Consider the following 57,671-nt stretch of genomic DNA (forward strand, 5'->3'; position numbering starts at 1 on the left):
AGGGATTTATTTCGGTTTGACGACAATGCGCGCGCCTTCGACATGAATCACGGTCACGGCGGTATCCGTCGGCACGAACTCCCCTTCCGTCACCACGTCCACCCGTTCGCCGTCGATCAGGACCGTTCCCGCCGGACGCAGCGGCGTGACGCTGACGCCTTCCTTGCCGACCAGAAACTCCCGGGCTTCCGTAGGCACGTATCCCTGCTCTTTGGTCAGGGATTCTTTCAGGATAAAGCGGTTCCAGATGCCACGCTCTTTGAAGATGAACGCTACGATCACCACGACGATCAAGGCCGCAATGAACGCGATCCCGAGCGATACCATGGCGTGGCTCGTGTCGTAGGCGGCCCGGACCACGCCGGCGACCAGGCTGATGGCGCCCAGCACGCCCAAAATGCCGAAGCTTGGTACGAACATTTCCAAGATCATCAAGATCAGGCCCACGATAAAGAGCAGCCACGTTTCATTGCCGGCGAAACCCGCGACGTAATTCCCGAAGAAATACAACACGAAAGCCGCGACTCCGATGATGCCCGGGACGCCGAATCCCGGAACGATCAGTTCGATCACGATGCCGGCGATGCCGAGGAACAGCAAAATCGTCATCACGACGGGATGGGTCAAAAACGCCGCGATTTTTTCGGCGCCCGTACGCTCTACCTGGATCAGGTCATCGTTCGCGTAACCCATCCATGAGACGACTTCCTCCGGCGATGAAGCAATTTTGTCGGCGTATCCGACCTTTAGCGCCTGCTCGCTGGATAATGCGATAATCTCGCCTTTTTCTTTCGTTTCCCCGATCTCCGGCATGTCGACCACCATGTTGATGTCCGCCATGCCTGCCGCGATTTTGGCGTTTCTGCCGCTTGATTCGGCGGCTGCCGCCATTTCCGATTTCCAGGCGGCCACCAGTTTCGGGTCCTCCACCCGTTTGCCCGTGCCGTCCACCATCGCGGCGGCGCCGATCATGCTTCCCGGGGACATCGCGATTTTGTCGGCGTTCAAGGCGATGTAACTTCCTGCGGAAGCTGCATTTCCGCGTATGTATGCAACCGTTTCGATTTTGCTTTCGCGGATCATTTTTCCGATGTTTTGCGCTGTCGTAACCAGCCCGCCGGGCGTATTGATATCGAGCACGATCAGCCCCGCGTTCATTTTTTCGGCTTCCTTAAATCCGCGTTTCATGAATTTTTCTAGCCCAGTTTCGATTTTTTGATCCACCGGAATCACGTAAACGGGCGCGACCTTCGCCGTTTCGGCCCCCGCCTGGTTCGGAAACGATGCAGCCATTCCCAAAACCAGCATGATTAAAAGAACCAGCCATCTGTGAAACCTGTTCCCGCATTCGGATCGTTCCAACCAATTCCCCCCCTTTCACCATAATTATAATATACTGTCCAGCATATGGTACTTATTACGCAGCAGAAGGCTTAACGTTTCAGTTTATGAACAAAAATGCCCGCCGAACCATAGATTCATAAAGGCTGTTCGCGGATCCGCGGCGCTTTTTCGACCATCGAACGGTCCATTGCCTCCAAACATGAAAAAACACCCCTTAAAAAAGGGGTGCTTTGCGTTATGTTTTATTGCAGAAATTGCTGAACCACTTGGTTCACAACTTTTCCGTCGGAGCGGCCTTTGACTTTCGGCATTAGCGCGCTCATCACTTTACCCATGTCGGCTTTCGAAGAAGCACCGGTTTCCTGGATGGTCTGCTGTACAATAACTTTTATTTCTTCTTCGGAAAGCTGTGCGGGAAGATACTGACCGATAATCTCAATTTCTGCTTCGACATTTGCTGCAAGATCGTCTCGATCCGCTTTTTTAAATTCTTGGAGGGCATCTTTGCGCTGTTTAATTTCACGACTGAGGATATCAAGCACTTCGTTGTCATCCAAAGTTCTTTTCAAATCTATTTCAAGATTCTTGATCGTTGAACGAACCATTCGAATAGTGGAGAGCTTGAACTTGTCTTTGCTCTTCATCGCTTGTATCATATCTTCGTTCAATCGTTCGCTAAGACTCATGATAGTTCAGTTCCTCCTAAAACTTTCTCTTACGAGCAGCCTCGGACTTTTTCTTGCGCTTTACGCTTGGCTTCTCATAATGCTTGCGTTTCTTCACCTCAGCCAATACACCATCCTTAGCGATGGAACGCTTAAAGCGGCGAAGTGCAGCATCAATAGACTCGTTTTTGCGAACTTTAGTTTCAGACACCAGTTTTCCCTCCCTCCGACCAGACCGTCCAAGAGCAATAACACGGTTCATCAAATTTAATTATAGGTGAAATAGAAATAGGGTGTCAACCTTGACGCCCATTTTTTCAGAAAAACCCTTTCACGCCGCTTTCATCCATCCGCAACCGCAGGCAGCCGGGCATTTCCCCCGCAACAAAAAAACGGCCCGGTCCGGCCGAAGCCGAACCTCCATTTGGGGTCAGCCTGCCGGACGGTTCAAGAAACATTCCGTTTAGGCGTGCGAGTCCGAAATCCCTGTCAAAGCGCCCAATTTGGCCCCTCCGAGCAGATGGTAATGGATGTGGTACACCGCTTGTCCGCTGTCCGGCCCGCAGTTGTTGATGAGACGGTAGCCGGTGTCCGCCACGCCGAGCTCCTTGGCGATCTGCTGCGCCGCCTTGTGCATTTCGGCGACCAGCGGAAGGTCTTCCTCCGCCACGTCGTTCATCGTCGCGATATGTTTTTTCGGAATGATGAGCACATGCACGGGCGCCGCGGGTTGAATGTCCTTGAACGCCAAAATTTTTTCGTTTTCAAAAACCTTTTGGGAAGGAATGCTGCCTTCGACGATTTTGCAAAAGAGACAGTCCATCGTTTTTCGCCTCCGATATGTATTGTTTGATTTACTCCTATCATACCGGATTTTGGGGGAACCCGTCCATCGCAGGCAAAAAATGCCGCCTTCGGCCCGGCAGGTTCCGCGCGATTCCCTGCTGCCGATGCCTGCCAAAAAAGCCCTCCATGATGGAGGGCTTTCCGCGTTCCTTTTGACTGCAGCATTTCGGATCGTCGTCCGACATGAAGCATCCGTCCAAGCACCTGCTTTAAAACCCGGCCCCTTGAAGCAAGGCATTTTGACTTGAGCTATCCGGATGTATTCTTGGGGCTTAGCCCCCCTGTCTATTCTCAAAAAAACGGCAGCAGGGAAAGCGCGGTCAGGCCGAATAGCGGCAATGCCAGGCGCCGAAAACGGCGTCCGAACGGATAACCATAGAAAGGATATCCGAAGCCATAGCCATAGGGAAAATACGGGAAGAACGCCCGGGCTTCCTGTTCGGGAACACGGTAACAGGGATCCCAGCAGTCCGCGTAAGGACTCGCATATCCATGATGGTAAGGCATGTTTTCATGGCCGATCGGAACCGCAAGGTACACCTTTTCTTCGTCCACATGCTCGATAAAACCGTCGTGGACGCTTCCGTCCGACATCGTGGCTCTGACATACCGGTACATATGTTTTTTGCATACTTCTTTGGCCTCAAGTTTCTCCACTTTCATGATCCTCCCCAGTCAGCGATTTACAGGATCATCATATTCACGACTGGGCGAACGGCTACTGCCTATGAATAGCGGACAACCAAAAAAATAAAAAAAAGAAACCCCGCACCGAAAACATGCGGAATCTCGTCCGTGTGCCGGAGCAAACGATTCGCGCGAATCCGGAAAGGGGCTTCCAGGAAAAAGAGAAGGTCGGCTTGTCCATAACCGATATTAGCAGCCATTCGCAGGAGCCGCTGTGAAATGGATCACTACAGCTGCTCCAGGGCAATTCTGGAGCCTCCGCCGGCCTGGTCGGCCGGGATGACCACAAGCTTGCGCGGAAGGCGGGCCCGCAGCTCCGGAACGTGGCTGATGACGCCCACGGAAAGATGGTCGTTATGCAGCCGCTCCAGCGACGTAATGACCGTCTCGAGCAGATCCGGGTCCAACGTGCCGAAACCTTCGTCCAGGAAAAAGAATTGAAGCGGATATTGGCCGCGAAGCTGGATTTGGGCCGACAAGGCCAGAGCCAGCGACAACGACGTCAGGAAGGTCTCGCCTCCCGATAACGTGGATACCGGCCTGCGGACGCCTCCGTTCGCGTCGTCCCGGATCAGGAAACCTCCGCCGGAATCGACTTCAAGCGCGTACCGCTGCTTGGTCAAAAACGCCAAGCGCTGGGATGCGGACTGGCTGACCTGCATCAGCTGCTCCTCGGCGATATATTCGACAAAAGCGTTGCCGCGCAGGCAGGATTGCAGTTTGCCAAGCTTTTCGGCCTCATGTTGGCGCTGCATGCGCAGCTTTTCGAGCTCCGTCCAACGGAGGTGACGCTTTTTGACGTCCTCCAGATCGCGCTCGGCCCGCGCCTTCATCCGAAGGGCCTCTTCGTCGGCCTCCCGGGCTGCCGCGAGCTCGCCGCTCACCTGCAGCCACTCTTCTTCCGTCAAGGAGCTGCCCGCCAGCTGCTCTTCGATATGGCGGATCGCCGCCAGCAAATCGCGTTCTCCGTCCCGATGCTGCTTTACCTTCGCGGCAAGCTCATCGGCCTCCGAAGGAGAGAGGTAAGACTCTTCCACTTCGGCCGCCGTGGCGAACGGGGAATCCTGCAGCAGCGCTTCCCAGCGCCGCCCGGCAGCTTCATGATGCGCCGCGGCCGATTCCGCGGCCTGCTTCGCCATGGCAAAAGCCTTTGCGCTTTCGTGTTTCGCCTGCTCTGCCGATTGTCTCAGCCGCTTTGCCTCGGCAGCCGTTTCCCGCAAAGCTTTCAGTTCGCCCAGGCAGGCCTCCAAAAGGGCTTCGGCCCGGCGGTCTCCGATCCAGGCTTGAAGGCGCTCCTCTTTTTCCGCGAGCAGCTCCTCCTTGCCCCGGAGCTCGGCATCGAGCTGAATATGCCGCTTCTCGGCCTCAAGCAAATTCCGTTCGAGCGACTGGACCGCCTGCTTTTTCTCGTCGAGGAACGGCACGCTGCGGCGCAGGCGCTCTTTCACGTCCTCCGCCTCGCGGTCTTTCTGCTGCAGAAGCGACCAACGGCTTTCGACCTCGCCGATCGGCAGCTCCGGCAGCTCCTCCGACCATCTTGCGTTCAGCTCGCCGATCTCGTCCGACAGCTGGTTCACGTTGTCTTCCAGCCGCTTCAGCAAGGCGGCGTCCGCTTCGGCCGCGGCTTCTTGCTTCAGCGTTTGCTGGCGCAGCGTTTCGCGTTTTTCGCTAAGCTCGGACGTCTCTTGTTTTACGCGGAGCAGCGCCGCGGCAAGCGATTCCCGCGCACGTTCCAGTTCGTCTGCGCGCTCGGGCCAAGCGGTAACGGCGGCGAAATCATCTCCGGCTTGAGCCGTCTCCTCTTCCTTGGCAGCCGCGGCCTGAGCCGTAACGGAGCCCTCAAGAGTATTGGCGGAAGCGCCCGGAAGGCCTGAAACTTCGTGGATCAGCTGCCGCAGGGCATACCTTACCTCCTGCAGCCGGCTTTTTGCTTCTTGAAGCAGCCGGAGCGAATGCTCTTCTTGTGCAGCATCGGCGTCCTCCGCCAAAACGGGCGCCGGATGCTCCAAGGAACCGCATACCGGGCAGGGCCGTCCATCATGCAATTCCGCCGCGAGCGCGGCCGACAGGCTTCGGAGCTGGCGATGCTTCAGCTCCTCCCGGAGCCGAAGCTCGGCATGTTCCGCATCGCGCAGCGATTGCTCCGTCTGCCGGCTCGCTTGCTCCGCCTGCGACAGCAGCGAGGACATGCCGGCAGACAACTGCCGTTCGCGCTCCTGCAGCATAACGAGCTCGCGTTCCGCCTGACGCCGCTGCTCGTTTGCCGATGCCGCCTTAGTTTGCTGATCCCCGCATTCACGGCGGGCTTTCATCAACCGGTCTTCGGCGGAACGGAGCAATTGCCGGAGCTCCAGCGCCTTATGCAGCAAGGAGCGTTCTTGGGCGGTCACTTCCAATTCGACCAGCTTTTCCTGGAGATCCGCCTGCTTCTGTTCGCCCCGTTTGAGCAGCTCCTGCTCCTTGGCTAGCAGCTGGCGGAGCTCCAGCATTCCGTCCTGCGCTTCCTTCCGCTGGCGATGGAGCCGCTCGTACAGCGACTTGATTTCGTCCCTTTCCTTCTGAAGCAGAACCGCCTGCTCCAGTTGTTCCTTCCGCTGCAGCAGCTTCGGTTCCCCGGCTGCCAGCGCTTGCTGGGCCGCATCGTCGGATGCGCCGGCCTGTTCCGCTTCCCGCTGCGCTTCGGCGGCCGCCCTTTCCAGCTCCGCCGCAAGCGCCTCTTTTTGCTTCCAATCCTGCAGGCTTTCCCTCCATAAAGCAAGCGACGGCATCATGGACGTCGACGCGGCCGATTTCGCCAGCTTTTGTTCGAGCCGCTGCATTTCCGGTTCCAGAGCCTGCAATTGCTCCAACTTGGCCTGCTTCCGTTCTTTTTCGAGCTGACGCTCGCGGATTTTCCCTTTTTTTTCGGCTTCCGCGTTCAGCTCCTGAAGTTTATTCCGGGTCGCTCCCGCATGCCTTACGGCCTCGCCCAAACGGTCTTCCGCCGCTTGAAGGGCTTCTTCCCCCGCTTCGCCAAGCCCCTGCTGCTCCGCTTCCACGGCTTTCAGCGCGCCGTCGTTTTCCTTGATCCGGCGGCTCAGCTTCATGCCCAGCTGGTCTCCGTACTGCTCCAGATGAAAAAGCCGCTGCAGCATTTGCCGGCGTTCGCTGCCTTTCAAGGAAAGAAACTCCGCGAATTTGCCCTGCGGCAGCACGACGGCCCGCGTGAAATCGTCCATTTTCAGTCCGATTCTCTCTTCCACGCAGCGCGTGACTTCGGCTAATTTGTCGGCAATGACATGCTCGCCTTCCTCCGTGACCTCGATAAACCTGCTGAGCGTGTTGCTGACGGAAAGGTCGCCCGTCCTTTTGAACCTGCGTTCGACCCGGAAGCGCCGCTTGCCTTCGGCGGAAGCAAGTTCGAAACAAAAGGAGACGAACAGGGAATCCTCCGAATGGTTCATGATCCCCTGCGTCCCGTTCGCCGCCCGTTCGACTTTGCCGTACAGGGCTAGGGTCATCGCGTCAAGCAGCGTGGATTTGCCGCTTCCCGTCGGCCCGAAGATGCCGAACAGCCCCATGTCGCATAAATCCTCGAAATCGATCTGCTGCATCTCCCTGTAACTCTGCAGCCCGGACAGCTTCAATTGAATCGGCTTCATTCGGCCTCACCTTCCTTCGCGTTCCCGTCCTCTGCCACGAGCTCGAGAAACAGCTGCACCAATTCGTCCTCCGGCTCGGCCCCGCCGGTCTGCCGCTGGTAAAACCTGCGGAACAGCTCGGACACCGGGAGCCCGGAACGTTCCTGCCGAAGCTCTTCCCGCTCCATTTCCGGATAAATCGGACGGATATGTACGAAGCCGTCCCGGCTTCGGCGCAGGCGCTGGATCTCTCCAAGCGACAACGACTCGTTAAGGGATATTTCAAGATCGATAAAAGCGTCGGCATCCCTGCCTTCATCCAGCCACCGGTGCACTTCTTCGAGCCCACCCTTGGCTTTCCAGCGCACAAGCGGGCGGCCGCAGGACAAATGCACCTCCTCCAGCGCAGGCGCGCCTCCGGGCGCAACATCGATCATCATGACCGACTTGGCCTGGCCCGCTTCCGAAAAGCTGTAAGCAAGCGGAGAACCGCTGTACCGGATGATGCCCTCCCCTTTCACCGCCTGCGGGCGGTGAAGATGCCCGAGCGCCGTGTACTGGGCCCCGATCGACAAAGCCGACGGGTCGACCGTATACGCGCCGCCTACCTGGATCGGGCGTTCGGAATCGCATTCCAAGCCGCCCAGCACGTAGATGTGGCTCATGGCCAGATTGACGGTTTCGGGCGTAAACTGCCCGGCAAGCTTCTTCATGAGCGTGCCTACGCGGGCGCTGTACGCCTTGCGCAGCTCTTCTTCCCCGCCTTCCGCCGAAAGCAGTTCGTTCAGCCTGGCTTCGGAAGGATAAGGCAGCGCGGCGATTTTGGCGAGTTCCCCCGTCCGGGAAACGCCCACCGTCACCGCCTCGGCCACGGGCAGCCCGATCAGCGTAATCCCCTGGCGCGCCACCAAAGGCGAAACCGAAGAAACGCGTTCAGGCTGGTCGTGATTCCCGGAGATGACGACCAAAGGCCGCCCGTTTGCCGTCAGCTTCGCGCAAGCCTCGTAAAAAAGCTGCTCCGCGGCCGCGGGCGGATTGACGGAATCGTAGACGTCTCCCGCCATCAAGATCAAATCCGCCTGCTGCCAATCGGCGATGCGGACAAGCTCGTCCACGAAATTCTCCTGCTCCTTCAGCCTGCTGCGGCCTTCGAGCGTTTTTCCGAAATGCCAGTCCCCGGTATGCAGTATCCGCATGCGGCGTTCTCCCCTTTCCCATGTGCAAAACTTGATATCTATCAAATTGGGCATGCGCAAACTTGATCCTACAAGCGGACGGCATGTCCGCCGTCAAAAAAGTACAGCCATTTCTCGGCGATTTCCTCGTGCAAAATGTCTTCCAGCGCCCTGGCGTACAGGTTCAGCTGGAATCGATACCGTTCGGTGAGCCCGTCGATTCCCCCGCGATGCTCGAGCACCCTGTCCGTTTTATAATCGACCAGCACCAGCTTGCCGTCATGGCGGAACAGGCAATCGACCACGCCTTGGATCAGCACCATTTCTCCGTTTAAAGCGGAGGCCTCGAACAAGTCGGGCTCATCCGGGTGCAGGCCCGCCTGCTGCGAGAACAGTCCTTGATGGGCTTCCTCCGCGGGCATGCCGTAGCTGAACGGCATTTCCCGGGCCGTCCATTCGGCGGCCAGCAGCCGCTTTCCGACCTCCGTGGCAAAAAACATGCCCGCTTCTTCCGGCCGGATAACCTCCGCCTGCTCGCGCGTCAGCAGCTCGCGTTCGACCAGACGGCTCACGGTTTCCCGGACGGCCTCGGCGTCGACATGGCCCCGGTCCAGCGGTATATGCTGCATCAGCGTATGGTACACCGTGCCGCGCTCGGCCGGCGTCAGCGCCGTTTGTTCCATGAATTTCGGCCGCCTGAGCGGAAGCGTGGCTGCCGCAGTAAGTTCCGGACCGGCCGAGATTTCCCGGCGAAGCATCTCGTCCTCCATCCAATTTTCGGACGGCTGGTCCTGCAGCGTCAGCAGCTTCTTCATTTCGGACACCGAGGTTTTGGCGGACAGCCGGGTCACGGTTTCATAAGGATACCGCCAGGTCAAACGTTCCGATACCCAGGACTCGCCGCGGGCCTCCCCGCTCTCCGCGGCTTCCACCGGCCGGCGTTCCATCATGGCTTGCAGCCGCAGTTTCCTTTCGGGAGAGGACGCCTCCTCCTCTTCCCAGCCGCCGAGCGACGCCAGCGAAAGCTCGTCCGCAGAAAGCACCGATACGCTCCACCTGGAGGGATCGGAAGCGAGGACCGGCGGGGGAGCGGCGTCCGTTTCCGCCAGCTCCCGAAGCTTGCCGGCTCCCGGATGCCTGATGAGCGCCGGACCCACCCAGTCGATGTAGCTTCGCCCTCTGGCGAGCAAATAATCCGGAAGCGTATATTCGGGCTGCTCAAGCACCTGGGCCCAGGATGACGCCTTTTTGCCGACGTCCTTGATCGTCCCGATCAGGTACAGCTTCTCCTTCGGGCGCGTCAGCCCGACATACAGCACGCGCATTTCCTCCGCCAGCAGCTCCAGTTGGGAGCGGCGGCGGATCGCGAGGTTCGGGAGCGTCGGGAAGCTGACCCGCTTCTCCTCGTCCACGAATTTGGGACCGAAACCCAGTTCCTTATGCATCAGGAACGGAGCGTTCAAATCCTGTTGGTTGAAGGTTTTGGACATGCCGGCCAGAAACACGACGGGAAACTCGAGCCCTTTGCTTTTGTGGATCGTCATGATCCGTACGGCGTTGTCCCGCTGCTCGGTGCCGCTGCCGCCGCCGAGGTCGCCTCCCCGGTCGCGCAGCCGGGACACGAAGGTCAGGAACCGGAACAATCCCCGGGATGCCGTCGTCTGTTCGAATTGGACGGCCCGGTCGTGCAATGCTTTCAGGTTGTTCTGGCGCTCGGCGCCTCCCGGGAGTCCCCCGACCCAATCGAGATATCCGGTCTCCCGGTATACCTGCCAGATCAAATCCCCGAGGCTGATTCTGCGCGCGGCGTCGCGCCAGTTTTGCAGCTGCTCCGCGAACCCTTGGATTTTTTGCCGCAAAGCATCCGGGATGCCGTCATCGGCTTCGGCCCCGATCGCCCCGGCGTCCCCCTTGGCCGCCGCACGGTCCGCAGGGAAAGGCACGGCTTCCGAGGATGCCGCGGCCTCCGCTTCCGCAAGCAGGAGCTCCCGACGGGCCTCGTCTCCCGCGGACGCCGTACCGGGCCAAGCGGCCGCCATCAGCGCATCGTAGAACGATCCGCCTCGAACCAGCCGGATCTGCGCAAGTTCTTCCTCCGTCAAGCCGACGATCGGGGAACGGAGTACGCCGGCGAGCGGAATATCCTGCATGGGATTGTCGATGACCTGCAGAAGGGACAACATCACTTCCACTTCCGTCGCCTGAAAATAACCGCGGGCCTGCTCGCCGTCGGCGGGAATCCCGAGCTGCTTCAGCTCCTCCATCATCAGCGGCCCCCAAATATAGGCGGAACGCAAAAGGATGACCATATCGCCGTAACGTACCGGCCGCATTTCTTTAAGGCATTTGTCGTAAACGAGCAGCGGCTTGGCGGACGTGTCCCCCATCAGCTGCCTGATCTTTTTGGCGATGGCCCTTGCTTCAAGCTGAGCCGTCTCCATTTCCAGCACTTCGCTTTCCTGCATCACCCCGTCCTGCTCGCCGGCCTGCGCCTCTTCCGGCTCGGACGGCCCGCTGCCGGCACGGTCGATCAGCAGAAGCTCGGGCGCATACGGATCCGCCGCTGTTTCCTCCGGCTCGGGAAACGAAGCCCCGTACACAAGCTCGGCCCGCTCGTCGTAGCCGATCTCGGCCACGGTTTCGTTCATGATTTGGCGGAAGATGACGTTGACCGCGTCAACCACTTCCATCCGGCTGCGGAAGTTCCGCGCCAGGTCGATGCGGATTCCGCTTCCGCCCTCGCTGCCGTAGCTTCGGTATTTGTCCAGGAACAGCCCCGGCTCGGCCAACCGGAACCGGTAGATGCTCTGCTTCACGTCGCCGACCATAAATCGGTTTCCCGGCCGTTCCCTTGAAATCAGCCCGACGATCGTCTCCTGCACGCTGTTGGTATCCTGATATTCGTCAAGCAGCACTTCGTCAAACTGCTCGCGGTATTCAACGGCCGCATCGGAAGGCATCGGACGCTCCGGCGTCGAATCCGGATGCAGCAAAATCCGCAGGCAATAGTGCTCCAGATCGCTGAAATCCACGGCCCCCCGCTTCCGTTTTTCCGCTTCGAACCGGTTGCCGAACTGAATCACAAGCTCCGCGAGCTCCCGCATCAGCGGGGCCGCTTCGTTCATTTCCGCCAAAAAGGATTCGGCCGGGCGGCCAAACAACGCGCCCCGCAGATCGGTCAGCGTTTTTTTGACGGTATCCCGCAGTTCCTTCACGCGCTCCTGCAGCCGGGGATCGGTATCGTCCTTGCGCACACTTTTCAGCTTGCCGAAGGAAATGCCCTGAAATACCCCGTACAGTTCTTCCCAAGGACGATGATCCAACGCTTCTTGCAGGCCGCGGACCATGTCCAGATCGGCGTCCAGGTTATCCGCGTACGGGGCCGGTCCTCCGGGAGCCAACGCCAGTCCGCGCGCTTGCCGCAGGAGGCCTTCCGCCCCGGCCAGCGCCAGGCGGGCATCCTGCAAAATGCTGCGCACCCAGGCGGTTTCTCCGAGGCTGGCGGCATCCCGAACCGCAAAGGCTTCGGCCATGCTTCGCAGCCACTGATCCGGCCAGGCATGGCTGCGGGAAAAGTCGTAGAGCTTTTGCACCAGCAGATGCATCGCGTCGTCGCTGCGCTCCCCGCTGAACCAATCCACCAGACGGATAAAATCGCTGCCGTCCGCTTCCTCGCCGTATTTTTCCTCGAAAAGCTCCTCGAGCAGCTCCTGGCGCATCAGCTCCGCTTCGTTTTCGTTGATGATCCGGAAATTCGGGTCCAAGGGAATCATCTGGTAGTAACGCCGGATGACCTCGAGGCAAAAGGAGTGGAGCGTCGTGATCGACGCCCGGCCCAGAAGGGAAAGCTGACGGCGCAAATGCACGTTGTCCGGCTCCTTCTCCAGCTCCTTGTCCAGCGCTTCGCGAATCCGATCCCGCATCTCCGCGGCCGCCGCCTTCGTGAAGGTTGCCACGAGCAGGCGGTCCACGCTGAATCCCTGCTCCTCGTCCGTTATTTTACGGATGATCCGTTCCACAAGCACGGCGGTTTTGCCGGAACCGGCCGCAGCGGCCACAAGGATGTCGTCGCCCGTTTCGGCGATCGCCTTCCATTGGTCGTCGCTCCATATGCTGCCTTCGGGTTTCGGTTTTAAGCTCAAGACGTTTCTCCTCCTTTATGCTCGGACAACAGTTCCCATACCTGCGTTTTATCCGGTTTGCCCAGCAGATGGTAGTGGTTGCCTTCGATGGTCTCGTCAAATTGGCATACCGGCTTGAACGGGCAAAACGTGCAGGCGGTTTCCTGCTGGATGCGGTACGGTTCGATCTTCACGTCGCCCTCCGTAATCCTCGTTCCGATGCTTTCGATGCTGCGGCGGACCGAAGCCAGCAAGTCGTCCCACTGCTCCGGCGTTGCCACGGAAGCGCTGCTGTAGAAGCTGCCGTCCGCTTTGACGGCCACCGGCAGAATGGACGAATGCCCCTTGTCCAAGGAAGCGTCCATCAAGGATACCGTCTCCCTGTCGGCAAGCAGCAGCCCTTTCATTTTGAACCGTTTCAGGAGCTCTTCCGCCGCCTGTTCCATCGTCATGCCGTTGGCCGACTGCAGGATCGGGTCATGCACGTGAAAATACAGCGTCCCTGCCGGCAGCGCCTTGCTCCCGAGCCACTGCTCCGCATAGGTCAGCAGCACGTCCAAATACGTCAGCATTTGCAGCGCAAGTCCGTAGTACACTTCATGCAGCTTCAGGTCCTTATGCCCGGATTTGTAGTCGATGACCCGCAGCAAAAGCCCGTTTTCCCCATGGGCCAGGTCCACGCGGTCGATTCGGCCGACGACTTCCATCACGGAACCGTTCTCCAGCTTGAAGGTCAGCGGCGGCAGCGGTTTCCCCGGCCCGAAATCAAGCTCCAGCCCCACGGGCTCGAAGCTGCCGCGGCGGGCATGCTCGCCCAAAATGACCGAAGCTCTGCCGACGATGTTTTTCAGCTTTCTTGAAATGTAGCCGTAGCGCTTTGAGCTGAGCAAAATTTCGCCCTGAAGCATCGGAGCGAGCCGTTCCACCGTCAGTTCCGCTTCCCTTCGGCATTCCTCCGCCGTCAGGCTTCCCCAGCTGCGGTTCTGCTCCTTCAGCCGAACGGCCATTTCGCTTAGCGCGGCATGAAAAAGCTGACCGATGTCCGGCGCCTTCAGCCGGTACAGCTGGCGCTCCCTCAGCTTTAGACCATGGGAGGCAAAATGCGAAAACGGGCACGCCACGAACCTCTCCATCCGCGACACGCTCGTGCGGACCTTTCTGCCGTACAGCCGGCGGCTGGTGCCGGCCGAAAGCGGCTTCGCGCCGTTGCGGTAAAACAGCGAACGGAGCAGCATGTCGAGCGGTCCGCGCCATTGCGGATCGGTTAAATACCAGTTGTAGGCGTTCCACCATATCTCCGGGATGTTCATGCCCTGTTTCCACCGCCGCAGCTGCACGATCAGATGCTTCAGCGTCTGACGGGGATGTTCGATGAAGGCTTCGTGCTCCGAAGCGGGCTGTTCCGCTCCCGGCTGGGCCAAAAGCGGCCGTGCCTGAAGCCCCGGAAACATTTTCGCCAAATGGCGGACGACTTCCGAAGGAAGCAGCTCCTTCCCTTCGTCGTCCGCCGCCGGATAACTGATCCAGACATGCCGGCTGGCGGAAGTCAAAGCGTTATAGATCAGGAAGCGTTCATCCAGCAGCCGGCGCGAAATGCCGGGGGCCAGTTCCATGCCCGCATCCGCAAGCACGGACCGTTCCTGTTCGGTAAGGACGCCGTCCTCCTGGAACACCGCCGGAATGACCCCGTCGTTCACCCCGAGCAAAAAAGCGTATTTGACGCCGCTCGTGCGGGTCCGGTCCATCGTTCCCACGAGCACCTGATCAAGCGAAGGGGGCACGAGTCCAAGCTTCAGCTCGCTGAGCCCGGTCTCCAGCATGCCCGCGAACAGGTCGAACGCCATTTTTTCCGGCCCCATCATCTCGACGATCTGATCCAGCAAATCCAGCACCTCGCCCCAAAGCTGCCGATGCTCCCTGGCCGCTTCCGGACGGCCGCCGAGCAGCGCTTCGCGGTTCCACGCGTCCAATTTCTGGGGAACGCCCGCGTCTTCAAGCAGCCCGTAAACGGCCGTGCACATCTCCCGTGCCGTTTTGGCGCGTTTCATCCGTTTCTCGAAAGCAGCCAGCGGCCCGGTTACCGCCGCCCGGCAGCGTTCCATCAGCTCAAGCGTCTCTTCGGCCGTCTTCTGCCCCGCAGATCCCCCTTCCTCCAGCGACAGGCTCGGGACCGCCTTGAGCGGCCGTCCGTCCGTCCAGCGGTAGCCCTGAAACCCGCAAGCGAGCGCATAGTTTTCGAAGCGGTCCATGTCTTCGCGCGTCAGCGACCCGTCAAGCGGGAGAAGCAGGTCGCTTTTGACGCAGCGGAATACGTCCTCATGCCTCCAGAACCGCCGGACCACATCCAGCGCGGCGCGAATGAACTCGGCAAGGGGATGGTGAAGCTCGCTCCTTTTCTGGTCAAGGAAAACCGGAACGCCGTAATCGTGGAAAAGCGGCATGACGAGATGCTCGTAATCCGCGAGATTGCGCACGAACACGGCCATTTCGCGGAAGCGTACGCCTTCCTCGCGCGACAGCCGAAGCATCTCCCGCAGCGCTCCTTCGACCTCCGCCCGCCGGCTGGTGGCGGGATGGATCGAAATCGCTTCGCAGCGAAGGCCGGCGTTCGCCTCGTAGCGAAGGCGTCGATCGTACCCCCGCTCCAAATGGGCAAGCATCGGACTTTCCGCGAAACGCGGCGGCACGGGCGGAGCCAGCACCGTATCGTAGATGTCCAGGCCCAATTCTTCCGCCATGCCCCTCAGCTTGACATAGGTCGTGGCGGTCGGATGGAACAAATCGAGCTCATGCGGCATCCGCGCGCCGTCGTAAGGTTTGTCCAGCGTCAAGGAAACGGTGACGGACCGGGCATGAAGCATCAACTGGCCGACCGCCAAAAGCTCCTGCGGAGTAAAGCCGTGGAACCCGTCGATCCATATTTCCGCTCCGCGCAAATAGGCGGAGTCCTTCACCGCTTCGGTCAAACGGATCAAATTGTCTTCCTCGTCGATATACAGCGGTGACATTTCCTGCTCGAAATCTTTGTATACCGTCCACAAATCTTCAAGCTTGCTGCGAAGGATCGGCGTGACGCCTTGCGGCGGCAGTTGCTCCAGCAGCTGCCCGACGGCGGACGCATCGACGCAATACCGCTTCATCTCGGTATACACGTCGCCGAGCTTGCCGACGAACCCGAGCTGCTCGCCTGAGGCCCCAAACAGTTTCAGCTCGTCCTTGCGGCGCTGTATGATTTTGTACAGCAGCATTTTTTTGCCTTCGTCGCTGATGCCGACGCGCGCCGTTCCCCCGGTCTCCTGCATGACGCGGTACGCGAGGCGGCGGAAGCTGAGCACTTGGGCCCTGACGCTCCCCTTGATCCGCCCCGACGTAACCAGCCCGTGTTCGGCCTGGAACGAACCCTGCTCCGGAACGAGCAAAATGATCGCATCCCCTTGCGGCTCGGCCTCCAGTTTGGCGGAAATTTGATCCAATATGGCCGTCGTTTTGCCGCTGCCCGATCGTCCGATCAGAAAATGAACCGGCATGTTCCTCCCCCTTCATCTATGTAAAATAAAAAACTATGGATTTTGCTCCAAATCTACCTTCCAGTATATCATACACAGCACAAAATAGAACGTATGTTTGCAATAATCACATCTACGTCGGGTAGCCCTGCAGCCGTTAGCTCTGCCGTCCAGAGCGCTTCTCCTATTTTACCACTAAATTTCCGCCAGGGTTGAACGTCCAGTATTTGCAAAAAGGCGCTGCAAGCCGCATTTTTTCGAATCTCCTATTTTCTTGCAAAAAAAGAAAGAACCGCCGCCGAATCCTCTCGGATTCAAAGCGGCAGTCCGGTATCTTCCCGATTAAAAGGTTTTGCTTCTCACTTCGAAAATCGCAAACTTCAGGTAGTGCCCTTCATCGACGCCCAAAATTTGCGGATGGTCTTTCCCGGCGGCGCGCCATTCGATCAAACGCAGAATTTTCCCTGCATCGGCCGCAGCCTCCCGGATCGTTTCCAGGAACAAATCTGGGCGCATATGGTACGAGCAGCTTGCCGTGACCAGGTACCCGCCTTCGTTCACCAGCTTCATGCCGTGCAGGTTGATGTCCTTGTATCCTCTGCAGGCGCCTTTAACGGCGCTTTTCGTTTTCGCGAAGGCTGGCGGGTCCAAAATGACGACGTCCCATGTTCTGCCGCCCCCCGCGGTCATTTTTTGCGAGGTGTCGATCTTCCCTGCGCCGGCGGAACGGATCTGCCTTTCCTCCAGCCCTTTGACCTGCGACCGAAGATACTGGAACGCGTCATCCACGACGAACTCCACGCGGTCGCCGAAGCCGTTCAGCTCCACGTTTTCCCGCGCGCTGTCGATCGCATGCTGGGAGATGTCCAGGCAGGTCACTTTTTTGGCCCCGTATTTGCAGGCATGAAGCGTAAAGCTGCCGGTATGCGAAAAACATTCCAGCACCGTCGCGCCGTCCCAGAAAGGGAACGTGACGACCTTGCCGCTTTTGTTGACCGGACGCCGGACCCGTTGCCCGTTTTCTTCGACTTCCCGAACCTCGATCCCGCTGCGTTCGCCCCAGCCGGTCATCAGCGGCTCGATGGCCGCGCGGTTTTCCCGCTGGTCGAAAAAGTAGCCGGTTTTTTGCCCTTCTTCGATATCGACGCGGATCAGCAGCCCGTTTTCCCGGACCGTAACGTATCTCGGGCATTCGCCGTAAAGGGGCCCCTTCGTCTGCTCCAGCCCTTCGAGCTCCCGGATCGGTACATCGCTCCGTTCATAGATGCCGCGCGGGTTCATCACCTTAGCCAAGGCGCCGACGATTTCCTTGCGCCGGATATCCATGCCCAGCGTCAAGAGCTGAATGACCAGCACGTCATCGAACCGGTCCACGATGAGGCCCGGGAGGAAATCGGCCTCCCCATACACCAGGCGATAAGCATTTCCTTCGTCCAGGAAGCGCTCCCGGTGCTTCAGGCAGCCAAGAAAACGCTCGGCGAAAAAGTCCTCGTCCATCGCTTCGATCTCGCGGTAGGAGACGGCGCGCACGGTAATCTGCGATGCCGGGTTGTAATAACCGGTCGCCAAATAACGGCCTTGATGGTTCACGACTTGGACCAGGTCCCCCGGCTGCGGATCGCCTTGAACCGACTCGATTTCGTTTTTGAAAATCCAGGGATGACCCTGCTCCAGCCTTTTCTTGCGGTTTTTATGAAGAACGACAGTTGCCAACATGTCCACTCCTACTCATGTCTATTTCTTGATCCTAATGGTTTGCTCCCCGGCCTCCCGTGTCATGGTTGTCCAAGCAGCGACATATACGTTATACATGGACAAGAATTCGCAAAGGAGAACCTTACCCATGTTTCATACGATGATTTTCCCCGTCGTGTACGGGCTGATCATTTTCCTGGCCGGGATGAAAGTGATGGAAGCCGCGCTGGGCAGCTGGGCCGGACCGCTGCTTTCGTCCTTCCTGCAAAAAGCGACCGCCTCCCCGCTCAAAGGCATGCTGTTCAGCACCGGCATTACGGCGGTGCTCCAAAGCAGCACGGCCGTGACCGTGCTCACGATGGGACTCGTCAATGCCGGCTTGCTATCATTCGACCGGACGCTGGGCATCATTCTCGGCAGCAATATCGGCACATGCATCACGACCGAGCTGATCGGCCTGCAGATCGGCCAAATCGCGCTGCCGCTGCTTGGCGTCTCCATCGTCGTGTGGGCGGCTGCAGTCCTGTTCGACGAGTACGGGCTTTTTGGGAAAAGCGGCAAAGCGGGGCGCTTTAAGCCGATACAGCTGATGGCGCTGGCCGCCGCCGGTTTTGCCATGGTCATGCTCGGCATCCGCGTCATGCAGATGATCGGGCCTTCCCTCGAAACATCCGGGCTGTTCGGATGGTTTATCGCCCAATCCACGCATAACCTGTGGTGGAGCCTCGCTGCGGGCGCGGCTTTAACCGCGCTTATGCACAGCAGCGCTGCCGTCATCGGCCTGGCGATCGTGCTGGCGGCGTCCGGAACGCTCCCGGTGGCCGTCGGGATCGGCATCGTGCTCGGCGCGAACGTAGGCACTTGCGTAACGGCCGTCATTGCCGCGGTCGGAAGCACGAAATCCGGCCAATTCGTCGCCTGGACGCATGTCGTGCTCAACGTGGGCGGCGCGCTGCTGTTTATGCCCTTCATCCCGCAGCTGCAGCTTGCGGTGTCCTGGCTGTCCGCCGAGAGCGGCGCCCAGATTGCCCATGCCCAAACGCTGTTCAACATCCTTTGTTCGCTCGCCGCGCTCCCGTTATGTTATTTGCCGGCGTGGAAAAAAATCCGTTTTCACGGATAGTCCCCGATGATCCTCCAAAAAGGCGGCCTGCCCTTGATGCCCTTTAGACCTGAATGCCGAGGCGGGCGAGCGCCTTGCGGACGATGACGTCGTTGTTGTCGTAACCGCCTTGTTCCTGCCTGCTCCACGCTTCCTTCGGGTCGTACCAGGAGACGCCGCTGATTTCCTCCACCTGCGGGCGCAAGGTGCCGCTTTTGGCTTCGACGAGATAATAATGGACTTCCTTGTCCACTTCGCCATGGACCGGGTGAATGTATTTATATTTAATGATATCCACGGGAGCAACGATTTCTCCCCTGATTCCCGTTTCTTCTTCGATTTCCCGCAGCGCGGTCTGCTCCACGGTCTCGCCGGGCTCCATTTTCCCTTTCGGGAGCGAAATTTTGCCGTAACGATCCGTGATGAGCTGCACCATCAGCCGGTCTCCTTCGCAGCGGTATACGACGCCGCCCGCCGAAATCTCCGTTCTGGCCATCCCGATTCCTCCCTTGCCGAAGCCATAGTGCAACAAGGATTCCACTTCCTTGTTTGCACCGGAAATGAAATCCTTGTTTTTCAATCCATTTGATTTCTGGTTTACATCGCTGCGCCGGTAGCTCCGTCCAGAACGCGGACAAGCTGGCCTTCGCATTCATGCACGCCTGCTTTGGTGACTTTCACCCGGCAGATCTGGCCTTGAAGGTCCTCGGAGCCGTCAAAAACAAGCTGCAGGTAGTTGTCGCTGAAGCCGTGCATTTTGCCCGGGCCATGCGATTCTTTCGAGCCTTCCGGAATGACGTCCAGCACTTGGCCGACGAATTTTTCCGCATAGGCGAGCTGCATGCTCTCCGAGAGGCTGATCAGCTCGCGCACGCGCTCGTGTTTGATTTCCTCGTCGACTTGGTCCTGCATCCGCGAAGCGGGCGTGCCGTTCCGTTGGGAATACGGGAACACGTGCATCTCGGAGAAATTGATCGCCTTCATGAAATTGTAACCGTTCCGGAACATTTCATCCGTTTCCCCCGGGAAACCGACGATGACGTCCGTCGTAATGCCGACGTCCGGCATCGCCTGGCGAATCATCTGCATTTTGTTGTAGAATTCCTCGGTCGTGTACTTCCGGCGCATCCGTTTCAGAACGGTATCGTCTCCCGCCTGCAGCGGGATATGCAGATGACGGCACATTTTGGACGAGCGGTTCAGCACGTCAAGCATGTTGTCGTCGATTTGGCTGGCTTCGATCGAACTGATGCGGATCCGCTCCAGCCCGTCCACCTTGTCCAAATCCCACAGCAGGTCCGACAAACGGTAGTTTTCGAGGTCGTCGCCGAAACCTCCCGTATGAATGCCGGTCAGCACGATTTCTTTGTAGCCCGCTTCGACCAGCTGATGCGCCTGGGTGATGATGCTTTTCGGATCCCGGCTGCGCGACAGCCCGCGGGACCACGGAATGATGCAAAACGTGCAGAAATTGTTGCAGCCGTCCTGGATTTTCAGGAAAGCGCGGGTCCGGTCCGCAAAACTCGGAACGTCCATGTCCTCGAACACGCGGTTTTTCATGATGTTGCGCACGGCGTTGATCGGCTCGCGTTTTTCGCGGATTTCATTCACGAACGGAATGATTTTGTCGCGGTCCTGGTTGCCGATGACGAGATCGACGCCCGGAATATCCATAATTTCGGCCGGAGACGTTTGCGCGTAGCAGCCCGTTACCGCGATGATCGCTTCGGGGTTGCGGCGCACGGCGCGGCGGATGATCTGCCGGCTCTTCTTGTCACCGGTGTTTGTTACGGTGCATGTATTGATCAAATAAACGTCTGCGGTCTGTTCGAAATCCACCTGCTCGTAGCCTTCTTTTTTGAACAGCTGCCAGATGGCTTCCGTGTCGTAAAAATTAACTTTGCAACCTAATGTGTAAAATGCAACGGATGGCATTTTCAAACTCCCCCCATTTCTCCGGATTCGTAAAGTATGCATGCAAGGGCAACCATACCCGCTGTTTCACAGCGCAGGATCCGTTTGCCGAGACCGACGCTGGCCGCTCCCGCTTCCTCCGCTTGACGGCATTCCTCCTCGCTGAACCCGCCTTCGGGACCGACGAGGAGCAGCACGCGCGGCGAACGGTCCGCCGGCATGACGCCGATGAACGGTTTCAACGCATCCCGCAGTTGGAGGCCTTCTTCCTTCTCATAGCAAAAATAAACGGCATCGTAGTTGCGGAACGTCGCCAAAAGCTGCTTCCAGCCAAGCGGCTGCGCAACCCGCGGAACCGTATTCCGGTGGCTTTGCTCGGCCGCTTCTTTCGCGATTTTGTTCCAGCGCTCCAGCCGCTTGGATTCCTTTTTGGCATCGTACTGGACGATCGTCCGCTCCGAAATGAACGGAACGAAGGAAACCGCGCCGATTTCGGTGCATTTCTGGATGACGGTCTCCATCTTGTCCCCTTTCGGCAGGCTCTGCGCAATCGTTACCTTCACGGCGGGCTCGTGCGTCATCTCCAGCGGCCGGACGATGGCCGCCGTGACCGTGCCGGATTCGATCGACGCAATTTCGACGAGCGCCTCGCGGGACACGCCGTCGCTGACGATGAACTGATCCCCGCTTTTGCCGCGCATGACCTTCGAAATATGGCGCGCATCCTCGCCGGATATGTCCACTGTATTTTCCTTGAACTGCTCGGGCGATACGAAATACCGCTGCATGTCATCAACATCCTATTGAAGATTTTGCAAAAATCCTGAATTTAAAAAAATCACAATCCTCATCATACAACATTTGCCCGGCTTGTGACCAGTACATGTTTACCGGTCGGGCGCCCCGGCCTATGACAAAATATGCAAAAAGACCTGCATGAAGTGGTAATATAAATTTTTTGCCAACAGATAGAGAGGCGAAATCGTATATTCTCGAAGCACCGGAATAAACAAAATGAGCAAAAAGATAAACACCGACCACTGCTCCACCTGCTGCAGCTTGCCCCTTACGCGGCGAGGAACGAGATCCTCCACGATCCGGTAGCCGTCCAGTGGCGGCAGCGGAATAAGGTTAAACAAAAACAGGAAAAAGTTCATCAGTCCGAACAGCTGGAAAAACATCATGATCGCTTCCAGCAGCTTTTCATTCGAAATCGACGCCAGCACGCCCGTGCTGATGAGCAGCGAATAGATGAACGTGCCGACGACTGCCAGGAAAAAGTTGCTCAAAGGACCTGCGGCCGACACGACCACGCCCATCAAGCGCGGGCTTTTGAAATTGTCGCGGTTGACCGGAACGGGCCTCGCCCAGCCGAAGCCGGCAATCAGGAGCAAGATGATCCCGAGCAGGTCGAAGTGAACGGCGGGATTTAACGTAACCCGGCCCAGCAGCTTTGCCGTCGGATCGCCGAATTTATAGGCAAAATAAGCATGCGAAAATTCATGCACCGTAAAGGCGATGACCAGCACGACCAAATAAAAAGGGAGCTGTTCGAGCGGTACGCTGAGTATTTTGTTCAAAAAATCCATTATGACCTCTTTCTAGCTACAAATGCGACCCAGTCCTCATCGCGGCATACGTCCTCAATGGTAAAACCGGAATCCTCAAGTGCCTGCTGTACGATTTCCACTTTATTTTTATAAATGCCCGACGCGATATAAACGCCGCCCGGCTTAAGCGCCTGATACACGTCATCGATGAACAGCAAAATGATTTCAGCCAAAATGTTGGCCACGACGATGTCAACCGGCAGCGTGATTCCCAGCTCGCTTCCGTTGCCGCCGCTTAGCAGCCCCAGCAGATCGCTTTCTTTTACTGTAATCTGCCGCTCCATGCCGTTCAGTGCCGTATTTTCGCGCGCGCTGGACACCGCCACGGGGTCCAGGTCCAGGGCAAGCACATGTTTTGCCCCGAGCAACACCGACCCGATGGACAAAATGCCCGAACCCGTTCCAACGTCGATGATTTCTTCTCCGCCTTTGATCACCTTCTCAAGCGTCCGCAGGCATAACGCCGTAGTCGGATGGGTGCCCGTGCCGAATGCCATGCCGGGGTCCAGCTCGATGATTTTTTCGGCTTCATGCTCCGGCTCGTATTCCTCCCAGGTCGGTTTGATCGTCAGCCGGTCGGAGACGCGCAGCGGCTTGAAATACTGCTTCCAGGCGGTCGCCCAATCATCCTCGTTGACCGTTTTGATCTCGTAACGGACATCTCCCGGATCGATCTCAAACTCGCGCAGCCCTTCGATTCTATGCTTCACTTCCTCCAAAATGTCCTCCACCTTGGATTCTTCCGAAAAATATCCTTTGATTTCGGCTTGTCCTTCAGGAATATCGTTAAGCGGCACCTCGTACCATTGACCGTAAGACGTGTCGCGCTTTTTGTTCAACGAACCGGATTCTTCGATCGAAACGCCGCCTGCCCCGGCTTCATGCAGGAAATTGGAAATCATCTCCACGGCTTCCTCAGTCGTATGTATCGTCAATTCATGCCATAACATCGTAATTCATCTTCCTCCTCAACTCGTGCATAGCTTTTATTGTACTATACATGGGCTGCCGAGTACAAAATTTTAAGGAAATTAGCCGTTAACCTTCGATTCCCTGCGAAAAAAATAACCGCGCCCAGGCTTTGTCAGCTTGTGCACGGTTATCGAGGCGGATTCCCGCATCAAGGTTTAGGGGAGGTCCAGCCGTCATCCATCTTGCGCAGCTGGCGCTCGTCGGCGGCTTCGCTGCGGCGGATCGCTTCCACGTCGTCCGCGTCGGCAAGCGCCCCGGAAAATTCGACGTCTTCGTTTTTCATGGACATCAGTTCCTTGATTTTTTCCGTTTTGGTCATAATGCGTCCCTTTTTATCACGGCTTGCCATGATTTTGCACCTCTTTCGAATTGGTAAACATGTCTTCAAGACAGCCATCCTTTGGAAAAGTTACACAAATCCGCCCGCTTCTTCGATAATTTTCATCGCTTTATCGAAGGATTCTTCCTCGACCACGACGGTCAGCAAAATATCCCGTCCGGTTGGACCTCCTTGGCCCCCGTCGCTCATGCCGCTGGCCGACGTGTTCGTGGCCGCCAGCACCCCGGCATCGCCGCCGATCGTGTTCCCGAACGTCACGGAGCTCAGGCTATCCATGCCGGTGAGGTTCCGGTCCCCATAAGGATCGGTCCCCGGGTACATGCTGAAGCGGTCGATCGACATGTCCACGACGCGCAGCGATTGCAGCTTCCGGGACACGCTTTCGGCTTCTTCCGGGCTTTTGAAATATGCCAAAATATTTTTTTCGCTCAAAACGCTCACCTGCCTGTCGTATGTCTTCCTTGGCTGTTGCATAGGCTTTCTTTGCCTTTGGTTAGATTTTGCCTTATGCGGACCGAATATGCGCCGGATTCCGAAAGCGCGGCTAGCCGGCTTTGGACACGAAAAAAAACCGGCCAACAAATGGCCGGTTCCCCGTCGTGCTTATATATCCATTATTCCCCGCGGAAAGCGCGTTTCATGCGGTCGAAAAACGATTGTTCATGCTCGTGCGTCTGCTCGCCGTCAAGGGCGGCAAACTGGCGAAGCAGCTCCTTCTGCTCATCGCTCAGCTTGCTTGGCGTAACGACGACGACCTTCACGTGCTGGTCGCCTTGCCCGATGCCGCGCAGGCGCGGAACGCCTTTGCCCCGCAAACGGAAATAAGTTCCCGTTTGGGTGCCCGCAGGGATTTTCAGCTTCACTTTTTCCGTCAACGTCGGGATTTCGATCTCGTCCCCAAGCGCGGCTTGGGCGAAGGTCAGCGGAATTTCGCAGTAGATGTCGTCCCCTTCGCGTTCGAAGAAATCATGGGATTTGACCCGAATGACGATGTAAAGGTCGCCCGAAGGGCCGCCGCGCAGGCCGCCTTCGCCTTCTCCCGTCATGCGGAGCTGGGCGCCGTCGTCCACGCCGGCAGGAATTTTGACATGAATTTTGCGCTGCTTTTTCACTTTGCCGCTGCCGCCGCAAGTCGAGCATTTATCCTTGATGATCTGGCCGGTGCCGTTACAGTTCGAACAGCTGCGGCGATTCACCATGCGCCCGAACGGCGTGTTTTGTACCACTTCCTGCTGGCCGGAGCCGTGGCACACGGAACAGGTTTGCGGTTTCGTGCCCGGCTTGGCGCCGGTTCCATGGCAGGTGTCGCAGTTTTCCGTGCGCGGAATCGTAATATCCTTTTCCACGCCGAATACCGCTTCCTTGAATTCGATGGTCATCGTATATTGAAGGTCATTCCCCCGCTGCGGCGCATTCGGGTCGCGGCGGCCGCCGCCGCCGAAAAACATGTCGAAAATGTCGCCGAAGCCGCCAAAATCCGCTCCCTGGAATCCTCCGCCCATGCCCTGGTTCGGATCGATATGTCCGTACTGGTCATAAGTGGCGCGTTTTTGGCTGTCGCTGAGCACGTCATAAGCTTCCTTGACTTCCTTGAACTTGGCTTCGGCGTCAGCCGCTTTGTTGACGTCCGGGTGATATTGGCGGGCCAGCTTGCGGTAAGCTTTTTTGATTTCGTCTTCCGAAGCGTTTTTCCCGACGCCAAGCACCTCATAATAATCACGCTTATCAGCCACTCTTCCACCCCCGTTGTGTCCTCTGGAATATGCCGCTCATGGAAAAAGGAAAGCCGAAGCACCTGGGATGCCCCGGCTTTGACCTTCCCTTCCTGAACATAACTTTCTTAAGGTTAACCTTGTTTTTTATCCTCGTCAACAACCTCGTAATCCGCGTCGACCACGTTGTCCTTTTTAGCTGCGCCTTCCTGGCCGCCTTGGGCCCCTTCTGCGCCTTGCTGAGCCTGAGCCGCTTGCTCATACAACTTCACGGAAAGCTGCTGCACGATTTCGGTCAACTCTTCAGTTGCTTTTTTGATTTGCTCGAGGTCGTCGGATTCGATCGCCGCTTTCACTTTGTCTTTGGCTGCGTTCGCTTTTTCCACTTCCGCCGCATCGACTTTGTCGCCAAGGTCCTTGATCGTTTTTTCGGTGGAATATACGAGCTGGTCGGCGTTGTTTTTCGCTTCAACCAATTCTTTGCGTTTGCGGTCTTCCTCGGCATGCGCCTCGGCGTCTTTCATCATGCGTTCCACTTCCTCGTCGCTGAGGCCGCTGGAAGAAGTGATCGTGATTTTTTGCGTTTTGTTCGTGCCTTTATCCGTAGCGGACACGTTGACGATCCCGTTCGCGTCGATGTCGAACGTAACTTCGATTTGCGGCACGCCGCGTGGTGCCGGAGGGATGTCCCCAAGCATAAAGCGTCCCAGCGTTTTGTTGCCGGCCGCCATTTGGCGTTCGCCCTGCAGGACATGGATTTCCACGCTTGGCTGGTTGTCGGCGTACGTGGAGAAAATCTGCGATTTGCTTGTAGGGATCGTCGTGTTGCGCTCGATCATTTTCGTGAATACGCCGCCTGCGGTTTCGATACCGAGGGACAGCGGAGTGACGTCCAGCAATACGACGTCTTTGACGTCGCCCGTCAGCACGCCGGCTTGCACCGCTGCGCCTAGCGCGACGACTTCGTCAGGGTTTACGCCTTTATGAGGCTCTTTGCCCGTCAGCTTTTTGATCGCTTCCTGAACGGCAGGAATACGCGTCGAGCCGCCGACAAGCACGACTTTGTCGATGTCGTTCGGAGTCATGCCCGCATCGCTGAGCGCTTGACGGGTAGGACCCAGCGTACGTTCGACGAGGTCTGCGGAGATCTCTTCGAATTTGGCCCGGGTCAGGTTCACTTCCAAGTGCTGAGGAACGCCGTCGACGACCGTGATGAACGGCAGGGAGATCGTCGTGGTCAGTACGCCGGAAAGTTCTTTTTTCGCTTTTTCCGCCGCGTCTTTCAGACGCTGAACGGCAGCTTTGTCTTTGCTCAGGTCGATGCCTTGTTCTTTTTTGAACTCGTTGACGAGGTAATCGATGATGACTTGGTCGAAGTCGTCGCCGCCCAGGTGGTTGTCGCCGCTGGTCGCTTTTACTTCGAAGAAGCCGTCGCCCAGTTCCAGGATGGATACGTCGAACGTACCGCCGCCAAGGTCATAAACCAGGATCGTTTGGTCTTCCGATTTTTCGAGGCCGTAGGCCAGCGCCGCCGCCGTCGGTTCGTTGACGATCCGGAGAACTTCCAGGCCCGCGATTTTGCCCGCGTCTTTCGTTGCTTGGCGCTGGCTGTCGTTAAAGTATGCAGGAACCGTAATGACCGCTTGGGTCACCGGCTGTCCCAGATAGGCTTCGGCATCGGATTTCAGCTTCTGCAAAATCATCGCCGAAATTTCTTGCGGCGTATATTCTTTGCCGTCGATGACTTCCTTGTGGTTGGAGCCCATATGGCGTTTGATGGAGATGATGGTACGGTCAGGGTTCGTAATGGCCTGGCGTTTTGCCGTTTCGCCGACGATGCGCTCACCGTCTTTTTTGAAACCGACGACCGAAGGGGTCGTGCGCGCGCCTTCCGGGTTCGGGATGACGACGGCTTCGCCGCCTTCCATCACGGCTACGCAGGAGTTGGTTGTTCCAAGGTCAATACCGATAACTTTACTCATGAGAAAATATCCTCCTTCATTTATGAATCAGACGCTTTATATTCAAAAGCCGCCGAATTACATGCTGACTTTGACCATGGCCGGTCGCAGCACTCTGTCCTTGAGCATGTAGCCCTTTTGGACTTCCTCAACGACGATGCCTTCTTCGTATTCGTCGCTTTCCACCTGCATGATCGCTTGATGGAATTCGGGGTTAAACGGCTTTCCTACCGAATCCATCGCTTCAAGGCCTTCGGCCTTCAGCACGCCTTCGAGCTGGCGGAAAATCATGTTCACGCCCTTGGCGAAAGATTCGATTTCGGCAGTGTCGCCGGCAGCGGAGATCGCCCGGTCAAAATTGTCGATAATCGGCAGCAGTTCCGTAATCAGCTTGGAGGAAGCGTATTTAGCAAAATCCTCTTTTTCCTTCAAGGTCCGTTTGCGGAAGTTGTCAAAATCCGCTTGGGTCCGCAGTGCGCGCTGCTGATATTCGTCGGCAAGCGATTGAAGACGCTGTACCTCGCTTTGAAGCTGCGCCGGGTCAACCGCTCCCGCATGTTCCTCTTCCGCAGAAGAAGCATCTGTGCCCGCCTCGGCAGCCGCTTTTTCTTGTTCGGCCGCTTCCTCGATGTTTTGGTTTTCATTCAGTTCGTTTTCGTTTTCTTGAAATTGCTGGTTTTCTTTCAAGATGTCTTCACCTCCTTAATATGCTCTATCTTTTTGGCGTCAAACTTACTTTTCTTTAGCGACGTTCATTCATTTCGGCCGCCTCGCATCTTGATGACGTTATGAATGCGCAGCACGGCCGCAGCGACTTCGCCGGCCGTCAGCAGTCCATGGATTTTAACGAGCGCGGGATCGACGATGCCTTGATCCTCGTAATGGATGACAAGCCCGGTATCGCAATCGATGCCCATGCCGTCGCAATGTTCAGCCAGCTGCGCGGCACGGGCCTCTTCCATTTTTTCGAGCGGATTGTAGCCGGCGTTTAGCAGAATTTGAGCCATCGGCTTGCGCAGGGCGGCGGCCACGGCGGCAATGCCGTAGGCTTCCATCCCCTTCACCGCCTCGCGTCGGCGCTCCAGCTCATAGGAAACGGCAAGCTCCGCGGTCCCGCCGCCGGGCAGAATCCCGCCGGAGATAGCCGCCTGCAGCGCGGAGGCCGCATCCGCGGCAATCCGGGCCGCTTCGCCGACGACCTCGGCCGTGCTGGCCCCGACGATCAGCGTGACGACAGGGTCTTCCTTCTGTCCGCCGCTGCGGATCCGTACGCGCTCCAGCTGTTCGTCGTAACGCGCCTGCGGAGTAAAGCCGAGCTGTCTTGACAACGACTCCGGCTCCTTATGTAAAGCCGTCCGCCGCAGCGGCACGGCTCCCGTCATCAGGCTGACGCGGGCCAGGTCCTTCCGGCTTACCCGGGGAACCACCATGATGCCGTGGTCCATGCAGAACTGCTCAGCATCCGGATGTATTCCCTTTTCAAGCAAAATCAGGCCAACGCCAAGTTCCGCCAGCACATGCAAATCGCGGGCAAATCGTTCCCGCAGCTCCATATAGCGGGCAAAACCAGCCTCGGTCGTCAACACTTCCTCATCCAACGTTTCCGGCTCGAGCGCATCGTGCAAAACAAGGATACGGGTATCGGAAAGATCCGGGGCATCATGCGGATACAAAGGCGCCTGTCTCAGCAAAAGTCCTTCAAATACTTCATTATTGCCTTTTTCATGGGCCGTAACCGCTTCGGCGAGGGAATAGGAAGGATCTCTCAGCTTGCGCAGCCCGACGATCCCGGCTGCTTCCATGACAAGCGAGACGATCTCCTCCCGCTCCCTGCCGGCAACATAGACGGCTTTGGCCAGCAAAGGATCGTCCAGGTCGCCGATCTCCCTCGCCCTGCTCCGGAGGGAATCGGCCGCCATGCGGACGCCCTGCTGCATGCCGGCCACGACTTTGGATGCAGGCACCCCTTTGACGATTTGGGCGACGCCTTCCTGAACGAGCGCTCCGGCCAGGACGGTGGCCGTCGTCGTGCCGTCCCCGACTTTTTGCTGCTGCGACCGGGCCACCTGGATCAGGAGCCTGGCCGCAGGATGGCTGACGTCCATTTTATCGAGGATGGTTACCCCGTCGTTGGTAATGATCACTTCCCCGCGGTCTCCCACCAGCATGACGTCAAGCCCTTTGGGTCCGAGGGTTCCTTCGACCGCCGAGGTGACGGCGCGAACGGCATTGCTGTTGTTAAGCAGCGAAGCGTAACGTTCCTCGCCTTCACGCACCGGCTGCTGACCTTGACTCATCCGTCTTCCAGCCTCCCTTATTTATTCAGCTTCGACAGCATCGCGGTCAGATCCTTGGACAAAATGCCGAGCAGGCTCATCACCTTGGCGTATTCCATCCGCGTAGGGCCCAAAATGCCGATCGTTCCGAGCGCTTCCCCGTCGAGCGAATAGGTCGCCGTGATCAGGCTGCAGTTGGCAAACGCCTCGTGGTCGTTTTCGGTGCCGATCCGCACCTGAACCCCGGCCGCCCCCTGCATCGAAGCCATCATTTTCGTCAGCGTCGGCGTCTCTTCAAGAAGATCCAAAATATCCTTCACTTTCTCGACGTCTTTGAACTCGGGCTGCGTAAGCATATTCGTCGCGCCGCTCAAATACACGCGCTGGTCGGACTCTTCTTCGACGAATATGTTGTCCAGGATGCTCATGATCTCTTCGAAATTGGTCAAATGACGCTGCATTTCCTGGCCGAGCTCGCGATAAAGCCTCGTTTTCAGCTTGTAGAGCGGAACGTTCACCAGCTTGTTGTTCAGCAGGTTGACCACTTTTTCCATTTCCGAAACGGAAACGCCTGGCGGCACGGACACGGTTTTGCTTTCGACCTGGCCCGTGCTGGTCACGATAATCGCCACTGCGGTCGTTTCGTTCAAGGATAGCAGCTGAAAATGACGCAATGACGTATGAAAAACTTCCGGCCCAAGCAGGATGGAAGTGTAGTTGGTGATATTGGAAAGAATCATGGCCGCATGCTGGATCACCTGCTCCGTGGCGTTCAGCTTTTCCGCGAAAAAAGCGCGCAGCGTGCGCAGCTCGGCGGAAAAATTCTGGTACGTCGGATCAAGGTGGTCCACGTAATATCGATAACCTTTATGAGAAGGGATGCGCCCGGCCGATGTATGTGGCTGCTCCAAGAAACCAAGCTCCTCCAAATCAGCCATTTCGTTACGTATGGTCGCAGGACTAAAGCCGACATCTCCCCGTTTCGATATGCTGCGCGAGCCGACAGGTTCCGCAGAACGGATGTAATCGTCCACGATGGCATTCAGAATTAATCTTTGGCGTTCGGTTAGCATGTCTTCCCCTCCCTTTGGTCGTTCATTTTGCATCGTTAGCACTCTACTGCAATGAGTGCTAACCGCTACTACAAAAATACCAAACTGACCTGAGCATTGTCAAGTCGGTTCGGCATGTGCGGGGGATTCTGTGCTTGTGTCACGATTGGCGGTTTAAGGCGCCCTGTTCTTCATTCTTCACGGTCAAGTCCCTCACCTGACGCAAAAACCGCTTCCTCACAACCCTGAACACCGGGTTTGCTTGAAAGCGGTCCACGTTTGATCTCCATAAACGGTATTAATCCAGCATCTTCAGCACGGCGATCTCGTCGCAGCAGGACTGCTTGCTGCAGTTCACGCAGTCGGTCCACACCTTTTCCGGAAAGATCTCCTTCTCCACGACCGAAAAGCCGTTTTTCACGAAAAAGGATACCTCGTACGTCAACGCCATGATTTTCGGAATGCCCTGCCGTCTGGCTTCTTCGGTCAGCTTGTTTACGAGCATCGAACCGATGCCGAGTCCCTTGTACCCGTCCATGATCCCCAGGGACCGGATTTCGACCAAGTCGTTTCCGAGGCGGCATAACGAGCCGCAGCCGATGACGGCGCCGTCCACTTCCGCCACGACGAACTGGTCGAGCTGCTTCTCCAGCACCTTGCGGGACCGGGGCAGCATAATCCCTTTTTTCGCATATCCATCGATCATCTGAAAAAGCGGCTCGATATCCTCCGGGACCGCAACCCTGCACGTCACTACAGCCGGCATCCTACTTCTCCTCCTATTCGAGGATGGGGCAAAACAGGCTGTAGCCCGGGGACATTTGCGCATCCTCTACGCGTCGCTGTTTTATAATATGAATAAATATACAACATCGCGTATAGAAGTGCAAGCCTATTCTTTGATCGTCAAATAGCCGATAAATTCGCCGAATACGTCGTTTCCGAACAAGAGCCCCTTTTCGCTGAGGCGGTATCCCGCATCCGTCGGTTCAAGCAGGCCCGCATCCAGCATTTTATGCAGCGGCTCCGCAAACACGTCTTCGATCCGGACTCCGAACTGCTCCTCGAAATGGCGGTTCGACACCCCGCTCAGCACGCGCAGGCCGACCATCATGAAATCCTCCATCGCTTCCTCGCGGGAAACTTCGAACGACTCCAGCCGCGGCAGCCCTTCCTTCGTCGCTTCCGTATACGGGTTGACCCCTTTAATGTTCATGTGGCGCCGGCGCCCGACATAGCCGTGGGCCCCCGCCCCAAGTCCGTAATAATCTTCGTTCAGCCAATAAGCCATGTTGTGACGGCTGTGGTAACCGGGTTTGGCAAAATTGCTGATCTCATATTGCACGTAGCCGGCTTTTTTCATCCGCTCCATTAATAGAAGGTACATTTTCAGCTCTTCGTCTTCGCTTGGGAGCGGCAGCTGGTTTTTTTTGTACATCGTATGGAAAAGCGTGTTTTCCTCGACCTTCAGGCTGTAAATGGAATAATGCGGCAGGTCGAGCGCCAGCGCTTTGTCCACGCTTTCCGCGAGCATCTCCACCGTCTGGTTCGGCAGGCCGAACATCAGGTCGATCGACAGGTTTTCGAAGCCGGCTTTGCGGGCGTTTTCGAGGCTTTGGTACACGTCGTCCGTATCATGGATGCGCCCGATGCCCTGAAGCAGCTCGTTCTGGAACGATTGCACGCCGAAGCTGACGCGGTTGACGCCGCCTTCGCGCATGACCGACAGCTTTTCGAGGTCCGTCGTACCCGGGTTCGCCTCCATCGAAAACTCGATGTCTTCGGCCCAATCCGGAAAATAGGTGCGGACCGTCTTCAGGAAGTAGGCCATCTCGTCCGGCTTCAGCACGGTCGGCGTGCCGCCGCCGACGAAAATGGACCGGATGACGCCCGGAGGAACCTCCTTGACGGTCCGTTCCATTTCGCGTTCAAGCCCCTGCAAATATTCCATGACCGGCTGATTTTTCAGCACGTAGGAATTGAAATCGCAATAAAAGCACTTGTTCGTGCAAAAGGGAATGTGAAGATAGACCGCCTGCGGTTTCGGTGTTCCTTGGGATCGGTCGCTCGCCGTTTGCGGCTGTAATGCTGTCATGGTTCAATTCCCTCCTTGTTCTGTACATTTTAAAAAAGCCCCAACCCTGTGGGGCTAAAGCTCCGAAAGCGGCGCATCCTTTTTCGGGAATGAAAACGAACACGCCCTATAATCATGGGAAAAGCCGCTCCAGCGGCTCTTCCGTCACATTGAACTTAGTTGTCGTCGATTTTCAGGACGGCCATGAACGCTTCCTGCGGCACTTCGACGGAGCCGACCTGCTTCATGCGTTTTTTGCCTTCCTTTTGTTTCTCCAGCAGCTTCCGCTTCCGCGAAATGTCGCCGCCGTAACATTTGGCAAGGACGTTTTTGCGCATCGCTTTGACGGTTTCGCGGGCCACGACCTTCGTTCCGACGGAGGCCTGGATCGGCACCTCGAACATTTGGCGCGGAATCAGCTCGCGCAGCTTTTCGCAAATGACCCGCCCGCGCTGGTAAGCCCGGTCGCGGTGCACGATAAACGACAATGCGTCCACCTGCTCGCCGTTCAGCAAAATGTCCATTTTCACGAGATTGGATTTCCGGTACCCCGACATTTCATAGTCGAACGACGCGTACCCTTTGGTTCCGGATTTCAGCTGGTCGAAGAAATCGTATACGATTTCCGACAGCGGGATTTCGTAGGTGATCGTGACCCGGGTCGTATCCAGGTACTCCATGTTCACGAATTCGCCGCGTTTGCCCTGGCACAGCTCCATGACCGTACCGACATAATCGTTCGGCACGATGATCGCCGCTTTGACGTAAGGCTCTTCCACCGAATCGATTTTGCCGATTTCCGGATAGTTCGACGGGTTGTCGATCTCGATGACGTCGCCGTTCGTCAGCGTAACGCGGTAAATAACGCTCGGCGCCGTGGTGATGAGCGGAATGTTGAATTCCCGCTCGATGCGCTCCTGGATGATCTCCATATGAAGGAGTCCGAGGAATCCGCAGCGGAAGCCGAAGCCGAGGGCGCTCGAGGTTTCCGGCTCGAAGCTGAGCGACGCGTCGTTCAGCTGGAGCTTCTCCAGCGCTTCACGCAAATCGTTGTATTCCGACGTTTCGATCGGGTACAAACCGCAGTATACCATCGGATTGATTTTGCGGTAGCCCGGCAGCGGCTCCGGCGTCGGGTTTTTCGCGTCCGTGACGGTATCGCCGACCCGGGTATCCCCGACATGCTTGATGCCGGCCACGATGAAGCCCACGTCGCCGACCTTGAGTTCGTCCACGATCGTCATCCGCGGCTTGAACGCCCCGACTTCGATGACCTCGAACGTTTTGTTCGTCGCCATCATTTTGATTTTGGAGCCGGCTTTAATGCTGCCGTTGACGACGCGGACATAAACGATGACGCCTTTGTACGGGTCGTAATGCGAGTCGAAAATGAGGGCCTTCAGCGGCTCGTCCGCTTCGCCGGACGGCGGCGGAACCTGCTTGACGATCTGCTCCAAAATTTCCTTGATCCCGATCCCCGCCTTAGCCGAAGCAAGCACGGCTTCGCTGGCGTCGAGGCCGATGACGTCTTCGATCTCCTGCTTGACGCGGTCCGGATCGGCGCTCGGCAGGTCGATTTTGTTGATGACCGGAATGATCTCCAAATTGTTGTCCAAAGCCAAGTACACGTTGGCCAGCGTCTGGGCTTCGATTCCCTGCGCGGCGTCCACGACGAGCAGCGCGCCTTCGCATGCGGCGAGGCTTCGCGACACTTCATAGGTAAAATCGACGTGTCCCGGCGTGTCGATCAAATTGAGCAAATATTCCTGGCCGTCATCCGCCTTGTATGTAAGATGTACGGCCTGCAGCTTGATCGTAATGCCGCGTTCGCGTTCCAAATCCATCTGATCGAGCACCTGATCCTGCATTTCACGGGACGTCAGCGCGCCGGTGTACTCCAAAATCCGGTCGGCGAGCGTCGATTTGCCGTGGTCTATATGTGCAATGATGCAGAAATTCCGAATATTTTTTTGCCTTGCTTGTACGTCTGTCATGCCCTACCCCCAAAACAGCCTGATGTGTCAATCAATTCATTATAGCAGTTGAAATAAAGGCGGGCAATCCCACTGGCGGGCCGGAATTACTCGGTGATGGAATCGAAGACGGAGACGACCAGCCGGATGCCTTTTTGCGATAGATTTTGCAGCAGCCCGGCCGTTTTGTCCGCCAGAACGTCCACCGTCGGTTTGCCCGTCTCCGGCGACAGAATTTGCTCCGGCGTTTGCGGGCCGTCTTCCTTCACTTCGACCTGCTCGGGCTCTTTTTCCTCGATCTTAAAACGGTTCGAGCTTTTGGGCGCAGGGGCTTGTCCATTGCCCGCCGCCGCGGCTTGGGTGCTTGCGTATGCCGGGTTTTTCCCGGAGTCGGGGGCGGGCCCGCCGGAGCTTGCCAGCTGCATGCCGACCAGCACGCCGATGCCGGCCCAAACGCCCACCATCCAAATTCTTTTCGCCCATTTCGACATGACCGGTCTCTCCTTCCATCCATTTCCGTCTTCGCTTTGGATTAACTGCCGGACCCTGCTTTTTGCGCGGAACCCGACTTGTCGGCGCTGGCTTTCTCCGCTTTTTGTTCCTTGAAATACACTTCGGCGATCATTTGCGCCAGGACGTCTGCGGTTCTCTTCAATTCTTCCTCGGTGCTGTCGATGCCGCCGACTTCGATCAAAATGCTGTGCTCCGACAGGGATTGGTTATATTCGCCGTTGCCTTGAGATGAAGTTTTGCCCCAAACTCCGCGCGATATTCCCGGATACGATTTCTCCAAACGCTCGTGGATGGCATTGGCGAACGCCTCGTTTTTCCGCCAGTTTTTGTTGGCGTGGCCGATGATGAAAAACACCTGGGCATAATTTTGTCCATGAATGGACGTAGTCGTTTTCCCGTGTTTTTGGGAATCCCGGTGGATGTCGATCAAGTAGGCGAGCCCGTTGTTTTGCGCCATGGCCTCTTTAACCGTTTGACGGGAATATTTATATGAATAGTTATAATTGTAATTATCAACGGCCGACATATAATCTTTTTGCGAATGGATCGCCCCTACCCCCATCTTTTCCAGCTTGTCGGCCACGTATTTCCCGACCAGCATGACGTTTTTGTCGGGCGACGTGGAGCTCGGGTTCTCGCTGGTTTTGCCCAGCAGCGGGTTATACGCCTCTCTCGGGTGCGAGTGGTAGATCATCACGACCTTTTTGCCTGCGTTTGCGGCGGGCGGCGTCTGCGCTTTGTCCTGCCCTTTCGGCTCCTGCTTGGCCGCTCCCGGCTTTCCGGGCTCTTTTTTGGCGCCGGGCTCGGGCTCTTTTGCCGGCGGCTTCTCCGCCTCTTTGGGTTCCTCTGCTTTGGACGGCTTCTCGCTTTTGGCCTCCGTTTCGGGTTCGGGCGGCAGATGGAAATCTTCGGGCGGGTCTAAGTTCCGGTTGCCGGAGGCGCTTCTCAGCAGCACCGGATCGGTCGTCCCCATGCCCGGCATTTCCTTGGCCAGCAGGCTTTTCGGATCGCGGGGATTCACGCTCGTCAGCATTTGGAACACGAAGGTGGTCATTTTTTCGCCCGAAAACGCCGACGTTCCCTTTTCCTTATCCAGATGCGGCACCTCCATGCCCAGCATGTCCATAAAAAACCCGCTGGACAGCGATCCCGCAAAACCTTTCATGGACGAAACGGGGGAGGTGTTCAATTTGTTTTCCGCCATCCCGCCCAGCCCCAGCATGACAAAAAATAGAAACGACCCGAGCATCAGCAGCAAAAACGTCCGCCCCATCGACAGCATGTGCAGCATCTTCGTTCTCCATTTGCGGATATTCCACAGTCGAAATCCATTTCTCATTGTGTCGTCCTCCTGAACTCTCTTATACTTCAAAACTATGAGCCCGGAAGATTCGCTAGAACCAAAAATGATATATTTGCGAGAAAAAAAGAAGCCGCGATAGATTCGCAGGCTTCCTGATTCGTTCGTAACGGCCGAGCGGTCCTAGTGGGTGTAGGCTCCCGAATTGCCCGGATCCACGGCCTCGTGCAGCGAGGCGTTTAATCCGCTGGCCACGATGTTGGCGATATCCTCGATAAATTCGTCGATTTCTTTCGGCGTGACGATCAGGTCATGGCCAAGCGGCTCCAGCACCTCTTTGACCAGGGCCAGCCGCTCGTTTTCGGAGATGCTGTCCAGCAGCCCCATGATTTCGCGCGTCTGGTCTTGGTTCCCGCCGAAATGCTTCTTCATCATTTCCATCACGTTGTTGACGATCGTCGAAGCATAACATACCGTCGGCACGCCGATGGCGATGCAGGGAACGCCGAGCACCTCTTTGGTCAAGCCGCGCCGCTTGTTGCCGATGCCCGAACCCGGGTGGATGCCGATATCGGCGATTTGGATCGTCGTGTTCACCCGTTCCAGCGAACGGGAGGCCAGCGCGTCGATCGCGATGATCAGGTCCGGCTTCGTCCGGTCGACGATGCCCTGAACGATTTCGCTCGATTCGATGCCCGTAATGCCGAGCACGCCCGGCGCGATCGCGCTGATTTGGCGGTAACCCGGCGCGACCTGATCCGGCATCAGCTCAAAATATTGGCGGGTCACCAGCACGTTCTCCACCACGAGCGGGCCGAGCGAGTCCGGCGTGACATTCCAGTTTCCGAGGCCGACGATAAGCACCGTGTCTTTCTTTTGAATGCCGATCAGCGTCAGAAAATCCTCGAACTCCCTGGCAAAAGCCTCCGTCACCCGTTCCTGCAAACCGGTATCGCCGTTCCGAAGTCCAGGCACCTCCAGCGTCACGTAATGGCCTTTGATGCGGCCGATCGCTTGCGAACCTTCGTCCGTCAGCACGTTCAGCCGGGTCACCTTGATCCCGTCCTTTTCCGATACCTCTTCATCCACGCCCGGGATCGAATCCGGATATTGCTTCGCGGCCAGCTCTCTGGCGTCCACCGCCAAATCGGTGCGCACGTTGTATTTTTGCAGATCCAATTCCATCTCAAAATCATCCTCCTTTGCCTTTTTCGTTATATTGTGCGGGAGGCGGCCTCCGATTATGCAAGCCTTAGTATTGCTTTTTGCGGTACCCCATGCTAAACTATTTTAAGTTGTGAACCATTTGAAGTTCTCGAATGCCTTACAGGAGGTGAATGCAATGCCAAACATTAAATCCGCCGTTAAACGCGTAAAAACGAACGAAAAACGCCGTGCGCTTAATGCTTCCCAAAAATCCGCGCTCCGCACAGCCGTGAAAGCTGCTGATGCCGCGCTGGCTAATAACGAAGTTGAAGCTGCTAAAGCTGCAGTTCAAGCCGCTTCCCAGAAGCTGGACAAGGCTGTGACAAAAGGTCTCATCCACAAAAATGCTGCAAGCCGCAAGAAATCCCGCTTGGCGCAAAAACTGAACGCCCTGACTGCACAAGCATAAGGTGCGCTATCCATACGATGAAAATGAAAAGTCCTGAACAGCCAATCCAGCTGGTCAGGACTTTTTGATTCAATATCCCGTACATACATTTTTCCTGCAATCAAGCCCACTCATCAAGTCAGGAGGTTGACGAGCAATGGAAATCTGGAAGAAAAACTTATGGGTTTTATGGTTCGGTTCTTTTATCGTCTCTTCAAGCTTCTCCATGGTGGTTCCGTTTCTCCCGATCTTTCTCATCCAAATCGGCACGACCGAAAACGTTGAAATGTGGTCCGGCTTGCTGTTCAGCAGCGCGTTTTTGGCAGGGGCGCTATCCTCCCCGTTCTGGGGCGCCGTCGGCGACAAATACGGCCGCAAGGCGATGATCGTTCGCGCCGGTTTCGTCCTGTGCGTCATTTATATCCTGACTTCGTTCGTGACCAGCCCGGTTCAGCTGCTCATCTTGCGGATTCTGCAGGGCCTGCTTTCCGGCTTCATCCCCGGGGCGATCGCCATCGTCGGCACCAACACGCCCGAGCATAAAGTCGGCTATGCCCTCTCTACGATGTCGACCGCGACGGCGACGGGCAGCATCATGGGGCCGCTGCTTGGCGGCGTGCTGTCGAAGCTTTTCGATAACCGCTTGGCGTTCGCCAGCGCAGGGGTGCTTTGTTTTCTTGCCACTCTGCTCGTTATCTTTTACGTCAAGGAAGAAAAATTCGTTCCCGGCAAAGGACGCGTGTCCGTGCTCAGCACGATCAAGCTGGCCGCCGATAACAAGCTGCTTCTGGTCGTGCTGCTGCTGACGATGTTTACGCAGTTTTCGGTCATGACCATCGAACCGGTGCTCCCGCTTTACATCGTGGAGATCGGCCATTCGGCTTCCGACGCCTCGATTCTGGCCGGCATCATTTTTTCCCTGGTCGGCATCGCCAGCATCCTGTTCGCTTCCCGCTGGGGGAAACTTGCGGATAAAATCGGCTTTCAGAAGGTGCTTTTGATCGGGTTGTTTGCCGGAGGCGTCGGCTCGCTGCTGCAAATTCCTTTCCATAACATTTGGGCGTTTTCGGTCGTCCGGTTTTTGTACGGATGTTTCTTCTGCGCGGTATTCCCGGCCCTCAACGGCCTGGTGGTACGTGCGACTTCGGCCGAATTCCGCGGCAGGGCCTTCAGCTTGAGCCAGACGTCGAACCAGCTGGGCGGCATGCTCGGCCCGCTTGCGGGCGGCGCCATCAGCGGCGTGTTCAGCATCCATACGGTCTTTTTGCTGACCGGCATTTTGCTGCTGCTGACGATGGGCCTTGCCTTGTGGTCCGGACGATTCAGCCGCCAAACGGAAACGCCTTCGTCCTCTAGGGCGATAAATCACTAAAGCGCTTACCTTGGCTGCCACGGTATGAGGCTCAGAAAGCCCTCGCCCGCTTTAAGCGGAACGAGGGCTTTTTTCCTTGAAACCGATATAAAAACGGATCGTTTGATTAGGCGGAAGGACGGGCTGCCGCGACTTTTCTTAAGCAAACGCGAAAAAGGCCGGTCAGCCGTCCCGGTTTCCGTAACCGATCGGCCTCAGCCTTTTTGCGCTTTCGTTTTTATGCCGCCAATCTGAGCAAAAACAATTCCAAGCCCAGCACCTTGTCGACGGCTCCGGTTTTCATTTGGTAATCCAGCGTGCCGAGACGGCTCAAAATCTGCTTCAGCTGGGCCGCCTGAAACTTCCGTGCCTGCTCCCCGGCGATTTTGACGGCGTAGGGATGGAGGCCAAGCTGGGAAGCGATTTGCTGCTGGGAAAAACTTTGCCCTGCCAGGTCCTTGACCTGAAGAATGATGCGAAACTGCCTTGCGATCAGCGCGGCGATTTTGATCGGCTCTTCCTTCTGCTTCAGCAGCTCGTAAAAGATCGAAAGCGCCCGGTCTACCCTTAGGTTGGCGATATCCTCCACAAGGGCAAACACGTTTTGTTCCGTGCTGCGCGCGATCAATTGGTCTACCATGTCGGTGCGGATGATCCCGCCTTTGCCCGCGTACAAGCAGAGCTTGTCGATCTCGGCGGCGAGCGTCTGCAGCTGGGTGCCCGCATTGCGGATGACGAGCTCCGCGGCCCCTTCTTCAAACGTGCAGTCCTGCTCCTTCGCTTTTTTGCCGACCCATTTCAGCAAATCTTCGCTGCCAAGCGGCATAAACGATAAAAGCGCGCCGCTGCTTTTGACGGCTTTCACGATCTTTTTGCGCTCGTCAAGCTTCTCCTGGTTTACGATAAAAACGAGGATGCTGTATTCCGCCGGGTTGTTCATATATTCAAGGAGCGATTCCGGACGATGCTCCACTTTGCCCTGATCTTTGCCCGCCGTAAAAACGGAGGCATCCTGCACGAGGATCACCTTGCGCGGCACCATAAAAGGCACCATCTCCGCCTCTTCGACCACCTGCTGCAGGGGCGTATCCGCCAAATCGTAATGGACAAGCGCAAAGTCGCGTTCTTCTTTGGAAATCGTCTGCTCCACGAGAAAAGACACAAATTCGTTCATCTGGTATTTTTCCGTTCCGTACAACAGGTACACGGGAGAGATGTCCCCCTGCTTCACGGCCTTTACCGCGGTTTTCACGTCCATACTTAAGCCCCCTTTCATCTATGTAACTCTGCTTAAGTTTTGGCCTGCTTAACTATATTAACAAAAATCCAGGCCCGGGAAAACAGCAGAGGGGCCCTCCGCAGGAAGGCCCCCCTGTCCCAGCTCATCTATGATAAACACCGGCGGGCAGGGCTCTAGAAACCCCGCCGCCAGTGGTTACACGACGATCCTGGTTCAATGCTGTCGGTATATCCTATTCCATATCTCTTGTATTGGTGCATGTTTGTATCTCTATTTTTGGTCTCCCATGGATTCCTCGTCAAGGATTCGAAACCTTCGAGTCGTCGACGCGATAGGTTTTGCTCGTCGTCGTTCCTTGGTCATCGGCCGTTTGGTAAGTAAACACCGTGCTGTCCGCAGACCAGACCCCGGTTACCCAGTTGCCCGGCAGGTCGATGGTCTTGACGGCCTTCTTCTGGCCGTCCTGATCCGAAAGGGCATAAATGACCAGCTTGCGGTCTTCGACGGAAGCCGCGTATTTGCCGTCCGGAGAATTGATCTGGACCGCCGCGGTTTTGATCGAGCTGATGCCCATGGTTATTTTTTCATCGGCGAGGGACTTCTCCTGGTCCGGATGATCCGGCGCGACCGCTTGGCCTTGCGCTGAATCTTGGCCGGCCCCGCTGGCCCCGCCGTCGCCGCCCGCATTTCCCGAAGCGGTCGCTTTTCCCTGATCCTCGGCGGTCTGATCCTGATTCGCCGCGGCTTTATCTTGATTCGCCGCCGTTTTATCCTGGTTGGCCGCGTCTTCGGCAGGTTTCTGCGCGTAGTTTTGTTTCGGCTTCAGGTCTCCCGGGGGAACTTGCTTTTTAGCCGCCGCATCGTCTTTCGGAGCAGTCGCTTCGGTTTCCGTGCCCGCGCTGCGGGCATCCTTGGAATTCTGCTGATCCGCAGGCGTTTCGGACCGGGCGGGCTGTTCCTTCGCAGGCTCTTCCGGAGGGGAAGCGTCCTGCGCTTTCATTTCCGTCATGCCGCTATCGCCTGCGCCGGCATCTTCTTGCGCAGGCTCGCTGCCGCCGTCGCTTCTGTAGAGCATTTCCTGTTTAGGCTCGACATCCTGCCGCTCGCCGCCGCTGCCCGTCGTGGAATCGGCAGACGAAGTCGCGCTTTCGGCCGTTTTTTGCCCCGCTTCTTTGAAAGCAGGCTCTTCCGCGGTCGACAGATGTTTCGGAGAATAATTATAGATCGCCACTCCCAAAATGATCACCGCGGCTACGGCCCCCATGGCCGTACGTCCGACGATCGAATTGCGGAATTTGCTTTTGCGCGCCGGACGCGCGGGTACCGGTACCATCTCGGCAGGCTCCTCTTCGCGGGAAGCGCTTTTTTCCTGACGGGCCTGGTCGATGGCTTCCAGTTGCGGCATGATGGCGTCGACAATGCTGAATTTGGGCGTTACCTTCGGCAAATCCTCAAGATCCCGGGACAATGATTTCAGCATCCGAAAGGTTTCCGTACATTCAGGACAATGTTTCAAATGCTCATACAGCTGCACGGTTTCTTCCTCGCTTAAATCATAATCCAAATAACGGTGCATCCACTCCACCACCTCTGGACATTTCATCCTGATACACCACCTTTCTGATGCTCTTGAAGCATATTCTGGAGCTGCTGCCTGGCCCTGAACAGGTAAGACTTCACCGTGTTCAGCGGAAGGTTCAGGCAGTCGGCAATTTCATTGTAAGAAAAATCCTGCAAATACCTTAGCACGATCACGCTTCTATGATGATCCGGCAGCTGGTCGATGGCTTCCTTGATATCCTGGGCCAGGTACGAAGACATGACGGTGCGTTCCACGTTCTGTTTGTCCTGAAAAACCAGTTCATGCTCATCGATGGAAACCGTCGGTTTCGTGCGCCTGAATTTGTCGATGCAAATGTTGGTCACGATCCGTTGAACCCAGGTTTTGAACTGCGCCTTTTCTTCATAGGAGCCGATTTTCGTGTAGATGCGGATGAGCGCTTCCTGGGAAGCGTCCATCGCATCCTGTTCGTCGTTTAAAATATAGTAGGCTGTGCGGTACACTTGATGCTCAATTTCTCTTAATAGGGTGATTAGAGCGTCGCGATCGCCCGATTGAGCGGCTCTTATGAGTCCCTGCTCTACCACAAAGGATCCCCCTCTCCCTGCAATCTAACAGACGTGCAAGTGTGTCAAATTGTTGCAATTTGTAACCAACTTTTTTCTATACATGGATAAGGCCGATATATCTTATGTACGTAAGAAGGTGTCGGGTCTCGTTTCTTCGGAAAAAGAAGATGGCAAACCCCAATTAAGGATACCAAATTCTAGTGAGCCCGTCACCAAGAAACATGATCGCTTACGCAACTCATCCATTTTACGAGTTTTTCCCTTTTAATTCTTTAAGATTTTGTCAGAATCGGAACGATTTCCTGACGTATTGGTGTCAATTCCGTCATGTGTCCGGGCCTTGTACGCCCTGCTGGAATTCATTGGCGGAAAGGACCGAATTTGCTTCGGATTTGTATGCCTTCGGCACGGATCCGCATTTGGACTTCGCCGTTTTGGTCCGTCCGGAACAAGCGGGCCCCATCGCGTTCGATCCGCCGCACGACATCGGCATGCGGATGGCCGTATAAGTTGTTCACGCCCGCCGATATGACCGCGGCTTTCGGCCGCCAATGCCGGAGCCATTCCTCGCCGGTGGACGACTTGCTGCCGTGATGGGCGATTTTGATGACATCGATGCCTTCGCCGGGCCGATCGGCCCCGCCGGCATCACCGGACGAGCGCGGGTCCGATGCCGCTTGAACGCCGCTGCCGGCCCAACCGAGCACGTCCTCTTCGGCAGCCTGGTCCATATCGCCCGTAAACAGCAGCTTCCTTTCGTTCATGGTCAGCACAAACGCCACCGATAGATGGTTTTGGCTTTTTTCCACCGGAACCTCTTCCTGCTCCGCGCCGTCCAGCATCGGCGAAATGAAGGCAAGCTCCGTATGCTTGTCCGGCTTCAGCTTCATGCCCTGATGGACGGCATACACGGGAATGCGCCGCTCCAGGGCCGTACCGATCAGCTTGTCGAAGGACTTCGTTCCTGAAAGCGTTCCGTTGAACAGAAAGGCCTTTACCGGGATTTGATCCAAAACCGCCTGCAAGCCCCCCGCATGGTCCTGGTCTCCGTGCGTAACGATCACCGCATCCAAACGGTGGATTCCCCGCTGCTTGAGCAGGGGGACGACCACCTTGGCGCCGACTTCAAACGGATTTTTCCGATCCTTCCAGCCGTCTTCGGGCTTGCGGAAGCTGACCGTGCCGCCCCCGTCCACGAGAATGTTCCGTCCCTCCGGAGTCGTGATCAGGATGCTGTCGCCTTGCCCCACGTCCAGAAACTGTACGAGCCCCGCCCCGTGCAAAGATGTAGGCCGATACTCCCAATATATCAGAAACAGAAAAGCAAGCATAATTCCGGCAAGCGCGGCTCTCGTTTTCCTCTTATTAGGCGCAGCATCATCCGGATCCAAGGAACTCCCCTTCCCTTCAAGCTCCGCCGTTTCGTCATCGGCGTTTTCCGCCTGCCGGGCTTCGCGCCTTCCCGTCTGCCGGTTCGCTATAAATAAAAACAGGTACATCAAAACAAAATAAGCCGCAATCCACATGAAAGACGGCGATTTCCATATCGTGACGAACTGCGGGAAACCGTTCAGCCAACGGACAAGACGGAACGTCCAATCGCTCGTCAGCTCCGCGGCCCGCCCCAATGCCCTGCCCGCCGGCAACCAGATCCAGCCAAACAGCAGCGCGGCCGCGCCAAGCGGGAGCGTAAGGAAGGTAATAAACGGCACCAGCACGAAGTTGGCTGCAAACGACAGCAGGGAAAACTGGTTAAAGTAATAAATGGTCAGCGGGAATGAGACCAGCTGGGCGACCAGCGTCACATTGACGGCTCCGGCGATGCGCTTCGGCAAAAAGCGAAGGAGCGGGCTCATCAGCGGAACGTACACCATCAGCCCGGCCGTGACCAGGAATGAAAGCTGGAAGCTGACGCTCAGCAGGTAATACGGATTCCACAGCATCATCGCAAGCGCCGCTGCCGCCAACACGTTCAGTCCGTCCTTCAGCCATCCTTTTCTCGCGGCATAAAGCCCGATCATGCCCATGATGCCCGCCCGAACGACCGATGGGCTCACCCCCGACAAAAGGACGTACAAGGGAATCAGCAGCATAGCCATCAGAAGGGCCTTTTCGCGGGTTATTTTGAATAAGGAAAAAATAAACAGCAGGCTGGCGACGAATACCGCGACATGCATCCCGGAGATCGCCAAAATATGCGTCAGGCCCAGCTGCGAAAACTGCGTGTACGTTACGGGGTCGATATCGTCCTGCATGCCGATCAGCAGGCCTTTCATATATCCGGCGTGGGGCTCCCGAAAAATTTGGCCGATTTTATCCCCAAGCCCGCTGCGGGCATGATCGTTCCACCGGAAAACCGTCAGCGTGCTCCAAGGCGAAACCGGCAGGGAAACCTGAACATGTTCGCTCCCTTTCGTTTTAAAAAGCCAGTGGATGTGCTGCGTCCGCAGATAAGCCGCGTAATCGAAAGCGCCGAAATTGCGGGCGTTTCCGGGAAGCTCCAGCGTCCCGTCCAGCTTGACCTGGTCTCCCCGCTGCCACTTGCGGGCTGCGTCCTGCTGCTCCTTGCTTAGAAGTTTGACTTGAACCATAACGCGTTCCCGAAATCCTTCGGACGGCGGCAACCCCCTGCCCCCATGCCCCTCCGCGCTTCGGCTCGCCTTCCGCAATTCAGCCTGGAAGTCCGCCCGATCCCCGTCCACGTCGACGGAAGAGACGATGACCCCCTCGGCATGCAGCGGCATCCCGTTTAATTCGTCCGCAGCCGCAGCCAGCGCCTCCGGCAGGGCCGTGACGTTCCGCGCGTCATGCCACAGCCAGTATGCGCCCGACAAGGTTACCGCGATCCAGGCGATCAGCATGCTCCGCAGCAGCTTCCGGTGCAGCAGCACGGCAGCGACGAGCAGAAGCGTCAGTCCCATCCAGATGTAAAGCAGCCGCGCGTCCGAAAAAGCGCAAGCAAGGCTGCTCCCGGCCAGCCAACCGGCCGTTCCGACGATTAAAGGCCTTCCCTTCACGTTCATTCACTCCTCCTATCCGGCTCATCGCGAGTAAAAAACAAAAACCCCTGCCTGCGGTCAATCGCCGCTTTGGCAGAGGTCCTTCCTCGAAAAGCATATCATGGACAATCGATATTTTCGTTAATTGCAAACGGTCATGACCGTTTCGCGCGGTGGTTCGTAGGATGACAGTTTGCGGAAAACGATCCCTTTCTGCTTCATCATCTCCGTCACCTTATCCGAATCCTTCGGATAGGCACGGTGAAACACGATTTCCGTCACGCCGCTGTTCGCGAGCATGTTGGCGCAAGTCCAGCACGGCTCGTCCGTCACGTATACCGAACTGCCCTCCCGGTCGATCCGGTCCGTAAACAGCAGCAGATTCTGCTCGGCATGGATCGTGCGCACGCAGCGCTGCTTTTTGACCATTTCCTGCCTGCCGTCCTGCTCGATCATTTCGATCTCCTCCGCGATCATGCAGCCGGCCTCCGAACAATCGGGAACGCCCATCGGCGCGCCGTTGTATGCCGTACCGAGCAGCTTTTTGCCCTGAACGAGCACGGCCCCGACATGCCTGCGGGGACAGCGGGAACGCGTCGACACCATGTAAGCAATGTCCATAAAGTATGTATCCCAGTCTTTTCGTGTTTCGACGTTCACCTGTTATCACCTTGTTTGTCATAGAATGTTTGTCTTATTGTAGCACATCTCCGGGCTAAAGCACTATGTAAGGCTTTATTTTTTCAAGCATTTTCGGGCCGATCCCCTTTACCTTGTCCAAATCCGCGACCCTCTTGAACGGCCCGCGTTCGTTCCTGTAATCGATGATCGCCTGCGCTTTTTTGGCGCCGATGCCCGGAATGGTCATCAGTTCGGCAGCCTGGGCGGTATTAATATTGACCTTGGGACCCGATGGGCCTTCCGGAGAGTTCGTTTCCGGGTCTCCGGCGGCCTTGTCGGGCGCGGCATGTACAGGCGAACTCCCGGGTCCGGGCGGCGCAGCTTCCCCGGCAGGGCTGTCAGTGCCCGTTTTGGCGGCGACGTTGCTGCCCGCTTGCGGTTCCGGTACCGAAGCTGTTGCCTGGGCGGTCTGAAGCTCTGTTTGCACGGACTGCTTGGGCTGCCGGCTTTGGGCAGCACTTGCGGCGTTTTCCGCGCCGATGTTTTCCTTCCCGGTTTTTCCGGCCCCGGAAGGGTCTTGCCCGCCGCCGCTCTTCGACTCCGGCATTCGCTCCCCTTCCAAAGCGCTTGCGAGATTGTTGTTTAACGGCTCCCAGCCCTCGATGCCCTTTTCGGTTTTGAGGCCTGAAAGCAAGATGGCTGCGCTTCCCAATATCGCGCAGCATGCGCTGATCGCCAGCGTCCATTTTTTCATACGAACACCTCATTTTTTAATAAACTGCGGCCGACCCCGTTTCGATCCTGCCGCGAGACTAGGGATGATCCTGCGCTGCCAATAAAGGCGTCCGGCAAAAGCCTCTTCCTGCCGAAAACCGTCATGACGTACAGGCCCACCTGCATACATTAAAAAGAAGGACTGCGCCGTTACCGTAAAGCACGAAAGGAGGGAAAGCATATGAAGGTGGGATTCATCGGAACCGGCAGTATGGGAAGCGTGTTGATCGACGCCTTCATGACTTCCGGTGCGCTTATGCCAAATCAAGTTTTCGCCAGCAACCGTACGGCAGAAAAAGTCGCTTTGCTCGCTCAGCGCCACCCCGGTCTAAACGTATGCAGCAGCAACGCGGAAACCGTAAAAAACAGCGATATCGTATTCATATGCGTAAAACCGCTTCAGTATAAAGCCTTAGTGGAAGAGATCAAAGATGAAGTCAGGCAGGACCAGATGCTGGTGTCCATTACGAGCCCGGTGCAAATTCGTCATCTGGAACAAGCTCTTGCCTGCAAAATCGCCAAAGTGATCCCGAGCATCACGCATTTGACCTTAAGCGGGGCTTCCTTATGCATGTACGGCACCCGCATCGCTCCGGAAGACAGGCTCGTGCTTGAAAAGCTGCTCGGCGCCATCAGCGAACCGCTTGAAATCGAGGAGTCGCATGTCCGTATTTCCTCGGATTTCTCCAGCTGCGGCCCTGCATTTATCAGCTTTTTCCTCGACCAATGGGTCGAAGCCGCCGTAGAAATGACCGGGATCGGGCGCGAACAAGCCATCTCCCTAGCCGGGGAAATGCTGCTTGGAACGGGCAAGCTGCTCACGGAAGGCGGTTTCCATCCTCTGGACCTTCAGGAAAGGGTCGCCGTGCCCGGCGGCATCACCGCCGAAGCGCTTGCGCTGCTCAGGCAAAGCTTGAACGGCGTGTTTCATCAATTGATCGCTACCACCCATGCCAAATACGAAGAGGATTTGAATAAATGCGACGAACTCATGAGCGATACGAAAACATAGCCGTGCATGCTCCTCCAGACACCGCAATTCCGCTAGCCGGATCAGGTTCATCCTTGTCCAAGAGGGCTTGGGAAACAAAAATCCCCGTACGAATGTACGGGGATTTAATGCTTTTAAACCCTGTTTCGGATGCCGCAGCGTTTATGCCAAGCTTTGGACGAGCTCGGGATTTCGCGGCATCCTCAAAATATGCATTTAGTTCGCTACGATATTGACGAGCTTGCCCGGAACCGCAATCACCTTGCGCACGGTCTTCCCGGCGATGGCTGCCTGCACGTTCTCCTGGGACAGGCTGAAGTCCTGCATGGCCTCCTGGCTCATGTCTTTGGCGATTTTGGCGCGCTGTACGATTTTGCCGTTCACCTGGATCACGATTTCCACTTCGGCATCCACGGTCCAAGCTTCGTCGAAAACAGGCCATGGTTCGTACGTGATCGATCCCTCGTGCCCGAGGCGCTCCCACAGCTCTTCGGCGATATGCGGCGCAAACGGCGACAGCAGCTGCGTGAAGTCCTCGATCGCTTTGCGCGGAAGCGAGTCGGCTTTGTAGGCGTCGTTAATGAAAATCATCAGCTGGCTGATGGCCGTGTTAAAACGCATATGCTCCATGTCTTCGGTCACTTTTTTGATCGTTTTATGCCATACGCGTTTGAAATCGTCGCTGCCTTCGCCGTCCGTCAGTTTCGGATTCAGGCTGCCGTCGTCGTTGACGACGAGGCGCCATACGCGAGACAGGAAGCGATGCGCGCCTTCCACGCCGTTTTCGTTCCAAGGTTTCGTCGCTTCCAGCGGCCCCATGAACATCTCATAGATGCGGAGCGTATCCGCGCCGTAGGTTTCGACGATTTCGTCCGGGTTGATGACGTTGCCGCGCGATTTGCTCATTTTTTCGTTGTTCGTGCCCAGGATCATGCCTTGGTTGACCAGCTTTTGGAACGGCTCCTTCGTGCTGACCACGCCCAGGTCGTAAAGCACTTTATGCCAGAAACGGGCGTACAGCAGGTGAAGCACCGCGTGCTCGACGCCGCCGATGTAGAGGTCGACCGGCATCCACTCGCGCTCTTTCTCCTTCGAAACGAGCGCTTCCTTGTTGTGCGGATCGATAAACCGCAGGTAATACCAACAGCTTCCGGCCCATTGCGGCATCGTGTTGGTCTCGCGGCGCGCTTTCATGCCGGTTTCCGGATCCACCGTTTCCACCCATTCGGTCACGTTCGCAAGCGGGGATTCCCCGGTTCCCGACGGCTTGATCTGGTCGATGTCCGGCAGCATCAGCGGAAGCTGGTCTTCCGGCACGGTTTTCATCGTTCCGTCTTCGAGGTGGAGGATCGGAATCGGTTCGCCCCAATAACGCTGGCGGCTGAACAGCCAGTCGCGCAGGCGGTAGGTCGTTTTGCCTTGGCCTTTGCCGTTTTCTTCGAGCCATGCGATCATTTTGGCGATCGCTTCTTCGGTGCCCAGCCCGTCCAGGAATCCGGAATTGACGTGTTCGCCGTCACCGGTGTAAGCCTCTTCCTGCACGTTGCCGCCTTTGACGACCTCAATGATGTCCAGGCCGAATTGCTTCGCGAATTCCCAGTCGCGCGTGTCGTGGCCCGGCACCGCCATGATGGCCCCCGTTCCATAACCCGCGAGGACGTAATCGGCGATCCAAATCGGCAGTTTCGCGCCGTTGACCGGATTGACGGCATAGGCGCCCGTGAATACGCCGGTTTTGTCCTTGGCCAGATCCGTGCGCTCCAGATCGCTTTTGCGGGCGGCAAGGTCCTGGTACGCTTTGACCGCTTCCTGCTGCTCCGGCGTCGTGATTTCGGCCACGAGCTCATGCTCGGGAGCCAGCACGCAGTAGCTGGCGCCGAACAGCGTGTCCGGACGCGTCGTAAATACCGTCAACTGGCCGCTATGGCCTTCGATGGCGAAATTCACTTCGGCTCCCTTGGATTTGCCGATCCAGTTGCGCTGCATGTCCTTGATGCTTTCGGACCAGTCGAGCTCCTCCAAATCTTCAAGCAGGCGCTCGGCGTATTCGGTGATTTTCAGCACCCATTGCCGCATCGGCTTGCGGATGACCGGATGGCCGCCGCGTTCGCTTTTGCCGTCGATGACTTCTTCGTTCGCAAGCACCGTGCCCAGAGCCGGACACCAGTTCACGGGAAGTTCCGCCACGTAAGCGAGGCCTTTTTTGTACAGCTGGATGAAAATCCACTGCGTCCATTTGTAGTATTCCGGATCCGTCGTGCTGATCTCGCGGTCCCAGTCGTAGGAGAACCCGAGGGATTTGATCTGGCGGCGGAAATTGTTGATGTTTTTGACCGAGATGTCGCGCGGATGTTCGCCCGTATCGAGCGCGTGCTGCTCGGCCGGCAGGCCGAACGCGTCCCATCCCATCGGATGAAGCACGTTGTAGCCGCGCATTCTTTTATAGCGGGATACGATGTCGGTCGCCGTATATCCTTCCGGATGGCCTACGTGAAGGCCGGCGCCGGACGGATACGGAAACATGTCCAGCGCATAGAATTTCGGTTTGCCGGGATCTTCGCCCGTTTTGAACGTATGGTGCTCATCCCAATACTTTTGCCACTTCGGCTCGATCGACTGGGGATGATACCCCTGAGCCTGCTGATTGTCACTCATCTACTAATGCCCCCTCATACAGTCAGGCGGACGCCTTGCGCGGCCGCATCATTCGCGTGAATCTCATTAAAAAAACCTCTGCAATCCATAGCGTATTAGCGCTAGGGACGAGAGGTTTGATTCCCGTGGTACCACCCTAGTTAACGGAAAACATGCTTTGCTTCCGCTCCCTTTGCACCCTTAACGGAGGTGAGGCGATGGTTTTTCACGAAAGGAGGGTTCATCCGTCCCCCGTTCAAACCATGACTCCGAGGCGAGTTCATTCCGCTTCGTCAACCGGCTTGCACCGACCGCCGGCTCTCTGGGTGACACCGCCGAAACTACTACCCCTCATCATTGCCATCATGTCATGAAATTGTTGTCAAACATTAAGTCATATTATATATAAAACCCGAATTCTAGTCAATCCGCTCACTTTTTCGGGCTTCCTTCTCCTAAAGTCTAATGCCGTGCGTCAGAAGAAAGTTTTGATGAAATTTTTTTGGTCCTTCGTAAAAACGTAGCCGCGGTTTTCGTAAAACCGGTGGGCCTGCGTTCTGCTGGGATGGGACAGCAGCTTTATCCCGGAAAATCCGTTATCCTTCCCCACTGCTCAAGCCTTCCGATCAACAAGCTTCCGATTCCTTGATTGCGAAGCTCCTTTTTAACGACAAACCCCAAAACGTTAACCAAGGAGTCCGAAAAAAGCAGCTCATACGGACTTCCGTGGATGTATCCGATCACCTGGCCGTCCCGCTCGCCAACAAAAACGACGTCTTTGGTTTTGCTTGCAATGATTTCGATCCGCCGCTTGACCCTCTCTTCCGAAAACGTGCGGAAATTAGGGTTGAAATCCACGTTCAGCCAATAAACGTCGCGATAATCGGTTGGCCGGATCTCCCTGATCGTAACTTCTCCCGCGTTTTCTGTCACGCCCACTCCTCCTCTTACTCCGTCATCCGTTCGACGTATGTATTCGGCGCGGACTTCCGTGTTTCCTCCCGAGCGAATAGCGGGCGCAGCATAACGACCATCCAGATTAACCCTGTAAATAGGGACGCAGCTTCAACACCGATTCAGAAGATTGCGGGGACTGACGGAACATAAACCTTTTGAATAACAAAAAAGCCGGCCCGCCGGAAATGCAATTTCCAACGGCCGGCTCGTTCTATCCTTTTGTAGCCAATCTATTTGATCGCGACGTAAAACAGCCTTTGGGCGTCGTCTCCGGGCTCCACCCACTTAAAATCCGCATAACATTGGACGTCCCGGAAACCCGCCTTCACCAGCTCCGTTTTCATCCATTCCGGATCGTAGGCGCGCTGCACATGCGTTTCTTCGAACCGGCGATACAAATCGCTCTGGTCCTCCTTGGCGAAAATGCTTAAATGATGCTCGATCTCGCAGCGGGGAGCGTCCAGCTCGCATGTCCAGATGTACGATACCGACCGGTCGTCCCACACGAAAGGCTGCTCCTCGGCATAGCGGATGATCGTGTTCGGGTGATGCACGTCGAACAGGAAAATCCCCCCCGGCTTCAACCCCTGATACGTATGGGCAAATGCCGAAACGACGTCCCGCTCCTCCAGCAAATAGCTGAAGCAGTCGCAAAAAGAAATCACCGCGTCCACCGGCTCCGGGACTTCCCATTCCCGCATGTCCTGCTGGACCCAACGGATGGAGCCTTCGCGGTAAAGCCTGCTGCCTTGGGACGTGCCTTCCATTTTCCTTCTGGCCACGGACAGCATGTCCGCCGACAAGTCGATCCCGATGACCTCGAAGCCCGAATTGACGAGCGGTATCGTGATGCTGCCCGTGCCGCACCCCAGCTCCACGACGCTTTTGGGCATGCTTCCATGCTTCTCCCAAGCCTCCCGGGCAAATCGGAGCCAATCGGGGTAAGGCATGTCCTCCATCAACTGATCATAGACATATGCAAATTTCCGGTAAGAAGACATGATGCCACCGCACTTTCTTTTCACTTTCGCGCCGGAAACAGGGGAAGGCTATTCGCCTTGCCGATCCTGATCCGGCTTCGCCAAATACGTCCAACTTTCCTTTTGCGTGACCAGCCCTTCTTTCATCAGCTTGCCGAGGGCCCGCTTAAAGGCCGACTTGCTGATCCCGAAGCGCTGTTTGATAATGTCCGGAGGCGTTGCGTCGGAATAGGGCATCCCTCCCGAAGGGCGTTCCTTCAGGAAGGCCAAAATCCGCTCCGAATCGACGTCGCGGCCGATCTCCTTGCGCTGGGCCATGGAGAGGTTGACGCGGCCGTCCTCGCGGATATGGCTTACGCGAACGTCCACTTCCTCGCCCAGACGAAGCAGCCTGACCCGCTCCGAGGAGTGGATCATGCCGATGACGCCGAGACCGACCACGCCGCCGTCGACGATCACGAAGGTGCCCATCTGCAGCGGCCGGTATACGGTGGCTTTGAACCATTGGTTCAGCCAGGAGCCCGGCGCCCTGAAGGCGTGCTGCGACAGTTCCTGCTCTCCCGCCAGTTTGGCGCGGAGGCGCCCCTGCTTGTCATGCTCCATGATGACGAATACCGAGTCGCCGACCTGCGGGCGAAGCTCCTTCATTTCGGGCAGCTCGCGAACCGGCAGCAGAAGCTGGCGGCCAAGCCCCATTTCGAGAAAACAGCCGAGCCGGGGGTGGACGTCGGCCACGACCAGCTTTGCCATTTCCCCAAGGGTCAAATACGGCTTTTTCATCGTCGCGGCCAGACGGTCTTCGGTATCGTAAAAAATGAACACCTCGACCCGGTCGCCCGGCTTGATCTCCCGCGTCAGCTCCGAATAGTGCAGCAGCAGATCCTGCCCGTCCGCATCCAAAAAGTACCCGTACGGCGAAACCTCGCGCATGACCTCATAGGTTTGGATCGTTCCTGCAATCGGGCTCATACCGTTTCCACGACCTTGGCGTCCGACCACAGGCGTTCGATGTTATAGTAGTCGCGCTCGTCCCGGTGGAAGACATGAACGATCACGTCCCCAAGGTCGATCAGCACCCAACGCGCGGAATTCATCCCTTCGATCCCCCGGATTTCCGAGCCGGCTTCCTGAACGCGTTTGCGGATTTCCGTGGTGATCGACTGGACCTGCGTATCCGAGTTCCCGTGGCAAATGACGAAATAGTCCGCGATCAGCGATACGCCTTTCAAATCGAGCGCCACGATATTCATTGCTTTTTTATCTTCAGCAGCTTGGACTGCCAGGTTTAACAATTGTTCCGATGTAAGGGTCATGAATTCGCCTCCAACTGTTTAATAAGATCATTGCGGGCAAAAACCGTCAGCGGATAGATGATTTGCCGCCGCGACACGAGCAGGCTGATCGTGGAATCGAACCCGGCGACCAATCCCTCTTCAAGGCTATGTTGGGCCAGTTGCCGGATATTATTCACGCCGGGAAAATCCCTTCCGGGCTCGATATAGTCGGCAAGGCAAACCACCTTGTCCATCAGCGTCATGCCGATTCGCCCCGATGTATGATATTTGATGGCGTCCAGAATTTCCGGATCGTCCACGCCGTAATCGCGCTTGGCGACAAACGCCCCGACCTCGGCGTGCCATAACGATTTGTCGTAAAACAACAGATCCTTGGACAAATCGTTTTCCCGGATCACGGCCTCCATCTGCTTGACGGGCCAATATTTGGCGACGTCATGCAATATCGCGGCGCGTTCGGCTTTGACCGGATCGGCCCCGTATTGCTCCGCAAGCTTCACGGCCGTTTCCATGACGCCTTGGGTATGTTTCCAGCGCATGGCGGGCATTTGCTCCGAAACCGATTTAATCAGTTCTTCGCGGCTGAATTCCATACAGTCCTCTCCTCCTGATATAGTCGTAGACGCTGTCCGTTACCATATAGCGGATCGAATGTCCCGTGGCCAGCTTTTCCCGGATTTCGGTCGACGAAATATCGACCTGGGGCATGTCTGCCAGATGCACTTTGCCCTGCAAATAACCGGGCAGCGCATCCAGGTCCAGCGTCGACCCCGGCCGGCCCACGCCGATGAAGGTCATCAGGTTCACCAGCTCCTCGATGCCCTCCCATTTCGGCAAATAGTTGACCATGTCGGCGCCGATAATAAAATGAAATTCTATGCCTTCAAAAGAGCTGCGGATTTCCTTCACCGTGTCGATGGTGTAGGAAACGCCGCCCCTCCTGATTTCGATGTCCAACGTGCGGAAGCAGGGGTGGTCCGAAATCGCTTCGGCCACCATGCCGAGCCGGTCCTCTCCCGATGCTCCGGCCTGTTCCTTGTGGGGCGGGATGTGGCTTGGCATGAACCAGACCTGGTCAAGCCCGAACGAATCCCTTGCCGCTTCGGCGGCCAGCAAATGGCCGATATGAATCGGATCAAAGGTGCCGCCCATGATGCCTACCTTCATGGTGAAACCCTCCCGCTTTTATGGCAATTCGATCGTTTTGTGGTCTTTGGATTCTTTGTACAAAATAATCGTGCTTCCGATGACCTGCACCAGTTCGGACCCGGTGCTTTCCGCCAGTTCCGCGGCGATATCGTGTTTGTCTTCGATGCAGTTGTTCAGCACGCTGATTTTCATCAATTCCCGTTTCTCGATCGCTTCGTTGATATGGCGCACCAGCTGTTCGTTGGTTCCTCCCTTTCCGACTTGAAAGATCGGCTCCAAGTGGTGCGCAAGGGACCGGAGATAACGTTTTTGCTTACCCGTTAGCATGTATGATCATAACTCCTTAATATTCGACTGTACTTCTATTGTTCCCCGAAAAGGGTCTATTCCGACATACTCTTCAGCACCGCGTTTCGCATCGCGGCCACCGGAGCCGGCAGCCCGGTCCAGTATTCGAGCGCATACGCGCCCTGATTGACGAACATGCCGAGCCCGCCGTGCACGGTGCAGCCTTTTTGTTCGGCTTCCGCAAGCAGCCTCGTTTTCAGCGGGTTGTAGATGAGGTCGCTGACAACGATTCCGTCCGGTACGAGGTCCGCCTCCACCGGCGTGTCCGACACGTTCGGGTGCATCCCGACCGAAGTCGTATTGATTAAAATATCGGCATCCCGCAAGTACGCAGGCAGCTGCTCCATGGATATCCCGCGGATATCCGCAAGGTCCTTCCACTCGGCGGCTACCGCTTCCGCCTTGTCGGCCGTCCGGTTGGCCACGCAGATTCGGTCCGGGCCTTCCAGCGACAAAGCGTAGATGATGCCCCGGGCCGCGCCGCCCGCCCCGATCACCATGATTTTTTTCCCTTTGAGATCGGGCGCGGCCTCTTCTTTCAGCGAGCGAACGTAGCCGATCCCGTCCGTGTTGTATCCGGTGAGGACGCCCTTGTCGTTCACGATCGTATTGACCGCGCCGATCCGGAGAGCCGTCTCGTCGAGATGGTCCAAGTGCGGGATCACCTCAAGCTTATGCGGGATCGTGACGTTGATCCCCCTAAAGCCGAGGGCTTTGATCCCGGCGATCGCGTCACCCACCTGTCCGCTTTTGACGTGCATCGGAACGTAGGACCCGGGCACCCCGAGCGCCTTCAGCGCGGCCTGATGCATGGCCGGCGATTTGGAGTGGGAGATCGGGTCCCCGATCACGCCGAGCAGCAGCGAGCCAGTGCCTGCAAGCAAATCCGTTTCGATTACCATGTCTTCATCCTGCCTCTCCGTAATCTTTCCGAAAGCTTACGCTTAAATCAAAGACGGTCTGGCAACCACCTTGACGCCTTTCGGCGCGTGGATGGCCGTCAAGGCACCTTGATCGCCGTTGACTTTAATCCAGCCCAGGCCGGAAACGAACAGATCGAGCTTGCTGCCTTTAGGTACGCGGATTTCATGCCTTGTCCATTCCGGCAGCTCACCGAGATGATCGGCATCCGGCGGAGACAAAAGCTCTCCCGCATGCTCCTTGTAGAGGGCGTCCGCCTTCTCCAGCTTCGTTCTGTGAATGTTCAGCCGGCCGCTGACATAACAGGTGAACGACTGCCGGGCACCCTGGATAAAGTCAAAACGGGCCATGCCGCCAAAAAAGAGCGTTTGTCCCTCGTTCAGCTGATATACCATCGGTTTCAGCGGATTCTCCGGCATGATCGTTCCCAAATCCTTGCGGTTGACAAGCTCGCTGTACCGCCATGGATATACGATCCCCGGCGTATCGATAATGAAATGCCCGTCATCCAGCGGGATGCTGACCATGTCGAGCGTCGTTCCCGGATAACGCGATACCGTCAGTTCCTGATCAAGGTCGCTGTAATCGCGGATCAACCGGTTGATCAGCGTCGATTTGCCGACGTTGGTGCCTCCGACGACGTAGACGTCGCGGTCGCCCCGGCGTTCGGCTACCGCATCGAGCAGCCGGTCGAAGCCTTGATTTTTTTTGGCGCTGCAAAGGATGATCTCTTCGGTTTTAAGCCCCTGTTCCTTGCATTGCTTCTGGACCCAATTAATGATTTTATTCCAATTTGTCACTTTTGGCAGCAGGTCGATTTTGTTCACGGCGAGAATGACGGGATTGTTGCCCACGAACCTTTGAAGGCCCGAGATCAGGCTGCCGTCGAAATCGAACAAATCGACGATATGGATGACGAGCGCGTTCTTGCCGCCGATTTGGCTCAAAAGCCGCAGGAATTCATCCTGATCCACCGTTACGGAAGACGCTTCGTTGTAATTTTTGATGCGGAAGCAGCGCTGGCAAACGACGGGTTCCCTGCCCAGCGACTTCTCCGGAATGTACCCCGGCAATTCGGGATTCAGCGTCTGCAGCCCAATGCCGCAGCCGCTGCATTTTTGGACGCTTTGTCCTTCGATCGGACCTTTCATTAACGTTTTTCCTCCTCAAGCCATAGTCCTTTTTTACGCAAGCGCCTCAAGGCGATTTTCTCCAGGCGGCGGTTGATC

The 57,671-nt window shown here is 56.8% G+C and carries 49 protein-coding genes and 1 other annotated feature (1 of these 50 cut by a window edge); of the genes, 4 read left to right on the forward strand and 45 right to left on the reverse strand.

Annotated elements, in window-relative coordinates; all coding sequences use genetic code 11:
• Positions 1-6: 6 nt before the first annotated feature.
• From AC27KL_RS17300 to AC27KL_RS17345, 10 genes are all read right to left on the reverse strand, one after another.
• Positions 7-1,293, reverse strand: coding sequence for an NfeD family protein (locus AC27KL_RS17300; protein WP_487170521.1), 1,287 nt, complete (start codon positions 1,291-1,293; stop codon positions 7-9).
• 293 nt (positions 1,294-1,586) lie between these two features.
• Positions 1,587-2,030 (reverse strand): GatB/YqeY domain-containing protein, encoded by a 444-nt coding sequence (locus AC27KL_RS17305; protein ID WP_036712327.1) that lies wholly within the window; start codon positions 2,028-2,030, stop codon positions 1,587-1,589.
• 16 nt (positions 2,031-2,046) lie between these two features.
• Positions 2,047-2,220, reverse strand: coding sequence for a 30S ribosomal protein S21 (gene rpsU, locus AC27KL_RS17310; protein ID WP_036712328.1), 174 nt, complete (start codon positions 2,218-2,220; stop codon positions 2,047-2,049).
• Positions 2,221-2,472: 252 nt separating this feature from the next.
• On the reverse strand, positions 2,473-2,832 hold the full coding sequence (locus AC27KL_RS17315; protein ID WP_487170462.1) for a histidine triad nucleotide-binding protein: 360 nt from the start codon (positions 2,830-2,832) through the stop codon (positions 2,473-2,475).
• A gap of 314 nt (positions 2,833-3,146) precedes the next feature.
• Positions 3,147-3,512 (reverse strand): hypothetical protein, encoded by a 366-nt coding sequence (locus AC27KL_RS17320; protein WP_487170463.1) that lies wholly within the window; start codon positions 3,510-3,512, stop codon positions 3,147-3,149.
• 257 nt (positions 3,513-3,769) lie between these two features.
• Entirely contained in the window at positions 3,770-7,183 is a 3,414-nt protein-coding gene (locus AC27KL_RS17325) for an AAA family ATPase (RefSeq protein WP_487170464.1), read from the reverse strand.
• Positions 7,180-8,358 carry an exonuclease SbcCD subunit D gene (locus AC27KL_RS17330; protein WP_487170465.1) on the reverse strand — a complete coding sequence of 393 codons (1,179 nt, stop codon included), beginning with the start codon at positions 8,356-8,358 and terminating at the stop codon, positions 7,180-7,182. Before AC27KL_RS17330 ends, AC27KL_RS17325 begins: the two co-directional genes overlap by 4 nt.
• A 68-nt stretch (positions 8,359-8,426) precedes the next feature.
• On the reverse strand, positions 8,427-12,479 hold the full coding sequence (gene addA, locus AC27KL_RS17335; RefSeq protein WP_487170466.1) for a helicase-exonuclease AddAB subunit AddA: 4,053 nt from the start codon (positions 12,477-12,479) through the stop codon (positions 8,427-8,429).
• Positions 12,476-15,985 carry a helicase-exonuclease AddAB subunit AddB gene (addB, locus tag AC27KL_RS17340; protein WP_487170467.1) on the reverse strand — a complete coding sequence of 1,170 codons (3,510 nt, stop codon included), beginning with the start codon at positions 15,983-15,985 and terminating at the stop codon, positions 12,476-12,478. The genes addA and addB overlap by 4 nt, the downstream gene beginning before the upstream one ends.
• Before the next feature lie 321 nt (positions 15,986-16,306).
• Positions 16,307-17,677 (reverse strand): class I SAM-dependent rRNA methyltransferase, encoded by a 1,371-nt coding sequence (locus AC27KL_RS17345; protein ID WP_487170468.1) that lies wholly within the window; start codon positions 17,675-17,677, stop codon positions 16,307-16,309.
• A gap of 130 nt (positions 17,678-17,807) precedes the next feature.
• Between AC27KL_RS17345 and AC27KL_RS17350 the strand changes: the two genes are divergently transcribed.
• Positions 17,808-18,782, forward strand: coding sequence for a Na/Pi cotransporter family protein (locus AC27KL_RS17350; protein ID WP_487170469.1), 975 nt, complete (start codon positions 17,808-17,810; stop codon positions 18,780-18,782).
• A gap of 43 nt (positions 18,783-18,825) precedes the next feature.
• Here AC27KL_RS17350 and AC27KL_RS17355 read toward each other — a convergent pair whose 3' ends face one another.
• The 18 genes from AC27KL_RS17355 to gpr form a co-directional block, all read right to left on the reverse strand.
• On the reverse strand, positions 18,826-19,257 hold the full coding sequence (locus tag AC27KL_RS17355) for an NUDIX domain-containing protein (RefSeq protein ID WP_036712389.1): 432 nt from the start codon (positions 19,255-19,257) through the stop codon (positions 18,826-18,828).
• A 101-nt stretch (positions 19,258-19,358) separates the two neighbouring features.
• Positions 19,359-20,696, reverse strand: coding sequence for a tRNA (N(6)-L-threonylcarbamoyladenosine(37)-C(2))-methylthiotransferase MtaB (gene mtaB / locus AC27KL_RS17360; protein WP_339324062.1), 1,338 nt, complete (start codon positions 20,694-20,696; stop codon positions 19,359-19,361).
• A 2-nt stretch (positions 20,697-20,698) separates the two neighbouring features.
• Positions 20,699-21,463 (reverse strand): 16S rRNA (uracil(1498)-N(3))-methyltransferase, encoded by a 765-nt coding sequence (locus AC27KL_RS17365; RefSeq protein WP_339324061.1) that lies wholly within the window; start codon positions 21,461-21,463, stop codon positions 20,699-20,701.
• Positions 21,464-21,583: 120 nt separating this feature from the next.
• On the reverse strand, positions 21,584-22,264 hold the full coding sequence (locus tag AC27KL_RS17370) for a site-2 protease family protein (protein ID WP_487170470.1): 681 nt from the start codon (positions 22,262-22,264) through the stop codon (positions 21,584-21,586).
• Positions 22,264-23,235, reverse strand: coding sequence for a 50S ribosomal protein L11 methyltransferase (prmA, locus tag AC27KL_RS17375; protein ID WP_487170471.1), 972 nt, complete (start codon positions 23,233-23,235; stop codon positions 22,264-22,266). Before prmA ends, AC27KL_RS17370 begins: the two co-directional genes overlap by 1 nt.
• A 170-nt stretch (positions 23,236-23,405) precedes the next feature.
• The gene (locus AC27KL_RS17380; protein ID WP_036712349.1) at positions 23,406-23,606 is read right to left on the reverse strand and encodes a YfhD family protein; all 201 of its coding nucleotides are present in this window, start codon (positions 23,604-23,606) and stop codon (positions 23,406-23,408) included.
• A gap of 60 nt (positions 23,607-23,666) precedes the next feature.
• Positions 23,667-24,029, reverse strand: coding sequence for a hypothetical protein (locus AC27KL_RS17385; protein ID WP_212947238.1), 363 nt, complete (start codon positions 24,027-24,029; stop codon positions 23,667-23,669).
• Between the two features lie 182 nt (positions 24,030-24,211).
• Positions 24,212-25,330 carry a molecular chaperone DnaJ gene (dnaJ, locus tag AC27KL_RS17390; protein WP_212947240.1) on the reverse strand — a complete coding sequence of 373 codons (1,119 nt, stop codon included), beginning with the start codon at positions 25,328-25,330 and terminating at the stop codon, positions 24,212-24,214.
• 113 nt (positions 25,331-25,443) lie between these two features.
• Entirely contained in the window at positions 25,444-27,291 is a 1,848-nt protein-coding gene (gene dnaK, locus AC27KL_RS17395; protein ID WP_212947241.1) for a molecular chaperone DnaK, read from the reverse strand.
• Between the two features lie 57 nt (positions 27,292-27,348).
• A complete protein-coding gene (gene grpE, locus AC27KL_RS17400) occupies positions 27,349-27,957 on the reverse strand; it encodes a nucleotide exchange factor GrpE (RefSeq protein WP_339324057.1) in 609 nt (202 codons plus the stop codon).
• 65 nt (positions 27,958-28,022) lie between these two features.
• Positions 28,023-29,567, reverse strand: coding sequence for a TCP-1/cpn60 chaperonin family protein (locus AC27KL_RS17405; protein ID WP_487170472.1), 1,545 nt, complete (start codon positions 29,565-29,567; stop codon positions 28,023-28,025).
• 17 nt (positions 29,568-29,584) lie between these two features.
• A complete protein-coding gene (gene hrcA, locus AC27KL_RS17410) occupies positions 29,585-30,619 on the reverse strand; it encodes a heat-inducible transcriptional repressor HrcA (protein ID WP_339324055.1) in 1,035 nt (344 codons plus the stop codon).
• A 277-nt stretch (positions 30,620-30,896) separates the two neighbouring features.
• The gene (locus AC27KL_RS17415) at positions 30,897-31,364 is read right to left on the reverse strand and encodes an N-acetyltransferase (RefSeq protein ID WP_487170473.1); all 468 of its coding nucleotides are present in this window, start codon (positions 31,362-31,364) and stop codon (positions 30,897-30,899) included.
• Between the two features lie 126 nt (positions 31,365-31,490).
• Positions 31,491-32,693 carry a radical SAM family heme chaperone HemW gene (gene hemW / locus AC27KL_RS17420; RefSeq protein ID WP_487170474.1) on the reverse strand — a complete coding sequence of 401 codons (1,203 nt, stop codon included), beginning with the start codon at positions 32,691-32,693 and terminating at the stop codon, positions 31,491-31,493.
• 155 nt (positions 32,694-32,848) lie between these two features.
• Positions 32,849-34,666 (reverse strand): translation elongation factor 4, encoded by a 1,818-nt coding sequence (gene lepA, locus AC27KL_RS17425; protein ID WP_212947251.1) that lies wholly within the window; start codon positions 34,664-34,666, stop codon positions 32,849-32,851.
• Positions 34,667-34,752: 86 nt separating this feature from the next.
• Positions 34,753-35,136 (reverse strand): hypothetical protein, encoded by a 384-nt coding sequence (locus tag AC27KL_RS17430; RefSeq protein WP_487170475.1) that lies wholly within the window; start codon positions 35,134-35,136, stop codon positions 34,753-34,755.
• 41 nt (positions 35,137-35,177) lie between these two features.
• The gene (locus AC27KL_RS17435) at positions 35,178-36,497 is read right to left on the reverse strand and encodes a stage II sporulation protein P (RefSeq protein WP_487170476.1); all 1,320 of its coding nucleotides are present in this window, start codon (positions 36,495-36,497) and stop codon (positions 35,178-35,180) included.
• Between the two features lie 144 nt (positions 36,498-36,641).
• A complete protein-coding gene (gene gpr, locus AC27KL_RS17440) occupies positions 36,642-37,643 on the reverse strand; it encodes a GPR endopeptidase (RefSeq protein WP_487170477.1) in 1,002 nt (333 codons plus the stop codon).
• A 157-nt stretch (positions 37,644-37,800) separates the two neighbouring features.
• Here gpr and rpsT point away from each other — a divergent pair, with 157 nt between their 5' ends.
• Entirely contained in the window at positions 37,801-38,073 is a 273-nt protein-coding gene (gene rpsT / locus AC27KL_RS17445; RefSeq protein ID WP_036715251.1) for a 30S ribosomal protein S20, read from the forward strand.
• 136 nt (positions 38,074-38,209) lie between these two features.
• The gene (locus AC27KL_RS17450; RefSeq protein WP_036715250.1) at positions 38,210-39,424 is read left to right on the forward strand and encodes an MFS transporter; all 1,215 of its coding nucleotides are present in this window, start codon (positions 38,210-38,212) and stop codon (positions 39,422-39,424) included.
• A gap of 217 nt (positions 39,425-39,641) precedes the next feature.
• Here the strand turns inward: AC27KL_RS17450 and holA are convergent, their stop codons facing one another.
• From holA to AC27KL_RS17480, 6 genes are all read right to left on the reverse strand, one after another.
• Positions 39,642-40,661 carry a DNA polymerase III subunit delta gene (gene holA, locus AC27KL_RS17455; RefSeq protein ID WP_036715247.1) on the reverse strand — a complete coding sequence of 340 codons (1,020 nt, stop codon included), beginning with the start codon at positions 40,659-40,661 and terminating at the stop codon, positions 39,642-39,644.
• A gap of 280 nt (positions 40,662-40,941) precedes the next feature.
• The gene (locus tag AC27KL_RS17460) at positions 40,942-42,246 is read right to left on the reverse strand and encodes a zf-HC2 domain-containing protein (protein WP_487170478.1); all 1,305 of its coding nucleotides are present in this window, start codon (positions 42,244-42,246) and stop codon (positions 40,942-40,944) included.
• Positions 42,243-42,791, reverse strand: a complete 549-nt coding sequence (locus AC27KL_RS17465; RefSeq protein ID WP_036715245.1) for an RNA polymerase sigma factor — start codon at positions 42,789-42,791, stop codon at positions 42,243-42,245. The genes AC27KL_RS17460 and AC27KL_RS17465 overlap by 4 nt, the downstream gene beginning before the upstream one ends.
• Positions 42,792-43,132: 341 nt before the next feature.
• A complete protein-coding gene (locus tag AC27KL_RS17470; protein ID WP_487170479.1) occupies positions 43,133-45,796 on the reverse strand; it encodes a ComEC/Rec2 family competence protein in 2,664 nt (887 codons plus the stop codon).
• Positions 45,797-45,913: 117 nt separating this feature from the next.
• The gene (locus AC27KL_RS17475) at positions 45,914-46,432 is read right to left on the reverse strand and encodes a deoxycytidylate deaminase (RefSeq protein WP_036715243.1); all 519 of its coding nucleotides are present in this window, start codon (positions 46,430-46,432) and stop codon (positions 45,914-45,916) included.
• Between the two features lie 55 nt (positions 46,433-46,487).
• Complete coding sequence (locus AC27KL_RS17480; protein ID WP_487170480.1) at positions 46,488-47,147, reverse strand: ComEA family DNA-binding protein; 660 nt, start codon at positions 47,145-47,147, stop codon at positions 46,488-46,490.
• 201 nt (positions 47,148-47,348) lie between these two features.
• On the opposite strand from AC27KL_RS17480, the gene comER reads away from it, so the two are divergent.
• A complete protein-coding gene (comER, locus tag AC27KL_RS17485) occupies positions 47,349-48,179 on the forward strand; it encodes a late competence protein ComER (protein ID WP_487170481.1) in 831 nt (276 codons plus the stop codon).
• 195 nt (positions 48,180-48,374) lie between these two features.
• On the opposite strand, the gene leuS is transcribed toward comER, so the two are convergent.
• From leuS to AC27KL_RS17540, 11 genes are all read right to left on the reverse strand, one after another.
• Positions 48,375-50,813: a leucine--tRNA ligase gene (gene leuS, locus AC27KL_RS17490; protein ID WP_487170482.1), complete on the reverse strand. Its 2,439-nt coding sequence runs from the start codon at positions 50,811-50,813 to the stop codon at positions 48,375-48,377.
• Positions 50,814-50,913: 100 nt separating this feature from the next.
• Positions 50,914-51,159: a binding site (T-box leader), on the reverse strand.
• A gap of 212 nt (positions 51,160-51,371) precedes the next feature.
• Entirely contained in the window at positions 51,372-51,725 is a 354-nt protein-coding gene (locus tag AC27KL_RS17495) for a GNAT family N-acetyltransferase (protein WP_487170483.1), read from the reverse strand.
• 254 nt (positions 51,726-51,979) lie between these two features.
• Positions 51,980-52,750 (reverse strand): class I SAM-dependent DNA methyltransferase, encoded by a 771-nt coding sequence (locus AC27KL_RS17500; protein WP_487170484.1) that lies wholly within the window; start codon positions 52,748-52,750, stop codon positions 51,980-51,982.
• A 48-nt stretch (positions 52,751-52,798) separates the two neighbouring features.
• Positions 52,799-53,698 carry a CvfB family protein gene (locus AC27KL_RS17505; RefSeq protein WP_339324042.1) on the reverse strand — a complete coding sequence of 300 codons (900 nt, stop codon included), beginning with the start codon at positions 53,696-53,698 and terminating at the stop codon, positions 52,799-52,801.
• The gene (rsfS, locus tag AC27KL_RS17510) at positions 53,695-54,042 is read right to left on the reverse strand and encodes a ribosome silencing factor (RefSeq protein ID WP_036715172.1); all 348 of its coding nucleotides are present in this window, start codon (positions 54,040-54,042) and stop codon (positions 53,695-53,697) included. Before rsfS ends, AC27KL_RS17505 begins: the two co-directional genes overlap by 4 nt.
• Complete coding sequence (gene yqeK / locus AC27KL_RS17515; protein ID WP_036715173.1) at positions 54,039-54,617, reverse strand: bis(5'-nucleosyl)-tetraphosphatase (symmetrical) YqeK; 579 nt, start codon at positions 54,615-54,617, stop codon at positions 54,039-54,041. The genes rsfS and yqeK overlap by 4 nt, the downstream gene beginning before the upstream one ends.
• Positions 54,589-55,191, reverse strand: coding sequence for a nicotinate-nucleotide adenylyltransferase (gene nadD, locus AC27KL_RS17520; protein ID WP_036715174.1), 603 nt, complete (start codon positions 55,189-55,191; stop codon positions 54,589-54,591). The genes yqeK and nadD overlap by 29 nt, the downstream gene beginning before the upstream one ends.
• 18 nt (positions 55,192-55,209) lie before the next feature.
• Positions 55,210-55,500: a ribosome assembly RNA-binding protein YhbY gene (yhbY, locus tag AC27KL_RS17525; protein WP_036715175.1), complete on the reverse strand. Its 291-nt coding sequence runs from the start codon at positions 55,498-55,500 to the stop codon at positions 55,210-55,212.
• Between the two features lie 56 nt (positions 55,501-55,556).
• Positions 55,557-56,423, reverse strand: a complete 867-nt coding sequence (locus AC27KL_RS17530; protein WP_339324041.1) for a shikimate dehydrogenase — start codon at positions 56,421-56,423, stop codon at positions 55,557-55,559.
• Between the two features lie 42 nt (positions 56,424-56,465).
• Positions 56,466-57,593: a ribosome biogenesis GTPase YqeH gene (gene yqeH, locus AC27KL_RS17535; RefSeq protein ID WP_212947279.1), complete on the reverse strand. Its 1,128-nt coding sequence runs from the start codon at positions 57,591-57,593 to the stop codon at positions 56,466-56,468.
• On the reverse strand, positions 57,593-57,671 hold the 3' end of the coding sequence (locus AC27KL_RS17540) for a YqeG family HAD IIIA-type phosphatase (protein WP_487170485.1). Its footprint extends 446 nt past the window's final position; only the last 79 of its 525 coding nucleotides appear in the window; the start codon falls outside the window, past its right edge — the gene reads right to left on this strand; the stop codon is at positions 57,593-57,595. The genes yqeH and AC27KL_RS17540 overlap by 1 nt, the downstream gene beginning before the upstream one ends.

Source organism: Paenibacillus sp. YAE3, from assembly GCF_057546105.1.

What these genes read in the sequence shown, in the direction of transcription:
- AC27KL_RS17350 (WP_487170469.1), top strand. Translation starts at nt 17,808, where the DNA reads ATGTTTCATACGATGATTTTCCCCGTCGTGTACGGGCTGATCATTTTC.
- yqeK (WP_036715173.1), bottom strand. Translation starts at nt 54,617, where the DNA reads ATGGAATTCAGCCGCGAAGAACTGATTAAATCGGTTTCGGAGCAAATG.
- AC27KL_RS17460 (WP_487170478.1), bottom strand. Translation starts at nt 42,246, where the DNA reads ATGAAATGTCCAGAGGTGGTGGAGTGGATGCACCGTTATTTGGATTAT.
- AC27KL_RS17365 (WP_339324061.1), bottom strand. Translation starts at nt 21,463, where the DNA reads ATGCAGCGGTATTTCGTATCGCCCGAGCAGTTCAAGGAAAATACAGTG.
- AC27KL_RS17380 (WP_036712349.1), bottom strand. Translation starts at nt 23,606, where the DNA reads ATGGCAAGCCGTGATAAAAAGGGACGCATTATGACCAAAACGGAAAAA.
- hemW (WP_487170474.1), bottom strand. Translation starts at nt 32,693, where the DNA reads ATGACAGCATTACAGCCGCAAACGGCGAGCGACCGATCCCAAGGAACA.
- gpr (WP_487170477.1), bottom strand. Translation starts at nt 37,643, where the DNA reads ATGGAATTGGATCTGCAAAAATACAACGTGCGCACCGATTTGGCGGTG.
- AC27KL_RS17470 (WP_487170479.1), bottom strand. Translation starts at nt 45,796, where the DNA reads ATGAACGTGAAGGGAAGGCCTTTAATCGTCGGAACGGCCGGTTGGCTG.
- AC27KL_RS17355 (WP_036712389.1), bottom strand. Translation starts at nt 19,257, where the DNA reads ATGGCCAGAACGGAGATTTCGGCGGGCGGCGTCGTATACCGCTGCGAA.
- AC27KL_RS17450 (WP_036715250.1), top strand. Translation starts at nt 38,210, where the DNA reads ATGGAAATCTGGAAGAAAAACTTATGGGTTTTATGGTTCGGTTCTTTT.
- yhbY (WP_036715175.1), bottom strand. Translation starts at nt 55,500, where the DNA reads ATGCTAACGGGTAAGCAAAAACGTTATCTCCGGTCCCTTGCGCACCAC.
- AC27KL_RS17480 (WP_487170480.1), bottom strand. Translation starts at nt 47,147, where the DNA reads ATGAAAAAATGGACGCTGGCGATCAGCGCATGCTGCGCGATATTGGGA.
- AC27KL_RS17305 (WP_036712327.1), bottom strand. Translation starts at nt 2,030, where the DNA reads ATGAGTCTTAGCGAACGATTGAACGAAGATATGATACAAGCGATGAAG.
- AC27KL_RS17415 (WP_487170473.1), bottom strand. Translation starts at nt 31,364, where the DNA reads ATGCCGGCTGTAGTGACGTGCAGGGTTGCGGTCCCGGAGGATATCGAG.
- AC27KL_RS17500 (WP_487170484.1), bottom strand. Translation starts at nt 52,750, where the DNA reads ATGTCTTCTTACCGGAAATTTGCATATGTCTATGATCAGTTGATGGAG.
- yqeH (WP_212947279.1), bottom strand. Translation starts at nt 57,593, where the DNA reads ATGAAAGGTCCGATCGAAGGACAAAGCGTCCAAAAATGCAGCGGCTGC.
- addB (WP_487170467.1), bottom strand. Translation starts at nt 15,985, where the DNA reads ATGCCGGTTCATTTTCTGATCGGACGATCGGGCAGCGGCAAAACGACG.
- AC27KL_RS17330 (WP_487170465.1), bottom strand. Translation starts at nt 8,358, where the DNA reads ATGCGGATACTGCATACCGGGGACTGGCATTTCGGAAAAACGCTCGAA.
- AC27KL_RS17300 (WP_487170521.1), bottom strand. Translation starts at nt 1,293, where the DNA reads ATGGCTGCATCGTTTCCGAACCAGGCGGGGGCCGAAACGGCGAAGGTC.
- nadD (WP_036715174.1), bottom strand. Translation starts at nt 55,191, where the DNA reads ATGAAGGTAGGCATCATGGGCGGCACCTTTGATCCGATTCATATCGGC.
- AC27KL_RS17405 (WP_487170472.1), bottom strand. Translation starts at nt 29,567, where the DNA reads ATGAGTCAAGGTCAGCAGCCGGTGCGTGAAGGCGAGGAACGTTACGCT.
- mtaB (WP_339324062.1), bottom strand. Translation starts at nt 20,696, where the DNA reads ATGCCATCCGTTGCATTTTACACATTAGGTTGCAAAGTTAATTTTTAC.
- AC27KL_RS17370 (WP_487170470.1), bottom strand. Translation starts at nt 22,264, where the DNA reads ATGGATTTTTTGAACAAAATACTCAGCGTACCGCTCGAACAGCTCCCT.
- AC27KL_RS17325 (WP_487170464.1), bottom strand. Translation starts at nt 7,183, where the DNA reads ATGAAGCCGATTCAATTGAAGCTGTCCGGGCTGCAGAGTTACAGGGAG.
- leuS (WP_487170482.1), bottom strand. Translation starts at nt 50,813, where the DNA reads ATGAGTGACAATCAGCAGGCTCAGGGGTATCATCCCCAGTCGATCGAG.
- holA (WP_036715247.1), bottom strand. Translation starts at nt 40,661, where the DNA reads ATGGACGTGAAAACCGCGGTAAAGGCCGTGAAGCAGGGGGACATCTCT.
- prmA (WP_487170471.1), bottom strand. Translation starts at nt 23,235, where the DNA reads ATGTTATGGCATGAATTGACGATACATACGACTGAGGAAGCCGTGGAG.
- rsfS (WP_036715172.1), bottom strand. Translation starts at nt 54,042, where the DNA reads ATGACCCTTACATCGGAACAATTGTTAAACCTGGCAGTCCAAGCTGCT.
- hrcA (WP_339324055.1), bottom strand. Translation starts at nt 30,619, where the DNA reads ATGCTAACCGAACGCCAAAGATTAATTCTGAATGCCATCGTGGACGAT.
- AC27KL_RS17530 (WP_339324041.1), bottom strand. Translation starts at nt 56,423, where the DNA reads ATGGTAATCGAAACGGATTTGCTTGCAGGCACTGGCTCGCTGCTGCTC.
- dnaK (WP_212947241.1), bottom strand. Translation starts at nt 27,291, where the DNA reads ATGAGTAAAGTTATCGGTATTGACCTTGGAACAACCAACTCCTGCGTA.
- AC27KL_RS17430 (WP_487170475.1), bottom strand. Translation starts at nt 35,136, where the DNA reads ATGTCGAAATGGGCGAAAAGAATTTGGATGGTGGGCGTTTGGGCCGGC.
- lepA (WP_212947251.1), bottom strand. Translation starts at nt 34,666, where the DNA reads ATGACAGACGTACAAGCAAGGCAAAAAAATATTCGGAATTTCTGCATC.
- AC27KL_RS17435 (WP_487170476.1), bottom strand. Translation starts at nt 36,497, where the DNA reads ATGAGAAATGGATTTCGACTGTGGAATATCCGCAAATGGAGAACGAAG.
- comER (WP_487170481.1), top strand. Translation starts at nt 47,349, where the DNA reads ATGAAGGTGGGATTCATCGGAACCGGCAGTATGGGAAGCGTGTTGATC.
- AC27KL_RS17315 (WP_487170462.1), bottom strand. Translation starts at nt 2,832, where the DNA reads ATGGACTGTCTCTTTTGCAAAATCGTCGAAGGCAGCATTCCTTCCCAA.
- rpsT (WP_036715251.1), top strand. Translation starts at nt 37,801, where the DNA reads ATGCCAAACATTAAATCCGCCGTTAAACGCGTAAAAACGAACGAAAAA.
- AC27KL_RS17505 (WP_339324042.1), bottom strand. Translation starts at nt 53,698, where the DNA reads ATGAGCCCGATTGCAGGAACGATCCAAACCTATGAGGTCATGCGCGAG.